Annotated in this window: 54 protein-coding genes and 1 tRNA gene (2 of these 55 running past the window's edge); 31 read left to right on the forward strand and 24 right to left on the reverse strand. The window is 59.8% G+C overall.

The window, feature by feature from the left end:
- From nuoL to HF949_RS10830, 10 genes are all read left to right on the forward strand, one after another.
- Positions 1-870, forward strand: the final stretch of a protein-coding gene (gene nuoL / locus HF949_RS10785) for an NADH-quinone oxidoreductase subunit L (protein ID WP_292894994.1). It extends 1116 nt beyond the left edge of the window; 870 of the gene's 1986 nt are visible here — the last part of the coding sequence; its start codon lies off the left edge, out of view; it ends in the stop codon at positions 868-870.
- A 3-nt stretch (positions 871-873) separates the two neighbouring features.
- Positions 874-2388, forward strand: coding sequence for an NADH-quinone oxidoreductase subunit M (locus HF949_RS10790; RefSeq protein ID WP_292894997.1), 1515 nt, complete (start codon positions 874-876; stop codon positions 2386-2388).
- A 15-nt stretch (positions 2389-2403) separates the two neighbouring features.
- Complete coding sequence (gene nuoN, locus HF949_RS10795; protein ID WP_292895000.1) at positions 2404-3840, forward strand: NADH-quinone oxidoreductase subunit NuoN; 1437 nt, start codon at positions 2404-2406, stop codon at positions 3838-3840.
- A 3-nt stretch (positions 3841-3843) separates the two neighbouring features.
- Positions 3844-4668: a biotin--[acetyl-CoA-carboxylase] ligase gene (locus tag HF949_RS10800; RefSeq protein ID WP_292895003.1), complete on the forward strand. Its 825-nt coding sequence runs from the start codon at positions 3844-3846 to the stop codon at positions 4666-4668.
- A 13-nt stretch (positions 4669-4681) separates the two neighbouring features.
- Positions 4682-6385: a ribonuclease J gene (locus HF949_RS10805; protein ID WP_292895006.1), complete on the forward strand. Its 1704-nt coding sequence runs from the start codon at positions 4682-4684 to the stop codon at positions 6383-6385.
- A 52-nt stretch (positions 6386-6437) separates the two neighbouring features.
- The gene (gene mce, locus HF949_RS10810; protein WP_292895009.1) at positions 6438-6842 is read left to right on the forward strand and encodes a methylmalonyl-CoA epimerase; all 405 of its coding nucleotides are present in this window, start codon (positions 6438-6440) and stop codon (positions 6840-6842) included.
- A gap of 9 nt (positions 6843-6851) precedes the next feature.
- Positions 6852-7121, forward strand: coding sequence for a DUF1467 family protein (locus tag HF949_RS10815; RefSeq protein ID WP_292895012.1), 270 nt, complete (start codon positions 6852-6854; stop codon positions 7119-7121).
- A gap of 503 nt (positions 7122-7624) precedes the next feature.
- Positions 7625-8956, forward strand: a complete 1332-nt coding sequence (gene proS, locus HF949_RS10820; RefSeq protein ID WP_292895015.1) for a proline--tRNA ligase — start codon at positions 7625-7627, stop codon at positions 8954-8956.
- Between the two features lie 47 nt (positions 8957-9003).
- On the forward strand, positions 9004-10317 hold the full coding sequence (locus HF949_RS10825) for a lipoprotein-releasing ABC transporter permease subunit (RefSeq protein ID WP_292895018.1): 1314 nt from the start codon (positions 9004-9006) through the stop codon (positions 10315-10317).
- The gene (locus tag HF949_RS10830; protein ID WP_292895021.1) at positions 10317-11003 is read left to right on the forward strand and encodes an ABC transporter ATP-binding protein; all 687 of its coding nucleotides are present in this window, start codon (positions 10317-10319) and stop codon (positions 11001-11003) included. The genes HF949_RS10825 and HF949_RS10830 overlap by 1 nt, the downstream gene beginning before the upstream one ends.
- A 418-nt stretch (positions 11004-11421) precedes the next feature.
- Here the strand turns inward: HF949_RS10830 and ggt are convergent, their stop codons facing one another.
- Together ggt and lipB are read right to left on the reverse strand one after the other, a co-directional pair.
- Positions 11422-13182 (reverse strand): gamma-glutamyltransferase, encoded by a 1761-nt coding sequence (ggt, locus tag HF949_RS10835; RefSeq protein WP_292895024.1) that lies wholly within the window; start codon positions 13180-13182, stop codon positions 11422-11424.
- A 132-nt stretch (positions 13183-13314) separates the two neighbouring features.
- A complete protein-coding gene (lipB, locus tag HF949_RS10840; RefSeq protein ID WP_292895027.1) occupies positions 13315-14031 on the reverse strand; it encodes a lipoyl(octanoyl) transferase LipB in 717 nt (238 codons plus the stop codon).
- 184 nt (positions 14032-14215) lie between these two features.
- Here lipB and HF949_RS10845 point away from each other — a divergent pair.
- Positions 14216-14300: transfer RNA gene (locus tag HF949_RS10845), tRNA-Leu, on the forward strand.
- 263 nt (positions 14301-14563) lie between these two features.
- Here HF949_RS10845 and HF949_RS10850 read toward each other — a convergent pair.
- The 4 genes from HF949_RS10850 to HF949_RS10865 form a co-directional block, all read right to left on the reverse strand.
- Positions 14564-15310: a class I SAM-dependent methyltransferase gene (locus HF949_RS10850; RefSeq protein WP_292895030.1), complete on the reverse strand. Its 747-nt coding sequence runs from the start codon at positions 15308-15310 to the stop codon at positions 14564-14566.
- Between the two features lie 935 nt (positions 15311-16245).
- Complete coding sequence (locus HF949_RS10855) at positions 16246-16374, reverse strand: hypothetical protein (protein WP_292895033.1); 129 nt, start codon at positions 16372-16374, stop codon at positions 16246-16248.
- 113 nt (positions 16375-16487) lie between these two features.
- Entirely contained in the window at positions 16488-17279 is a 792-nt protein-coding gene (locus tag HF949_RS10860) for a maleate cis-trans isomerase family protein (RefSeq protein ID WP_292895036.1), read from the reverse strand.
- A 221-nt stretch (positions 17280-17500) separates the two neighbouring features.
- Positions 17501-17746, reverse strand: a complete 246-nt coding sequence (locus HF949_RS10865) for a hypothetical protein (protein ID WP_292895039.1) — start codon at positions 17744-17746, stop codon at positions 17501-17503.
- A gap of 322 nt (positions 17747-18068) precedes the next feature.
- On the opposite strand from HF949_RS10865, the gene HF949_RS10870 reads away from it, so the two are divergent.
- Positions 18069-19508: an alanine/glycine:cation symporter family protein gene (locus HF949_RS10870; protein ID WP_292895042.1), complete on the forward strand. Its 1440-nt coding sequence runs from the start codon at positions 18069-18071 to the stop codon at positions 19506-19508.
- A gap of 65 nt (positions 19509-19573) precedes the next feature.
- On the opposite strand, the gene HF949_RS10875 is transcribed toward HF949_RS10870, so the two are convergent.
- Entirely contained in the window at positions 19574-19822 is a 249-nt protein-coding gene (locus HF949_RS10875) for a hypothetical protein (protein WP_229447108.1), read from the reverse strand.
- Between the two features lie 339 nt (positions 19823-20161).
- On the opposite strand from HF949_RS10875, the gene HF949_RS10880 reads away from it, so the two are divergent.
- The 3 genes from HF949_RS10880 to proX all read left to right on the forward strand — a co-directional run bounded on the left by HF949_RS10880 (position 20162) and on the right by proX (position 23454).
- Positions 20162-21412 (forward strand): quaternary amine ABC transporter ATP-binding protein, encoded by a 1251-nt coding sequence (locus HF949_RS10880; protein WP_292895049.1) that lies wholly within the window; start codon positions 20162-20164, stop codon positions 21410-21412.
- The gene (locus HF949_RS10885) at positions 21409-22341 is read left to right on the forward strand and encodes an ABC transporter permease (RefSeq protein WP_292895052.1); all 933 of its coding nucleotides are present in this window, start codon (positions 21409-21411) and stop codon (positions 22339-22341) included. The genes HF949_RS10880 and HF949_RS10885 overlap by 4 nt, the downstream gene beginning before the upstream one ends.
- Before the next feature lie 102 nt (positions 22342-22443).
- A complete protein-coding gene (proX, locus tag HF949_RS10890) occupies positions 22444-23454 on the forward strand; it encodes a glycine betaine/L-proline ABC transporter substrate-binding protein ProX (RefSeq protein WP_292895055.1) in 1011 nt (336 codons plus the stop codon).
- Positions 23455-23569: 115 nt separating this feature from the next.
- On the opposite strand, the gene HF949_RS10895 is transcribed toward proX, so the two are convergent.
- Together HF949_RS10895 and HF949_RS10900 are read right to left on the reverse strand one after the other, a co-directional pair.
- Positions 23570-23848, reverse strand: coding sequence for a hypothetical protein (locus HF949_RS10895; RefSeq protein ID WP_292895058.1), 279 nt, complete (start codon positions 23846-23848; stop codon positions 23570-23572).
- Between the two features lie 41 nt (positions 23849-23889).
- A complete protein-coding gene (locus HF949_RS10900) occupies positions 23890-24342 on the reverse strand; it encodes a TspO/MBR family protein (RefSeq protein WP_292900126.1) in 453 nt (150 codons plus the stop codon).
- A gap of 240 nt (positions 24343-24582) precedes the next feature.
- Here HF949_RS10900 and mgtE point away from each other — a divergent pair, with 240 nt between their 5' ends.
- Positions 24583-25998, forward strand: a complete 1416-nt coding sequence (gene mgtE, locus HF949_RS10905) for a magnesium transporter (RefSeq protein ID WP_404933211.1) — start codon at positions 24583-24585, stop codon at positions 25996-25998.
- Positions 25999-26007: 9 nt separating this feature from the next.
- On the opposite strand, the gene HF949_RS10910 is transcribed toward mgtE, so the two are convergent.
- Positions 26008-27219 carry an MFS transporter gene (locus HF949_RS10910; protein WP_292900128.1) on the reverse strand — a complete coding sequence of 404 codons (1212 nt, stop codon included), beginning with the start codon at positions 27217-27219 and terminating at the stop codon, positions 26008-26010.
- A 569-nt stretch (positions 27220-27788) separates the two neighbouring features.
- Here HF949_RS10910 and HF949_RS10915 point away from each other — a divergent pair.
- Complete coding sequence (locus tag HF949_RS10915; RefSeq protein WP_223022609.1) at positions 27789-28175, forward strand: MerR family transcriptional regulator; 387 nt, start codon at positions 27789-27791, stop codon at positions 28173-28175.
- 15 nt (positions 28176-28190) lie between these two features.
- Here HF949_RS10915 and HF949_RS10920 read toward each other — a convergent pair whose 3' ends face one another.
- Positions 28191-28667: a methyltransferase family protein gene (locus HF949_RS10920; protein WP_292895060.1), complete on the reverse strand. Its 477-nt coding sequence runs from the start codon at positions 28665-28667 to the stop codon at positions 28191-28193.
- Positions 28654-29652, reverse strand: a complete 999-nt coding sequence (locus tag HF949_RS10925; RefSeq protein ID WP_292895063.1) for a DUF1624 domain-containing protein — start codon at positions 29650-29652, stop codon at positions 28654-28656. Before HF949_RS10925 ends, HF949_RS10920 begins: the two co-directional genes overlap by 14 nt.
- Positions 29653-29739: 87 nt before the next feature.
- Here HF949_RS10925 and HF949_RS10930 point away from each other — a divergent pair, with 87 nt between their 5' ends.
- The 3 genes from HF949_RS10930 (at position 29740) to HF949_RS10940 (ending at position 32586) form a co-directional block, all read left to right on the forward strand.
- The gene (locus HF949_RS10930) at positions 29740-30570 is read left to right on the forward strand and encodes an aldo/keto reductase (protein WP_292895066.1); all 831 of its coding nucleotides are present in this window, start codon (positions 29740-29742) and stop codon (positions 30568-30570) included.
- Positions 30571-30695: 125 nt separating this feature from the next.
- Positions 30696-31772: a GGDEF domain-containing protein gene (locus tag HF949_RS10935; RefSeq protein ID WP_292895069.1), complete on the forward strand. Its 1077-nt coding sequence runs from the start codon at positions 30696-30698 to the stop codon at positions 31770-31772.
- Between the two features lie 154 nt (positions 31773-31926).
- The gene (locus HF949_RS10940; RefSeq protein WP_007009806.1) at positions 31927-32586 is read left to right on the forward strand and encodes an OmpA family protein; all 660 of its coding nucleotides are present in this window, start codon (positions 31927-31929) and stop codon (positions 32584-32586) included.
- Positions 32587-32655: 69 nt separating this feature from the next.
- On the opposite strand, the gene HF949_RS10945 is transcribed toward HF949_RS10940, so the two are convergent.
- Together HF949_RS10945 and HF949_RS10950 are read right to left on the reverse strand one after the other, a co-directional pair.
- Complete coding sequence (locus HF949_RS10945) at positions 32656-33573, reverse strand: pseudouridine-5'-phosphate glycosidase (protein ID WP_292895079.1); 918 nt, start codon at positions 33571-33573, stop codon at positions 32656-32658.
- A gap of 15 nt (positions 33574-33588) precedes the next feature.
- Complete coding sequence (locus HF949_RS10950; RefSeq protein ID WP_292895082.1) at positions 33589-34536, reverse strand: carbohydrate kinase family protein; 948 nt, start codon at positions 34534-34536, stop codon at positions 33589-33591.
- 236 nt (positions 34537-34772) lie between these two features.
- Between HF949_RS10950 and recA the strand changes: the two genes are divergently transcribed.
- Both recA and alaS read left to right on the forward strand, forming a co-directional pair.
- Positions 34773-35876 (forward strand): recombinase RecA, encoded by a 1104-nt coding sequence (recA, locus tag HF949_RS10955; RefSeq protein ID WP_292895085.1) that lies wholly within the window; start codon positions 34773-34775, stop codon positions 35874-35876.
- 221 nt (positions 35877-36097) lie between these two features.
- Positions 36098-38755 carry an alanine--tRNA ligase gene (alaS, locus tag HF949_RS10960; protein WP_292895088.1) on the forward strand — a complete coding sequence of 886 codons (2658 nt, stop codon included), beginning with the start codon at positions 36098-36100 and terminating at the stop codon, positions 38753-38755.
- Positions 38756-38882: 127 nt separating this feature from the next.
- Here alaS and HF949_RS10965 read toward each other — a convergent pair whose 3' ends face one another.
- On the reverse strand, positions 38883-40094 hold the full coding sequence (locus HF949_RS10965; RefSeq protein WP_292895091.1) for an NADP-dependent isocitrate dehydrogenase: 1212 nt from the start codon (positions 40092-40094) through the stop codon (positions 38883-38885).
- A 183-nt stretch (positions 40095-40277) separates the two neighbouring features.
- Between HF949_RS10965 and HF949_RS10970 the strand changes: the two genes are divergently transcribed.
- Together HF949_RS10970 and fabF are read left to right on the forward strand one after the other, a co-directional pair.
- A complete protein-coding gene (locus HF949_RS10970) occupies positions 40278-40664 on the forward strand; it encodes a MarR family winged helix-turn-helix transcriptional regulator (RefSeq protein WP_292895094.1) in 387 nt (128 codons plus the stop codon).
- A gap of 103 nt (positions 40665-40767) precedes the next feature.
- Positions 40768-42042: a beta-ketoacyl-ACP synthase II gene (gene fabF, locus HF949_RS10975; protein ID WP_292895118.1), complete on the forward strand. Its 1275-nt coding sequence runs from the start codon at positions 40768-40770 to the stop codon at positions 42040-42042.
- Here fabF and HF949_RS10980 read toward each other — a convergent pair.
- Positions 42026-42310: a hypothetical protein gene (locus HF949_RS10980; protein WP_292895121.1), complete on the reverse strand. Its 285-nt coding sequence runs from the start codon at positions 42308-42310 to the stop codon at positions 42026-42028. The two genes, fabF and HF949_RS10980, sit on opposite strands and share 17 nt — an antisense overlap.
- A 276-nt stretch (positions 42311-42586) precedes the next feature.
- Between HF949_RS10980 and HF949_RS10985 the strand changes: the two genes are divergently transcribed.
- From HF949_RS10985 to murI, 3 genes are read left to right on the forward strand one after another with little or no spacing between them, the layout of a single operon-like run.
- Positions 42587-44713, forward strand: a complete 2127-nt coding sequence (locus HF949_RS10985) for a DUF294 nucleotidyltransferase-like domain-containing protein (RefSeq protein ID WP_292895124.1) — start codon at positions 42587-42589, stop codon at positions 44711-44713.
- Positions 44714-44762: 49 nt separating this feature from the next.
- Positions 44763-45551 carry an RNA methyltransferase gene (locus HF949_RS10990; protein ID WP_292895127.1) on the forward strand — a complete coding sequence of 263 codons (789 nt, stop codon included), beginning with the start codon at positions 44763-44765 and terminating at the stop codon, positions 45549-45551.
- Between the two features lie 2 nt (positions 45552-45553).
- Entirely contained in the window at positions 45554-46342 is a 789-nt protein-coding gene (gene murI, locus HF949_RS10995; RefSeq protein ID WP_292895130.1) for a glutamate racemase, read from the forward strand.
- On the opposite strand, the gene HF949_RS11000 is transcribed toward murI, so the two are convergent.
- Complete coding sequence (locus tag HF949_RS11000) at positions 46300-47271, reverse strand: LysR substrate-binding domain-containing protein (protein ID WP_292895132.1); 972 nt, start codon at positions 47269-47271, stop codon at positions 46300-46302. The two genes, murI and HF949_RS11000, sit on opposite strands and share 43 nt — an antisense overlap.
- Positions 47272-47797: 526 nt before the next feature.
- On the opposite strand from HF949_RS11000, the gene rpsD reads away from it, so the two are divergent.
- Both rpsD and HF949_RS11010 read left to right on the forward strand, forming a co-directional pair.
- Positions 47798-48415, forward strand: coding sequence for a 30S ribosomal protein S4 (rpsD, locus tag HF949_RS11005; RefSeq protein ID WP_292895135.1), 618 nt, complete (start codon positions 47798-47800; stop codon positions 48413-48415).
- Between the two features lie 90 nt (positions 48416-48505).
- A complete protein-coding gene (locus HF949_RS11010; RefSeq protein WP_292895137.1) occupies positions 48506-49996 on the forward strand; it encodes a glycosyltransferase family 39 protein in 1491 nt (496 codons plus the stop codon).
- Positions 49997-50067: 71 nt separating this feature from the next.
- Here HF949_RS11010 and HF949_RS11015 read toward each other — a convergent pair whose 3' ends face one another.
- From HF949_RS11015 to HF949_RS11025, 3 genes are read right to left on the reverse strand one after another with little or no spacing between them, the layout of a single operon-like run.
- Entirely contained in the window at positions 50068-50469 is a 402-nt protein-coding gene (locus tag HF949_RS11015; protein ID WP_292895140.1) for a GtrA family protein, read from the reverse strand.
- Positions 50466-51275, reverse strand: a complete 810-nt coding sequence (locus tag HF949_RS11020; protein ID WP_292895143.1) for a ChbG/HpnK family deacetylase — start codon at positions 51273-51275, stop codon at positions 50466-50468. The genes HF949_RS11015 and HF949_RS11020 overlap by 4 nt, the downstream gene beginning before the upstream one ends.
- Entirely contained in the window at positions 51268-52281 is a 1014-nt protein-coding gene (locus tag HF949_RS11025) for a glycosyltransferase family 2 protein (RefSeq protein ID WP_292895145.1), read from the reverse strand. Before HF949_RS11025 ends, HF949_RS11020 begins: the two co-directional genes overlap by 8 nt.
- 150 nt (positions 52282-52431) lie before the next feature.
- On the opposite strand from HF949_RS11025, the gene ttcA reads away from it, so the two are divergent.
- Positions 52432-53271 (forward strand): tRNA 2-thiocytidine(32) synthetase TtcA, encoded by an 840-nt coding sequence (gene ttcA, locus HF949_RS11030; protein WP_292895148.1) that lies wholly within the window; start codon positions 52432-52434, stop codon positions 53269-53271.
- Here the strand turns inward: ttcA and HF949_RS11035 are convergent.
- The 3 genes from HF949_RS11035 to HF949_RS11045 all read right to left on the reverse strand — a co-directional run bounded on the left by HF949_RS11035 (position 53255) and on the right by HF949_RS11045 (position 55415).
- Entirely contained in the window at positions 53255-54499 is a 1245-nt protein-coding gene (locus HF949_RS11035; RefSeq protein ID WP_292895151.1) for a multidrug effflux MFS transporter, read from the reverse strand. The two genes, ttcA and HF949_RS11035, sit on opposite strands and share 17 nt — an antisense overlap.
- Before the next feature lie 236 nt (positions 54500-54735).
- A complete protein-coding gene (gene grxD, locus HF949_RS11040) occupies positions 54736-55071 on the reverse strand; it encodes a Grx4 family monothiol glutaredoxin (RefSeq protein ID WP_229447083.1) in 336 nt (111 codons plus the stop codon).
- Positions 55072-55181: 110 nt separating this feature from the next.
- Positions 55182-55415, reverse strand: coding sequence for a BolA family protein (locus HF949_RS11045; protein ID WP_025031168.1), 234 nt, complete (start codon positions 55413-55415; stop codon positions 55182-55184).
- A gap of 195 nt (positions 55416-55610) precedes the next feature.
- On the opposite strand from HF949_RS11045, the gene HF949_RS11050 reads away from it, so the two are divergent.
- Entirely contained in the window at positions 55611-56063 is a 453-nt protein-coding gene (locus HF949_RS11050) for an ester cyclase (protein WP_292895162.1), read from the forward strand.
- On the opposite strand, the gene HF949_RS11055 is transcribed toward HF949_RS11050, so the two are convergent.
- Positions 56006-56651: the 3' portion of a LysR family transcriptional regulator gene (locus tag HF949_RS11055; protein ID WP_292895165.1), read on the reverse strand. Its footprint extends 320 nt past the window's final position; only the last 646 of its 966 coding nucleotides appear in the window; its start codon lies off the right edge, out of view — the gene reads right to left on this strand; the stop codon is at positions 56006-56008. The genes HF949_RS11050 and HF949_RS11055 overlap by 58 nt on opposite strands.

Consider the following 56651-nt stretch of genomic DNA (forward strand, 5'->3'; position numbering starts at 1 on the left):
TCCGACGAGCAGGACATGCGCAAGATGGGCGGTCTCAGGAAGCTTATCCCCCAGACCTACTGGATGATGATCATCGGCACGATCGCGCTTACGGGCGTGGGCATCCCGTTGACGGTCATCGGCACGGCTGGTTTCTTCTCCAAGGATGCGATCATCGAAGGCGCATTCGCCGCCGAGAACTACTTCGCCATGTTCTCCTTCATCCTGCTCACCGTGGCCGCCGTGTTCACCAGCTTCTATTCGTGGCGCCTTATCTTCATGACCTTCCACGGCAAGCCGCGCGCGTCTGCCGATGTGATGCACCATGTGCATGAATCGCCGCTGGTCATGCTCGTGCCGCTGTTCATCCTGGCCGTTGGCGCACTCTTCGCCGGCGTTGCCTTCAAGGAGTTCTTCGTCGGCCACGAATACGAACACTTCTGGAAGGGCGCGCTCTTCACATTGCCCGACAACCACATGCTGGAAGAGTTTCACCACGTGCCCGTCTGGGTGAAGCTTGCCCCGTTCGTCGCTATGCTTCTTGGCTTCTATGTCGCCTGGGTCTATTACATCCGGTCGCCAGAGCGCCCCAAGCGGCTTGCACAGCAGTTCAGCGGGCTCTACACCTTCCTGCTCAACAAATGGTATTTCGACGAGCTCTATGACTTCCTGTTCGTCCGGCCGGCCAAGCGCCTGGGCCACTTCCTGTGGAAGAAGGGCGACGGCATGGTCATCGACGGTCTCGGCCCGGATGGCATTTCGGCCCGTGTGGTCGATGTGACCAACCGGATCGTCAAGCTGCAGAGCGGCTATCTCTATCACTACGCCTTCGCCATGCTCATCGGCGTTGCTGCCCTCGTTACCTGGATGATGCTTGGAGGCACGTTCTAAGCCATGACCGACTGGCCAATTCTTTCCACGGTCACCTTCCTGCCGCTGGTAGGTGCGCTTCTCATCCTCCTGATCCGGGAGGACGGTGCCGGTGCGCGCCGCAACATTCGCAATGTCGCGCTTCTGACGACGGTTTTCACCTTCGTCCTGTCGCTTTTCATCTGGATCGGCTTCGATGCATCGACGCCCGGTTTCCAGATGGTCGAAAAGCGCGAATGGCTGGGCTCCGGCATTTCCTATCACATGGGTGTCGACGGCATCTCCATGCTGTTCGTCATCCTGACCACCTTCCTCATGCCGCTATGCGTTCTGGCAAGCTGGGAGGCGGTGGAGCACCGCGTCAAGGAATACATGATCGCGTTTCTGATACTGGAAACGCTCATGATCGGCGTGTTCTGCGCGCTCGACATCGTGCTTTTCTACGTGTTCTTCGAGGCGGGCCTCATTCCGATGTTCATCATCATCGGCGTCTGGGGCGGCAAGCGGCGCGTCTATGCGAGCTTCAAGTTCTTCCTCTACACGCTGCTCGGCTCGGTTCTCATGCTGCTCGCCATGATGGCGATGTACTGGCAGGCCGGAACAACGGATATCCCAACGCTTCTGACCCATGTTTTCCCTGAAGGCATGCAATATTGGCTATGGGGGGCCTTCTTCGCTTCCTTTGCGGTCAAGATGCCCATGTGGCCGGTGCACACCTGGCTGCCTGACGCGCACGTTGAAGCGCCTACGGCCGGCTCGGTCATCCTGGCGGGTATCCTGCTGAAGATGGGCGGCTATGGCTTCCTGCGTTTCTCGCTTCCCATGTTCCCGGTCGCTTCCATCGATCTGGCGCCGCTGGTCTTCACCCTGTCGGTCATTGCCATCATCTACACCTCTCTGGTGGCGCTGATGCAGGAGGACATCAAGAAGCTGATCGCTTATTCCTCGGTCGCCCATATGGGCTTCGTCACCATGGGCATTTTCGCGATCAACGAGCAGGGCGTGCAGGGCGCGATCTTCCAGATGCTCTCGCACGGTCTCGTCTCGGGTGCGCTCTTCCTGTGTGTCGGCGTCATCTACGACCGCATGCACACACGCGAGATCGCGGCCTATGGCGGTCTGGTCAACAACATGCCCAAATACGCCACCGTGTTCATGATCTTCACCATGGCGAATGTGGGCCTGCCCGGCACCAGCGGCTTCGTCGGCGAGTTCCTGACGCTTCTGTCGGTGTTCAAGGTCAACACGTGGGTCGCGCTCTTCGCCACCACCGGTGTCATCCTGTCGGCAGGCTATGCGCTCTGGCTCTATCGCCGGGTGATTTTCGGCTCGCTGACCAAGGAAAGCCTCAAGGGCATGCTCGATCTGTCGGCGCGCGAGAAGCTGATTCTCTACCCGCTGGTGGTGCTGGTCATCTTCTTCGGTGTCTACCCGGCACCGATCCTCGATGCGACGGCGGTTTCGGTCGAAGCACTTGTGAACAATGTCTCCCTGTCGGCCGACATGGCACGGGAAGCGGCAACCGCTGCCGCGCAGTAAACGGATTGAAAGCGAATGACGCCTGATCTGACGATAAGCCTGATCCTTGCAACGCCGGAGCTGATCCTGGCGGTGGGCGCTATGGCGCTCCTGATGGTCGGTGTCTTTTCCGGCCCCCGTGCCAATTCCACCGTCACCGGTCTTGCGGTTGCGCTTCTGGTCGCCGTGATCGCGCTGATGGTGATCTTCCCGGCCGATGGCCGCGCCTTTGGCGGAGCCTTCGTGAGCGATGCGTTCGCGCGCTTCATGAAGATCCTGACGCTGGTCGGATCCGTGGTGACGCTTGTCATGTCGGTCGGTTTCGCCAAGGCGGAGAAGTTCGACAAGTTCGAATTCCCGGTTCTCATCATGCTGGCCACGCTTGGCATGATGCTGATGATCTCGGCCAACGACATGATCGCGCTCTATCTCGGCCTCGAGCTGCAGTCGCTGGCACTCTATGTCGTTGCCGCCATCAACCGCGACAGCGCACGCTCCACCGAGGCGGGCCTGAAATACTTTGTTCTGGGCGCGCTCTCTTCGGGCATGATGCTTTACGGCATTTCGCTGGTCTACGGCTACACGGGCAACACCGGCTTCGACGTCATCGCCGCAACGCTGACGGGTGCAGAGCGTCAGCTCGGACTCGTCTTCGGTCTGGTCTTCGTGCTTGCCGGTCTCGCCTTCAAGATTTCGGCCGTTCCGTTCCACATGTGGACGCCGGACGTCTATGAAGGCGCGCCGACGCCGGTGACAGCCTTCTTTGCTGCCGCGCCCAAGATGGCGGCCATGGCGCTTCTGGTGCGTGTCACCATGGGGGCGTTCGAGCCAATTGCCAGCGACTGGCAGCAGATCATCGTCTTCATCGCGATTGCCTCCATGATCCTTGGTGCTTTCGCGGCCATCGGCCAGCGCAACATCAAGCGCCTCATGGCCTATTCCTCCATCGGCCATGTGGGCTACGCCCTTGTCGGGCTTGCCGCAAACTCCGAGGCTGGCGTGAAGGGCGTGGCAATCTACATGCTCATCTATCTGGCCATGACGCTCGGCACGTTTGCCGTGATCCTGGCCATGCGCCGCAATGACGGCAATGTCGAGCAGATCGACGATCTGGCCGGCCTCTCGTCGACCAATCCGATGATGGCCACGATCATGACCATTCTCATGTTCTCTCTGGCTGGCATTCCGCCGCTCGCCGGCTTCTGGGGAAAATGGTACGTGTTCCTCGCCGCCATCGACGCAAAACTCTATGCACTCGCGGTCATCGGCGTGGTCAGCTCTGTAGTCGGCGCGTTTTACTATCTGCGCGTAATCAAGATCATGTGGTTCGACGAATCGGCGGGCGGCTTCCAGCCCATGGCGGGCGAATTGCGCTTCGTGATGCTCCTGTCGGGCGCCTTCGTGCTGCTCTATGTTCTGATCGGTGGCCCTGTCGGGCGTTTCGCCGAGGCTGCCGCAAAGACCTTCTTCTAGGCCATGGCCTTTCGTCTGGCGCCTTCGGCGGAAACGGCCGGCTATCGGCTGGAAGCCCATGAGAGCGTCGGGTCCACCAATGCGCTGGCGCTGGATCATGCGCGCGCCGGCGATCAGGGCAACCTCTGGGTTGTCGCTTCCAGACAGGAGAGCGGGCGTGGAAGGCGCGGACGGGAATGGGCAACACCTCCCGGCAACCTTGCCGCCACGCTTTTGAATGTCGGTCATTTCGAGCCGGCCACGGCGGCCACGCTCGGCTTCGTTGCAGGGCTGGCCCTGTCCGATGCGCTTCTGGCAGTCGTGCCAGAAAAGCGCATCGCGGTTGCTGCTGATGGTGGCGACATGCCGGGTGGACGCTTTGCTCTCAAATGGCCAAATGACGTTCTGGCCGACGGTGCGAAGCTTTCCGGCATTCTGCTGGAATCGACCATTCTGCCCGATGGGCGGTTCGCCATTGCGGTGGGCATCGGCGTGAATGTCATCTCTCATCCGGACAACACGCCCTATCCTGCAACCTCGCTCAGGGCGTTGGGGTTTGGCGGTGATGCGGGCGATCTGTTCCTTGCGCTTTCGGACGCCTGGGTCGATAACAGTCGCCTTTGGAATGGCGGTCGCGGGCTCGATGCCATTCGCAGCCGCTGGCTGAAAAGAGCGGCGGGCCTCGGCTCGCCCGTGTCGATCCGTGTCGAAGGGCGCGTGGCGCGCGGCACATTCGAAACCATCGACGAAGCCTGTCGCTTCGTCATCCGCGAGGCGGACGGTTCATTGTTGAGAATTGCAGCAGGCGACGTCCATTTTGGCGCGGTCGCCTCTGTGCAGGCAGATTAAGAGAAGGGGACCCATGGCGCGTTCCAGCACAAAAAAGCCGGCCAAGAGCGGCGATCTGAAAAATTCCGAGCTGGTTTTCTGCCCGCTTGGCGGTGTCGGCGAGATCGGCATGAATTTCGGGCTCTATGGGTTTGGGCCCGCCGCCAAACGCGAATGGATCGTTGTTGATTGCGGTGTCACCTTTCCGGGGCCGGAGCTTCCCGGCGTCGATCTGGTTTTGCCCGACATCAGCTTCATCCGTGGCGAGGTCGATCGGCTGCGTGGCATCGTGATCACCCACGCGCATGAAGACCACTACGGTGCCGTGCTCGATCTTTGGCCGCTGCTCAAGTCCGATGTCTGGATGACGCCTTTTGCCGCCGGATTGCTCGACGCCAAGCGCCAGTCCGAATCCGGGGCACCCGATGTTCCGGTGAAGATATTCAGGGCCGGCGAAACATTCGAGATCGGTCCGTTCAGCATCGAGGCCATTGCCGTCGCGCACTCCATTCCCGAGCCGGTTTCACTCGCCATTACCACACCATTGGGAACGGTGGTGCACACGGGCGACTGGAAGATCGACCCGGCCCCTGCCATCGGTCCCAAGACCGACGAGGCGCGCTTCCGCGCGATCGGCGATGAAGGCGTTCTGGCGCTCGTCTGCGATTCCACCAACGCCATGCGCGAAGGCGAATCGCCCACCGAACAGGCCGTTGGCGAAGGGCTGAAGGAAGTGATCGAGGCGGCGTCCGGCCGTGTCGTCGTCACCACCTTCTCTTCGAATGTCGGGCGCATCCGCTCTATCGCGGAGGCCGCGCGCGATGCCGGTCGCCAGCTTCTCGTGCTCGGCCGTTCCATGAAACGCGTTATCGATGTGGCGACCGAGCTTGGCTATCTCGATGGTCTCCCCGAATATCTGGATGAAGACGAATTCCAGCATGTGCCCCGCGACAAGGTTGTGGTTCTGTGCACCGGAAGCCAGGGCGAGAGCCGCGCCGCGCTCGCCAAGCTCGCCCGCGACGAGATGCGCAATGTCGCGCTCACGGCGGGCGATACGGTGGTCTATTCCTCGCGCCTCATCCCCGGCAACGAGAAGGCGGTTCTGGAGACCAAGAACCGTCTGATCGAGATGGGCATCGAGATCATCGAGGATGACGACGCATTGGTCCACGTGTCCGGTCACCCGCGCCGCAGCGAATTGAAGCGCATGTATTCCTGGGTGCGTCCGCAGATCCTCGTGCCGGTGCATGGCGAGGCCGCGCATCTGGTAGCGCAGGGCTCGCTCGGCGCGATGGAAGGCATTCCCGAGGTCACGCAGGTGCGCAATGGCGACATGCTGCGCCTTGCTCCCGGACCGGCCGAAATCATCGACGAGGTCCAGCATGGGCGTTTCTTCAAGGATGGCCGGCTTCTGGGCGACGATGAAGAGATGGGCATCCGCGATCGCCGCAAACTTTCCTATGCCGGCCATGTCGTGCTCAATGTCGTGCTTGATGAACGCTTCAATCTCGATGGCGACCCCGATATCGTCGCCATCGGTGTGGCCGAGCGTGATGCGCGGGGAGAGCTTCTCGAGGACATCATGCTGGACGCAGCATCCGGTGCTTTGCGCAGCATTCCGCGCAACCGCCGCAAGGATCTCGACCTGGTGTCGGAATCAGTCCGCCGTGCGGTGCGCAATGCGGCAAATGCCGCATGGGGCAAAAAGCCCATTGTGACGGTCTTCGTCACGCAATAAGCAAAGGGGTGGGGTGCCAGTCACCTCACCGCATTGCAGGAGATGTCAGCCGATGCTTGGAAAGCTCAATCACGTGGCAATCGCCGTGCCTGATCTTGAGAAGGCGTCGGCCCTTTATCGCGATACACTGGGCGCGAAGGTTTCCGTACCGCAGGCCTTGCCCGAGCACGGTGTCACGGTGGTCTTCATTGAACTCGACAATACGAAGGTCGAACTGCTTGAACCACTCGGTGAAGGGTCGCCCATTGCCGGGTTCCTTTCAAAGAATCCAGACGGCGGCATGCATCACATTTGCTACGAGGTGGCTGACATCTCAGCCGCGCGCGACCGGCTGAAAGCGGATGGCGCGCGCATTCTTGGAGACGGACAGCCGAAGATCGGTGCCCATGGCAAGCCAGTCCTCTTTCTTCACCCCAAGGACTTTACTGGCACCCTTGTCGAACTCGAACAGGTCTGAGGTTCACCAATGGGCTGGGTTTCTCTTCTCGCCGTATTTTTCATTGTCTGGTGGACGGTGCTTTTCATTGCACTGCCGTTCGGCCTGCGTACGCAGGAGGAAGACGGTGAGGTGACACTCGGCACCACCGAAAGCGCGCCGCGCGGGCCGCATATGCTGCGGGCACTCATCCGCACAACGATCATCGCGCTGCTCATTTGCGGCCTTCTGGTTCTGATGACCCGCGGTCTGGGATACTCGTTTGACGACATCCCAAGGGTCGTGCCCAGGTTCGACTGAACCGATAGCTTACGGTCTCAAAAACCGTTTCGGACGCACCCGAAATCTTCGATCATGAACGGTGCCGGGCATGAGGGTGTCCGGGCCCTGGACATCGGTCGGGGCAGGGCGGCTTCTCCCAAAAAAAATGCAAGGCCCAAAGGCCTTGCTAACTCAACGCGTCCGATCCTTTGCCGTATCATCGTCGGCGGCTGCGAGTTACCGCGCCTGGACCGCATCCTCCCAAGACTTTGACCGCGTAATGAGGATGAATTTCAGCTCCACCCTCTTATTATGGGAGGGCACCATAGAGCAAGTTGAGACGAAATGTCACGAGGAAAATTGCCTTTGAAATGCTTTGTTATCAAATTGCTCTGCGGTGGCGGTTTTGAAGAACGGAGCACGGGGCGGCCATATGGCTTCGGCTTTTCATTCTGTTGCGAAATGGTTAAGACACCGGCCTTGAACCGTTTGTCATTTTGATTCCGAACAGGCTCTGCCGAGCCGCTTCCATGGATACGTATATGCGACTGTCGCGCTACTTTCTGCCGATCCTGAAAGAAACCCCTCGTGAGGCTGAAATCGTCTCTCACCGTCTGATGCTGCGAGCCGGTATGATCCGTCAGCAGGGCGCCGGGAGCTTTTCCTGGCTGCCGCTGGGTAAGCGCGTTCTCGACAAGGTCAATCAGATCATCCGCGAAGAGCAGAACCGGGCAGGGGCCCAGGAAATCCTGATGCCCACCATCCAGTCGGCCGATCTGTGGATGGAGAGCGGGCGCTATGACGATTACGGCAAGGAGATGCTGCGCATCACCGACCGGCACGAGCGCAAGATGCTCTATGGCCCAACCAATGAAGAGATGGTGACGGACATCTTCCGTTCCTACGTCAAATCCTACAAGGACCTGCCGCTCAATCTCTATCACATCCAGTGGAAGTTTCGCGATGAGGTGCGCCCGCGCTTCGGCGTGATGCGTTCGCGCGAGTTTTTGATGAAGGATGCCTACTCCTTCGATCTCGACTTCGAGGGCGCGAAGGCCGCTTACAACCGCATGTTCGTTGCCTATCTGCGCACATTTGCACGGATGGGCCTGCAGGCGATCCCGATGCGCGCCGACACCGGACCCATCGGCGGCGATCTCAGCCACGAATTCATCATCCTCGCCTCCACCGGCGAGAGCGAGGTGTTCTGCCGCAAGAAGTTCCTCGATCTGCAAGTGCCGGGCGCTGATGTCGATTTCAGCAATGATGCGGAGATTGCCGACATCGTGACCACCTGGACAACGCCCTATGCGGCAACCGACGAGATGCATGACGAAGCTGCATGGAACGCTATTCCCGATGAGGAGAAAGTTTCTGCGCGCGGTATCGAAGTCGGTCATATTTTCCACTTCGGCACCAAGTATTCCAAGCCGATGAACGCAACCGTCACCGGTCCGGACGGCAAGGAGCATCATGTGTCCATGGGATCCTACGGCATTGGCCCAAGCCGCCTGCTGGCGGCCATCATTGAAGCCAGCCACGACGAGAACGGCATCATCTGGCCGGAGAGCGTCGCGCCTTTCGATGTGGGCCTGATCAACATGAAGGTGGGTGACGAAGCCTGCGACCGCATCTGCGAAGAGCTTTACGGAAAGCTGCAGGCTGCGGGCAGGGATGTGCTTTATGACGATACGGACCAGCGCGCCGGCGGCAAGTTTGCCACCGCGGACCTGATTGGTCTTCCCTGGCAATTGGTGGTCGGCCCGCGGGGTGTCGCCAATGGCGAGGTGGAGCTCAAGAACCGGGCCTCCGGAGAGCGGGTTTCCCTGTCGGTCGAAGATGCGCTCAACCGTCTCGCTCAGGGCGTCGCATGAGGCGATGCCGCGATTTTCGTTTGCGCAAGAGCCTTTGAGGTCGAGCCATGAGTGAAGCCGCCACCAGCGGAGAAGCCACGCAGAGCGCCCCGGGGAAACCTCTCGGCGCCGGACCGTTCTCCCGTTTCGAGCGGCTGATCGCCTGGCGCTACCTTCGCTCTCGCCGGAAAGAGACGGTCATCTCGGTGATCGCTTCCATTTCCTTCATTGGCATCATGCTGGGCGTGGCGACGCTGATTGTCGTGATGGCGGTGATGAATGGTTTTCGCGCCGAATTGCTTACCCGTATTCTTGGCGTCAACGGTCATCTCATCGTGCAGCCCATCGATATGCCGATGGATGATTATGAGGGTGTGGCCAGTCGCATTGAGGGCGTCGAGGGCGTTCGCATCGCCATGCCGATGGTGCAGGGGCAGGTGCTTGTTTCCGGCCGCAGCGGAGCAGGAACGGGGGCCGTGGTGCGCGGCGTGCGCGCAGACGATCTGTCTCGTCTCGAACTGGTTTCCGATAACATCAAGGAAGGCTCTCTTGTCGGCTTTGCTGCAGGTGAGGGGCTCGCTGTCGGCTCTCGCATGGCGCAGAATCTGGGTCTTACGGTTGGCGATTCCGTTACGCTGGTTGCCCCTGATGGCGACATTACGCCCTTCGGGACAACACCACGCGTGAAGACCTACCCGATCTCAGCCACATTCGAGATCGGTATGTCGGAATACGATTCTTCCATCATCTACATGCCGCTCCAGGAGGCGCAGCTCTATTTCAATGCGGAGGGGCTGGTGCAGTCGATCGAGCTTTTCGTCGACAATCCCGATGCCGTGGACGTCCTGCGCCCCAGGGTGGAAGAGGCCGCTCAGCGTCCCATCCTTCTCTCCGACTGGCGCCAGCGCAACAGCACCTTCTTCTCCGCGCTCGAAGTGGAGCGCAACGTCATGTTCATGATCCTGACGATGATCGTGCTTGTCGCCGCACTCAACATCATTTCCGGTCTTGTGATGCTGGTGAAGGACAAGGGGCACGACATCGCCATTCTGCGCACCATGGGAGCGACGAGTGGGGCCATCATGCGCATCTTCTTGATGACGGGCGCGGCGATCGGCGTTGCCGGCACGCTTGCCGGTGTCATTCTCGGTGTCGTCATCTGCTGGAACGTCGAGTCCATTCGCCAGTTCTTCTCCTGGCTTTCAGGCACCACGATCTTTGATCCCGAACTCTATTTCCTGAGCCAGTTGCCGGCCAAGATGGAAGCGGGCGAAACAGTTGCGGTCATTATCATGGCTCTGGTTCTGTCCTTCGTGGCAACGCTCTTTCCTGCCTGGCGGGCCTCCCGGCTCGATCCGGTCGATGCTCTGAGGTATGACTGATGGCGGCACCCATTCTGGAACTGAAGGGCATAGAGCGCAGCTACCGCGAGGGCGAGGGCAGGCTCACCATCCTCCGGGATGCCGCATTTTCCCTGAACACGGGCGAGATGGTGGCGCTGGTTGCCCCGTCAGGAGCTGGCAAGTCGACATTGCTGCATCTGGCAGGACTCCTTGAGGCACCGGACTCCGGTGAGGTGATTGTCGGAGGTCAGGCGTGCGGCCGGCTCGCGGATGATGCGCGCACTGCGATCCGGCGTAACGAGATCGGCTTCGTCTACCAGTTTCATCATCTGCTGCCGGAGTTCTCCGCAGAAGAGAACGTCATGATCCCGCAGATGATCACCGGCATGGCACCGGCAGAGGCGAAGGAGCGTGCGGGACAGCTTCTTGATTACCTGCGTGTTGGCCACCGGGCGAGCCACAGGCCGGCCGAGCTGTCGGGTGGCGAGCAGCAAAGGGTGGCCATCGCCCGGGCTGTCGCCAACGCCCCGCGTATTCTTCTCGCGGATGAGCCGACCGGCAATCTCGACCCCAAGACGGCAGGCTATGTGTTCGACGCGCTAGAGGCGCTCGTGCGTCAGTCCGGCCTTGCAGCCCTGATCGCCACTCACAATCATGAACTGGCCGCGCGGATGGACCGCGTCGTCACGCTGAGCGGCGGCAAGGTTGTCGCCTGGACCGGGTAACGCATCAGCAGCGTCCCTGCGTGTCGATAGCCTCCGGACGACCGAGGGGCTTCTGAACGTCTGTTTGCGAATTAACCCTACGTAAACCCTGATTGCTAGGCCCGGAAGAGGCGCCTTCTATCGCGCTTGACGATGGAACAAAAATAGAACATAAAGGGATTATAAAGTGATCAGGAGGGATAAATGACCGATCTTGTCCAGGATGTCGTCTCGCTCGTTGCCGTCAGTTCCTTTATCATGATGGCTGCTGTGGTGATCGGCGCCATTTGATGCTTGCCGGTGCCGTGCGTGTGATGTCAGGCACCGCCCGAATGTGAAAGAGGCGGGAAGGCCCGCCTCTCTGTCTGTGCTGTGTTGCTTCCCATGAAACCGTGCCATGCAGAAACCGGCAGCTGTTATTTCTGAACTACGCTGTTGACTAGTCGCCAATAGCCACGCCTTCGCGGCGCGGGTCGGCAGCCCCTTCCAGACCTTCCGGAGTGAGCGTGATGCCGTGCAGGCCGGAGTTGAGGTCGCCGATGGATGTCTTGAAGCCAAGCGCGTCGAGATCGTTCTGCATCTCCTCGGCTTTGGTGCCGGCTTCCAGCGTGTAGGTGCCGAAACGATTTGTCAGATGCGGCAGGTCGATGGCCTGTTGCATGTTCATGCCCCAGTCTGTCAGTGCGATGATCGCGTTCGCGACATAGGGTATGATGTTGCTACCGCCAGGCGAGCCAAGCGCGTGGAGCGGTTTTCCGTCCTTCAGAACGATCGTCGGCGACATGGAGGAGCGCGGACGCTTGCCTGGTTCGACCCGGTTGGCCACAGCCTCGCCATCGGCTTCAGGCGCAAACGAGAAATCCGTGAGCTGATTGTTGAGGATGAAACCGGCCGCCAACTGGCGTGAGCCGAAAGCGCTTTCCACCGATGTCGTCATTGAGGCGATGTTGCCCGCCTTGTCGACAATAACGAAATGCGATGTCGAGGGCTGCTCGAGGCTCATGCCGTCGATGCGCAATTCGGCTTTATCCCATGGCGGATCTCCAGCCTTCACGTCATCCGCGCCAAGGGCGGTGGGACGGCGGATCAGTGCCGCACGCGCTTTCAGATATTCCTGGTCGAGAAGACCCTTCGGCATTTTGACGAAATCGCTGTCGGCCATGTAGCGGCCCCGGTCGGCGAAGGCGAGCCGCGTTGCGTCACCAATGATGCGCCAGCTTTCGGGGTCCTCGGGGCCGAGACTGCCCAGGTCGAATGTGCCAACCATACCGAGGATCTGCCCGACGGTCAGCGCGCCGGAGGAGGGGGGACCCATTCCGCAAACCTCAAATTCGCGGTAGGGAGCGCATACCGCGTCACGCTCCTTCACCTCGTACCCCGCCAGATCCTCAAGTGTCAGAAGGCCGGGATTGTCTTTATGTGCCTTGACCGCCGCCACGATCTGCTGAGCGACCGGTCCCTTGTAGAAGCCGTCTGCTCCATACTCGGCAATTCGTTTCAGTGTTGCGGCATAGTCCGGATTTTTCAGGATCGATCCGACCGCGACTGCCTCGCCATCCTTGTCATAAAAATAGGCGCGGGCGGCAGGTTGCGTGTCGAGCCGGCCCTTGTCTTCCTCGATGAGAGCGTGAAGCCGGGGCGAGACAGTAAAACCCGCTTCCGCCAGCCGGATTGCCGGTTCAAGAAGCGTTGGCCACTCAAGCTTTCCGGCACGTTTGTGGATGGTTTCCATCAGGCGCACCACCCCCGGTGCACCGACCGAGCGTCCGCCGACCACGGCATCGAAGAAGGCTAGCGGTTCGCCCTGCTTGTCGAGGAACAGCTCTGGTGTTGCCGCGGCGGGCGCGGTTTCCCGTCCATCGAAGGTTGTGACCTTCCCGGTTTCAGCGTCATACCAGACAAGGAATGCTCCGCCGCCGATGCCCGATGATTGCGGCTCTACCAGACCGAGCACCGTCTGCACGGCGACGAGTGCATCGGCAGCACTTCCGCCGTTGCGGAGAATGTCGAGACCCGCCTCCGCCGCAAGCGGATTGGCGGCCGCCACCATCTGTTCTTTTGCGTGAACCGTCGTTTTGGATGTAAGCCCGCTTGCGCTCTCGGGTGCGTGGGCATCGGTCGCCTGTTGGGCAATCGCTGCAGGACTGGTCATGGAGAGGGAAATGAGGGCAATGGCCCCAAGGGCATGTGATAATCGCATCGTGGCGCTCCTCCGTCAGAGCGCCGCGCATCCCGAACCGGATCGCCGAAACGCTCTCAAGCCTTGCGTGACGCGACTGCCAGCCATTTGCGATCGCGCCATCGCTTATTCATGCCGGACCTGTCCCGGGCGTCAACGGCTTTCCGCAGGGCCGAACACCTCGGCAAAAGCGGCTTTGAGCGCGAGGTCGAGATCCTCCATCGTCACCGGCAGACCAAGATCGACCAGGCTGGTGACACCATAACCGCTTATACCGCAGGGTACGATGCCGCCGAAATGAGCCAGATCCGGCTCGACGTTGATCGAGATGCCGTGAAAGCTGACCCAGCGCCGCAGGCGAATCCCGATGGCGGCAATCTTGTCTTCGGCGGGCAGGCTCCCGGGCAGGGGCGGCTTGTCCGGCCGTACCACCCAGACACCGACACGATCCTCGCGCCGCTCGCCCTTGATGTTGAACCGTTCCAGCGTAGCGATAATCCAGGCTTCCAGGGCAGCGATGAAGGCGCGCACATCCTCGCGGCGGGTCTTCAGGTCAAGCATCACATAGGCGACCCTCTGGCCCGGCCCATGATAGGTGTATTCGCCGCCGCGGCCCGTCTTGTAGACCGGGAAGCGGCCTTTTTCGAGCAGGTCGGCGCTATTGGCGCTTGTACCGGCTGTGTAGAGCGGTGGGTGCTCCACCAGCCATACGAGCTCAGAGGCTTTCCCTTCGCGAATCAGGCCGGCTCGCTCTTCCATAAAGGCGACGGCCTGTTCGTAATCGGTCAAACCCGGTTCGATTCGCCATTCCACGGGCGCACCCGCCACGCGCGGCAGGAATTCCGTGTCGATCTGGCCGCGTTCGCTCATCGCATCATCCCGTCAGGTACTGAAACTGCCCGACACATATGGAGACAAACCGGTTACGGGTCCAGTGCACGGCGGTCATGTGGGTTCAGATGATTTTTTTCGTCTTTTTGAAGAAGGGCGCTTGTTTACCGAAATCCGATTTGCTACATGCCCGTTGCCGGTGTGAACCGGCCTCCAGCTGCGTGCGGTCGTGGCGGAATTGGTAGACGCGCAGCGTTGAGGTCGCTGTGGGGCAACCCGTGGAAGTTCGAGTCTTCTCGACCGCACCAAGCTCGCTCTGGAATAGTCAATTTTACTGGCCTTCCGGCGTCTGCGTCTGGCCTCAGCGCTTTTTGAGGCCTTGTGCCTGCCCTGATTTCCCAAATAGACTGATGAACATTGCGCCTTTGGTTGGTGTTGCCTGCCATCTGACATTCCGCTTGCAAGGCCCCAGCCGAGACACCGCTTCTGTAAGAAGAAGATGACGGAATGTGCGTCTCGGCGCCTGTGAATGTATAACGATGACGCCCAGATAAAATTCGACGGCCCGGACTTAGTTCCGATCCACCATTCGATAGGGCAAGTTCAGCGGATTGCCGAAATCCCACTCCTTCTGAGCTTTTGGCGACGCCTCAAAGGATGCCACTGTGGCCCGAATCATTTCGCGCTGTCGCGCGTGTGGAAAGAGTGCCAGGAAATATTCCGCTGCTTCTTTGATATCGGAGACAGACATTTCCTGAGCGTAGCCTGCCTGAACTTCCCGTTTCGAAGGAACGATTTTTGTCCCAAATATCACGGAATGCTCTTGGCAGTAGGAGAGAAATTCAAAGTATTTTCGTAGCTTATACATGCTATGCAAAAGCCATGGATCTTTAAAGAAGAGGAAATCTTGCTGGATAACAAGAGATTTTGGTTTTAATTTTGTGAAAAAATTACTAAGTATATGATCATTTATAGATCTGCTTTTTGAAAGATCAACAAAAAGCAAGGATATTTCATCGCCTAGCCATTCTTCATTGAGTATATCTCCCTGATTTACGGTCAGGAAATCGGAGAATTCGGACGTGAAGTGGCGGAAGGCGGGGAGGCAATCGTCTGGACGCGCGGCATCTACAGGGAAGTCCGGAAAGAACCGCTTGCGCAAATTCTCTCCTGCGTGAAACATATCGTAGGAGTGAATTTTGTCGGTCCTGCCAGATCGGCGCAGGCCGACAGCTAGACTCACTGTGGAGCCTCCAAGAAAGCAACCGAGATCTACTATCGGACCGGGGGGTGCGTTCTCTGCTGCCCAGCTCAGCATTCGCATCTCTTCGCGTGTTAACATTGTAGGGTAGCTCCGGAACCAGTTCGGTTCATTGGCCCACCAGGAGTTCCATGGCATTTCGCGAACGGTTTGCCAGAGTTTTGGGGTCTCCCTCACACGCCACAACATCTTTCTCCTCCATATGTGATTTCAATTCGGGCGAAACCGGTACCCAGAAATTTCAGCCTGAAAAGTCGAATAATTCAGTCCCTGCAGAAAGGTCATTCCAACCGCTTCGTCCCAGTGCGTGTCAAGCGAAAGGTTACCGGGCAGAGTGTGGGAGCAAGCCTTCTGGGCGAAGAGAGCACCACCCACCCATCGGCAACCTAGGGTAGCTGTCTGGGAATGCATTGGGGATTGGTGCGATAACGTAATCAGCATGAGTGCTGGTTTTTCACCCGATCATCGCTGCCCGTGCACGCGCTTTCAAAAATCGCGGAAGCACCAAAGCCGTGTCACTCCTCAATCGCGGGGACGGTGCCTCTGTCAGGTGGCTCTTCGAGAGACTGACCTGTCGAGCTTCGATCGTAGGCTTGGTCGAGGTAAACTGTGTCGGGTTCGATAATGAACGAATAATGCTTGAAGGCGAAGCAAAGGGAACTACCGCGTTTGAGAACACGCCACTCCGGCGCGGTTCCCCTGGCTGTGATGACAGACCGTGCATTCCAGCAATCCTTGCCGAACTTAACCTGTGTTAATTCACGTGGTTTGTATGCGTGCTAACGAGGGGCGTCCCGACCGTTGGGGGCGATGGGTGGGGCGCTTTCGCTCTCGATCATCGATTGAGCGAACAAGGAATCTTCTTCGATTTGCGTCGAGGAAGATTTTTTGTTTGGGCTGCACATTCGTCCCGAGAGCCGCAGGCCCCTGCGTTCGCACGCCTGCCGATCCGGGGGAACGCTGTCGGGCAAAAGGCATCCGCACGCTGGGCGTTATACGGCTTTGGGGTGTCCGTTAAGATACACGCGGCTGATCATGCGGGCCAGAAATTCCACCATGGCGGTGGACAGCACCACAAAGGAGATTATGAGAGCGAGCGCATCTAGAAATTCCAGAAACATATCAACCGTTTCTTGCCACGATTCGTCATCAGGGTAATCCCCCGACGCGAAAATCGATGCATCACGATTTCTTTGCGCTCTTAAGAATTGCCCTCCGCGCATCCTGTGTCTGATCAGAACTGTCGCAGCAATTCGCCAAAACCGGAGAGGCGATCCTCGACGCCTGCAAGCCGCAGGCAGTTCCACATCATGGCTTGATTGCTGACGATCACGGGCTTTCCTGTTTTCTTTTCAAGCGTCTCGACGATCTCCAGCGACCGCAACGCGCTGCAGCTTATCAGCAGTGCTTCTGCATCCGGCGTGTCGAGACTGGCGCCGAACTCGAGAAGATAGTCAGGTGTGACCCGAACCATTTCGCGGTCGTAGTCAAGGCCGAGGCCTGCGTAGGCCGTGATCTCGAAACCCGCTTTATCTTGCAGATAGCCAACGACGGTATCGGTTAGTTCATGAGCATACGGAGTGCCCACTGCAATGCGGCGCACCTGCAGGGCCCCAAGCGCCTTTGTCACGCTGCCCATCAGTGAAGTGGCGCAGGCAGTGGGCGCACCCTTGCTGAGTTCCGCGCAGACACGGGTTTCACCCACCGCGACGGTGCCTGAGGTGCAGGCAAGGCAAACAACGTCGAGATTGTCATCTGGCAAGATGCGGCCTGCTGTTTCGGCAAGGCTTTCGGTAAGCTGCGCAAGTGTGCCGGTAGAGATTTCATGCGGCATCCGTGCTCTGGAGAAGTAGACGCCGACGCCTGGCGGGGCCATGCGTACCATGTCCTCTTCCACCAGTTGATCGTTCGGCAGAAGGACAAAGCCGATCTTGGCGCGTTCATTGCGGCCTGCATCGAACCGCACGGGTGTTTTCACCTGCCGCTTGCGGCTCTGAAGCGGGGAGTTTTCTGGTTTGTCGAGCATTTGACACTGTTCTTCCGCGTTCTCGTCGCCGACCGAGGATCGGGCCTTTCACGCCTGTCACGCCACCGTACAATCGACGCGGCTGCGTCGTTTTCGGGGCAGGAACGCATTTTGAGGCATCCTGATCGGTGACACAGGCATACACCTGTTCTCGCGCCTTCCCAAATCGCGAAGGCGGCGCGCACGCAAGCCTCCTGGAAGATTGCGGGGCGGGAAGTGGATCAATCCGTTGCCGTGGCGCACCACGCGGCGCGACGCATGCGTGCGAGCGTGGCAATGTCGAGCTTTTCAGTCTTGATGGATGCGATCGCGATTTCGATGAGCGCGAGGTGAACCTGTTGGTGGCTCCACCCACGCTCCCGTGCGGACGTCACAATGCGCCTTAGTGCCGGCTCTATCGCGTCTCGGCAGGTCTGCGCCTCGACGACAAAGTCGACCGGTGCGCAGGTCTCAAATGCGAGCGACATGCTTTCCCCCCGGGAACTGTCGTTAAGTTCAGATCGATAGGCAAGTTGATTGTGCTGGTGGGATACCACAACCCGGCCAATGGGACGAGTACGCTGATTGAGGTAGTCCCAGTTGCTGTAGGCGAGCGTTAGGAAAGTGTTAAAGCCGTCAGGTTTCCGGAGCCCAGACAGGGTGAAGACAAGATTGATCCACTCCTGCCCCAGAGCACCAGTCTGCTTGTGGACGTGTGTTTCTTTGGGTGTGCTGCTTTTGATTGTGGGCTATTCTGCCGCATGGGCCGAGAGGCCGGAAAGTGCATTAGCGAAAAGCGAGGGTGCGACAGTGACATTCATCGAGAGCTTATTCGGCGTTATCGGAGACTTAACCTGGGGGTGGTCCCTGATCCCCATCCTTGTCGTCTTAGGTATATTCATCACCGCGTTGACCGGGTTTGTTCAACTTCAGTTCTTCAGGCGCATGTTCCGCGTCCTCTCTTCCAAAAATCAAAGCGGAGACCCCAATGCGATCTCCGCGCGAGCGGCGCTTCTCGTTTCCGTTGGCGGGCGGGTCGGTGGCGGCAATATCGCGGGCGTGGCCGTGGCCATCACGCTCGGTGGGCCAGGTGCGGTGTTCTGGATGTGGGCGATTGCTCTGGTGGGCATGGCGACCAGTCTGATCGAATGCTCCCTGGCGCAGCTCTACAAGCGCCGCGAACCGGACGGCACGTTTCGCGGCGGTCCGGCCCGGTCCATCATTCATGGTCTCGGTGAGGAATATAAGTGGCTCGCAGTGCTTTATGCGATCTGTCTGATCGCGGCATTCGCCATAGGATTCAATGCATTCCAGGGAAACACCGTCGCAGGCGCGGCGCAGGAAAGCCTGGGGATCGACCGGATGTGGTCGGGCATCCTTCTGACCGTGATCGCCGGCTTCATTGTCTTCGGCGGTATCCGCCGCATTGCCAGGGCCGCCGATGTGGTGGTTCCCGTCATGGCGATCGCCTATCTGCTGATGGCGGTGATTATTATCCTTTTAAACATCACCGAACTACCCGGTGTTCTCTACTCCATCGTCATGAATGCGTTCGGTCTGGAACAGGCTGTCGGTGGCGGCATGGGCGCCGCGCTTGCACAGGGTCTGCGGCGCGGTCTCTTCTCCAATGAGGCTGGTCTTGGTTCGGCGCCAAACGTGGCGGCTACGGCGGATGTGCGCCATCCGATCAGTCAGGGCATCACCCAGTCGTTCTCCGTATTCATCGACACAATGGTAATCTGCAGCTGCACCGCCTTCGTCATTTTATTGGGCGATGTATACACGCCGGGTTCTGAGGCTATTGACGGTGTTGTCCTCACTCAGCAATCGCTTGTTTCTCACCTTGGCGAATGGACCCAGTACTTCCTGACCTTCATCCTTCTGCTTTTTGCCTTCAGCTCGATCATCTACAATTACTATCTGGGAGAGAACGCGCTGACGGTGATCAGCGAACACCCCGCGGCCATCAACGCATTACGCTTGATCGTGATGGGGATCGTTTTTCTGGGCGCGGTGGCGCCCGGCGCGACCGCGGTGTTCTTCTTCTCTGACCCGATGATGGGCATCCTGGCGCTCGTCAATCTCATCGCCATCATGATGCTTCTGCCCACAGGCCTGAGGATACTGAAAGACTTCAGAGAGCAGCTGAAGGCAGGTGTCGAGCGACCGGTTCTCGACCCCGAGAAATTCCCGGATCTGGATATCGACCGCACCGCCTGGACAGGAAAGGTGAGTGCCGAAGCCGCCTGACCGCCATGTGAGGCCCGATTGGTCGAAGGGGCAGGGCAACCTGCCCCTTTTTCACATTCCCGGCTTCAGAAGCCCAGCAGAATGGCTGCCGCGATTGACATCGCCACGGCCAACGCCGTGAGGCCGACAAACACCCGCGCCTTATCGAGGAACATCGCATACCCCGCTCCCCATGCCGAGGTGCCTGCTCCGAGCGCGAAGAAGAACGCATCCCGCTCTCCGAAAGAGAGCGCAGCAGCCATCAGGCCGCCGATCACGATGGCTCCGAACGTTACGATGGTTGCAGCAGCATAGGCGTCGTAGCGGTCGTTCATTCTTCGTCCCTCTAAAATGCACTTGATGGCGTCATGGACGCCCACCCGCAGGCTTACCACTAGCAGGTCATTTCGTCGAAAGAAACGCTTCTTGCGGACGGACCCCCGCAAGCCGCCAGGCTGGGGATCAGCTATATTGAATGCTGAATTAATTTTCACTGACTGTTGCGATTCGAAATAACGCGCGTTATGTCAGTGCCCATGTATGGTATTTTCACATGACGCCCTAGGCAGAATGAAGTCTCGAACGGCGACTACAGAATGCAGGCGTGTGTGAAATATTTTACAGGTGTCCGACCTGTATTTCATTTTCCATAAAATAATCAGCCAAGAGGAATCATGAAACCCAAGCTACGGGTCGAGAATGTTTATAAGATATTTGGAGATCATCCAGAACAGGCGCTCGAAGGTCTGAAGCAGAATAAGACCAAGATCGAGATTTTTGAGGAAACAGGGCAGACCGTCGGCGTTCAGGACGTCAGTTTTGATGTCCGCGAAGGCGAGATTTTCGTGGTTATGGGCCTTTCGGGCTCCGGGAAGTCCACGCTTGTCAGAACCCTGAATGGCTTGATCCCTCCCACCTATGGTAAAATCCTGATTGACGAAGACGATGTGGCGAGCTGCTCTGCCGAGCGCCTGCGCAAGGTGCGGCGTGAGAAGATCACCATGGTGTTCCAGCATTTCGCACTCTTTCCCCACAAGACCGTCGCCGAGAACGCCGCCTATGGTCTGAAAATCAAGGGAGAGGGAGCCACACCACGCCGCGCAAAGGCTCTGGCCGCGCTGGAACAGGTCGGTCTTGCTGCTTATGCCGACAGCTACCCGGACGAACTGTCCGGTGGTATGCAACAGCGCGTGGGTCTTGCCCGTGGGCTTGCCACCGATCCGCAAATTCTCCTGATGGATGAGCCTTTCGGCGCGCTCGATCCTCTTATCCGCCGCGAAATGCAGGAGGAACTTCTTCATCTTCAGAAGAAGCTCAAGAAGACCATCATCTTCATCACCCACGATCTCAATGAGGCGCTGCTGCTGGGCGACAAGATCGCCATCATGAAGGACGGCCGCTTTGTTCAGGTCGGCACGGCGCAGGAGATCGTCGACAATCCAGCCGACGACTATGTCGCCGCCTTCGTCGGAGATATTGACCGGGGCCGTGTTTTCGATGCCGCGCATGTCGCCGAACGCCCGATCACCGTTGAGCTGGGTGAAAAGAACGCAGCGGAAAAGGCGCTCGACCTTATGGAGGAGCACAATCGCAACGCCCTCTACGTCGTCGAGGACGACCGGATCGCTGGTCTCGTCACCTATCAGGAACTGGCGGTCGCGGCCCGGGAAGAAGGCCGCACGGACCTTTCGGAAGTGCTCGTGACGGAAGTCCCCACGGTTTCGCGCGATACGCCGCTCAACGAGCTTTATGGTGCTGCAAGCGCCGGTTATCCCATAGCGGTTGCCGATAAGCGTGGCCGTCTTGCCGGGGTCATCGAACCGCAGGCGGTGTTTTCTCAGCTTTCAGGCGAGGAAAGCGAGGAGGTGGTCTCCACCACGGACGAAGCCGACGCCGGCGCCGCACAGAAAGGAGAACGCCAATGATCAGCCCTGCCGATCTCGTTCAGATACCGCTCGACGACTGGGTCAACAGTTTCGTTCGTGACTTTCTGGTACCGAATTTCCGCCCCTTCTTCCGCGCTATGCAGACACCGATCACGGCTGTTCTCGGCTGGCTTGATGCATTCTTTCACTGGCTGCCCATGCTGGTGTTCACAGCAGGCCTCACGCTGATAGCCTGGCGTACGGCGGGCCGCGGGGTTGCCATTTTCACGCTTGTTGCCCTCGCCTTCATAGACATGATCGGCCTCTGGTCGGAGACCATGACCACCCTGTCCATGATCATCACCTCGGTGCTGTTCTGCGCCATGATCGGCATCCCACTCGGCATCTGGAGTGCCCGCAGCGACCGTGTGCTCTTCGTTGTACGGCCGATTCTGGACATCATGCAGACGATCCCGTCCTTCGTTTATCTGGTGCCTATCGTGATGCTGTTCGGTGTAGGCATGGTGCCGGGCATCATCGCCACGATCATCTTTGCTCTTCCGCCGATCATTCGCCTCACCAATCTGGGAATCCGCAATGTGCGCGGCGATCTGATCGAAGCGGCGGAGGCCTTCGGCTCCACGCGCTGGCAGATGTTGTGGGAGGTGCAGTTTCCACTGGCACTACGCACCATCATGGCGGGTCTCAACCAGACCCTGATGCTGGCTCTGTCGATGGTGGTCATTGCAGCACTGATCGGCGCTGGCGGGCTCGGCCTTACAGTCTATACCGGCCTCGGTCGCCTCAATGTGGGGGCAGCGACCGCAGGCGGCATCGGCATCGTGCTTCTGGCGATTATCCTTGATCGCATCACCCAATCGCTCGGCGAAAAGAAAGCCGTGCACACGCCTTCGCTCTGGCAGACACTGCGCTCAATGTTTGCGCTCGGTAAGCCGGGTGACGAAGAAAAAGCGGGCAAGGCCGCATAGGGCACCGCCCGTCTCGCGGAGCGCGATCTGGCGTTCCGCATTCACGGCAGCGGCTCTGCCCTGCCACAATTGTCGAACACGAATTTATGGAGACTGCTTGTTATGACTGGTCTTAAGAGAAGCATTCCCGCAATCGCAGCCCTGGCGCTGCTTGGCTCCATCGCCATGCCGGCGATGGCGCAGGACGGCCCCGGTGCCGGTAAAACGATTAAGATGGCGCAGGCCACCTGGGACACAGGCTGGTTCCACGCTGAAATCTACAAGCAGATGTTTGAAGAGCTCGGCTACACGGTCGAAGGTCCGACCACGCTCGATAATCCGCCTTTCTATCAGGCGGTCGGGTATGGCGATGTCGACCTTTGGGTGAACGGCTGGTTCCCGATTCACGACACCTATCGTCCGGCTTTCGAGGCCACGGCGGAGATCGTCGGCGCGGTTGCGACCGGCGGCGCGCTTCAGGGCTACCTCATCGACAAGGCGTCGGCTGAGAAGTTCGAGATCAAGTCGCTTGACGACTTCAAGCGGGACGAGGTGAAGGAAGCCTTTGACCGTGATGGAGATGGCAAGGCGGATCTCGTGGCTTGCCCGCCCGGCTGGGGCTGTGAGGTGGCGATCGAGGATCACCTGACAAAATACGAGCTCAAGGATCACATCAACGAGATCAAGGCGAGCTACTCTGCCTCCATGGCGGATGCCGTCGCGGCCTATGAGAGCGGCGAACCCATCCTCTTCTACACCTGGACCCCCAACTGGACGGTCAACGAGCTGAAGATCGGCGAGGATGTTGTCTGGATTCAGGTTCCGGAAGAGGCCACGGAGGAGAATGCCGCAGCCGGGATCGATGGCTGTGTTGCCGATCCTTGCGTCATGGGCTTTGAGGCCAATGACATCGTGCCGGTTGCCAATTCCGGGTTCCTCGAGGAAAACCCGGCTGTTGCAACGCTGCTCAAGTCGGCTTCGATCCCGCTCGAGGACATTTTTGCCCAGAACGCGGCGATGAACGATGGCGCTGACAAGCCGGAAGACATCAAGAAGCAGGCTTCTGACTGGATTTCCGATAACCGCGATACCGTTGACGGTTGGCTCGATGCGGCCCGCAAGGCAGCCGAATAAATCCGATTGCCTTCAGGGCCTCATTGCTTGAGGTTTTCCAGCACATTTGGACCGCGTGCCTCGTCTGGCGCGCGGTCTTTTTTGGTGTGATGACGAGCGGTGCCGCCATGGGCGTTTACTGAAGCCGGGCTGGCGATGTGTAGATCGGCACATTGAGATCAAGCGGGCCGGGCGTCGTCAGACGCGGGATGTCCCGCTGACTGCGCATCCATTCCTGGTGCTGGTCTTCCAGCATATCGCGGCTGCGTTCCAGTTCACGCTGGATCCGAACCTGCCGCGCCTGTGCCGCTTCACTCTCGGGCCCGTCGTCCGCGCGCGCCAGAGTGCTCGTCAGCATTGCCGCTGCGAAGGCTGCCAGGGCCATGCGATTGAAATGGACTTTCATGGTGCTCATTCAGGTCGCTCTGGAGCGCCCGGACTGGGGCGCATCCCTTCCTAGTTCAGGGTGAGAATTGCTCCGTTCAGCAAACCGGCGAACAAGACCCACGCCGCATAGGGCAGGAACATAAGGGCCGAAGGCCGGTCGACGCGCCAGCTCGCGATGATAAAGCCGATAACCGTGGCCGCAAGAAGCAGGATGATCACGAGCGCGGGGCCGATCATGTGGAGCGAAAAGAAGGTGGGTGACCAGGCGAAGTTGAGAACAAGCTGCATCCACCACAGGTGCATTGCATTGCTCCGGCGTTCGCGCAGCCATATGCGTGCCCCGGCCACGGCAATCAGCACATAAAGCACAGCCCATACTGGGCCGAATATCCAGTTTGGCGGATTGAACGCCGGTTTTTCAAGCCCCTCATACCAGGTTCCGGGTGCAGTCAGATATCCGACGGCGAGGCCGCCACCGACCACGAGAATAAGGAAAAAGGGGAGGGTGCGAAGAAGCGGCATCATTTTGTTCCATTTGGTGGCTCGGATCGGCAAAACCTGCTCGGGCTGGAACCAGCTTATGCCGCAACGCATTAACGTTCGAGGGGGAGATGTGTTCCTGCCGCGCGGGAAGGCCCGGCCACAGCCAAAAATCTACGGCGGAAAGCATGGTGCCCCGGTTGCCGTGTGGCACACGCATCTGTATTGCCGAAAGAAGACTGCGCCCATTCGCAGAGCCCACATCCCACCAGGGAGGTCCATTTGAGCGAACCCGAAGGACTGAACGAAGACGCCGGCGCCGAAGGCGCGGAGGCAATGGGCATCTATGATGCGGATGGTGTGGTGGCGGCACCCTTTCTGGCCCATATCGGTGCAGCGATTGCCGACCGGGACACCATTACCCTCCGTCAGGAGATCGGTGCGCTTCATCAGTCCGAAGTCGGCGATCTTCTCGAAGCTCTTCTTCCCGACCAGCGCCTCGCGCTTGTCGTGCTTATGGGAGATGATTTCGATTACACCGCGCTGACCGAGGTGGACGAGGCAATCCGTCTCGAAATTCTGGAAAACCTGCCCAATCAACAAGTGGCGCGCGCCGTTGAGCAGCTGGATTCGGACGACGCCGTTTATATTCTGGAGGACCTCGACCAGCAGGACCAGGATGAGATTCTGGCCGAGCTTCCCTTCACGGAGCGCGTGCGCCTGCGCCGTTCCCTGGGCTACCCGGAGGAGACCGCCGGCCGGCGCATGCAGACGGAGTTTGTCGCTGTGCCGCCGTTCTGGACCGTTGGCCAGACCATCGATTATATGCGGGAGGAGCAGAACCTCCCGGAAAGCTTCGCGCAGATTTTTGTCATCGATCCCACATTCCGGCTCGTGGGCGCGGTCGACCTCGATCGCATCCTGCGCACGAAACGTGGCGTGAAAATCGAGGATATAATGCGCGAGACGCGCCACGCCATCCCGGCCACGATGGACCAGGAAGAAGCGGCGCAGATCTTTGAGAAATACGATCTCCTGTCGGCTGCGGTTGTTGACGAGAACGAACGCCTGGTCGGTGTGCTCACTATTGACGACGTGGTCGACGTTATCCAGCAGGAAGCGGAGGAAGACCTTTTGCGCCTCGGCGGCGTCGGCGACGAAGAGCTTTCCGACCGTGTCTGGACCGCTGCGCGCTCACGCGTACCCTGGCTTATGGTCAATCTGATCACCGCATTCCTGGCAGCTTCCGTAATCGGCCTCTTCGATGACACGATCGAGAAAGTCGTCGCGCTCGCGATCCTGATGCCGATCGTCGCTGGCATGGGTGGGAATGCCGGGTCACAAACCATGACCGTCACGGTGCGCGCGCTCGCCACCCGCGACATCGACATTTACAATGCCGGCCGCATCATCCGTCGTGAAATGGGGGTCGGCCTCCTGAACGGTGTCGTTTTCGCAACGCTGATCGGCGTGGTCGCGGCCGCTTGGTTCCAGGACTACAATCTGGGCGGCATCATTGCTGCGGCGATGATAATCAACATGTTCGTCGCTGCCCTTGGCGGCATCCTCATTCCGCTCCTGCTTGATCGCGTTGGCGCTGACCCGGCGGTGGCATCGGCGGTTTTCGTCACCGCAGTCACTGATGTGGTCGGCTTCCTCGCTTTCCTCGGCCTCGCCACCTGGTGGTTTGGGATATAGTTCATTAGTTCAGGCGGGCAGGGGCGTTGCCGAGCGGCGCGCGCGGTAGAGAATGAAAATGGCGATGGCCATATTGCCGAGGTTCCAGGCGATCCCGTTAAGGAAAGCGGCCTGATAAGAGCCTGTCAGGTCATAAATCCAGCCCGACATCCATCCCCCAAGTGCCATGCCTATAATGGTGGCCATGATCACGACGCCCATGCGCTGACCCGCTTCACGCGCCGGCAGATACTCACGCACGATGATCGCGTAGCTGGGCACGATGCCACCTTGCGACAGACCGAAGATGAACGAAACCATGTAAAGCGAGGCGAGCCCGTTGAAGGGAATGTAGAGGAACAGCGAGAGGCATTGCAGAACCGACCCGATCAACAGTGTCGGCACACCGCCGATACGGTCGGCGAGCAGACCTGAGACCAGTCTGCTGGCGATTCCCGCGCCCAGCATGAGAGACAGCATCTCCGCGCCGCGCGCGATATCGAAGCCCAGGTCGATGCAATAGGCGACGATGTGAACCTGCGGCATCGACATGGCGACGCAACAGCCCAGCCCGGCAAGCACCAGAAGCGTTTGCAGCATTCGGGGTGAAAGGTCGATCGGTTTTCGTCCACCGGGGCGCCGTAAATGGGCGGCTGCGATGTCGTCAGCCTGATTCACATCGGGTCTGGCCCGCATGAGCATGGCCAGCGGCACGATACTGGCGATGCAGAAAATGCCGATGCCAAGAAAGGTCACCCGCCAGCTTGTGTGTTCCAGCGCAAATTTGATGACGGTCGGCCAAAGCACGCCCGAAAGATAATTGCCGCAGGCCACTGCCGCCACGGCGATTCCTCGCCGCTTTTCGAACCAGTGGGAGATGTCGGCCAGAAGCGGGCCAAAACAGGCCGATCCACCAAGCCCGATCAGCCCCTGCAGAATGACGAACTGCCAGAGTGCGGTTGTGAAGCTGGAGGCGACAAAGCCTGCGCCAAGCACGGCCCCCGCGATGGCCACGGGCAGCGCCACACCAATTCGATCTGCAAACCGCCCGATGAGCACGTTGCCCAGTGCAAAGCCGATCATCGAGCTCGTATAGGGCAGGGAGGCGGCCGCCCGATCGACACCAAACTCTGCCTGGATGGGTGGCAGAACGACCACGAACGCCCACAGCCCCACCGTGCCGAATGTGCCCAGAAGCAATGCAATCGTCATACGGAACCAGGCATAGGAACCGTCGATCATCGCATCGCTGGCGCTATGGGCGTGGCGCTGTTGCAAGCTGGTTGATCCTTGTCAGAGAGCATTCTGCCCGCGCCTGCTCAATCTGCGCGAACTGGCCTGCTTTCATAGCTCAGCGATAAAATGTGCCGTAGGGCCACGCCCGCTTCGGCGTCTGTCCATGCGACCGATGGGGCGGCTCACTGTCTGGTTTCCCACACTATATGCGCAAGCCGGCTGTCCCATCCGCTCCCGAAATTGTATTCATCGGTTCCGCCAACGGACTCGTCCGCCGCGTTATCCGGCCTCAATTGTCCGCCTTGGCGAACCGGCAGCCGGTGCGCGTCCATGTATCGAGCGCGCTCTTTCCCGGAGTTCCCACACATAAGGTTCAGGAAATTGACTTTTACGTAAGAACCGTGCGACTTTGTTTTTCCTCGCTAAACAAATGCTCCAGTTTGGAGATAAAGCGGGGCGGGCATCGGCAGGTCACAGCCTGCCGCATCATCCGGAAAAAGAATAATGCGGCACTCACCATTGGGGCAACGTCCGGCATGGGCGTCAGGGGAGCCGTCATAAAAGGGCAGGGCGCAATGCGCGATTACTACTCCATCACCGAGCTGACGCGTGAGTTCGGGATTTCCACACGGACGCTGCGCTTTTACGAGGATGAAGGGTTGATCAAGCCCGTTCGCCGCGGTCGCACGCGGCTTTACCGGCCGTCCGACCGGCACCTCGTGCGGCAGATTTTGCGAGGACGCAGTATTGGTTTTTCGATTGCCGAGATTCGCGAGATCATAGAGGTTTACAAGGCGCCACCTGGAGAGATCGGGCAGCTGAAGCTCATGCTCGCCCGGATTTCTGAAAAGCAGCAGGATTTGCGCCAGAAGCGCCGGGATCTCGAAGACACACTTGAAGAATTGGCGCGCGCGGAAGAAGCCTGCGTGGAGCGCCTGGCGGAACTTGGTGTGACAACCTGATTGTGATGCGACCGCTTAGAACCAGCGGCGTACACGTTTCTGATAATCCCGATATTTTTTGCCAAATCGCACTGCGAGATGGCGCTCTTCAGGCTCGATCGCGAGCTTTTGCGTCAGGAAGCAGGCGATGGCGAGAAGCAGGAGAAACCATGGATTGCCCGATACCAGGGCGATCCCTGCAAGAAGCATTGAATTGCCGAGATAGATAGGATTTCGGCTGATCGCGAATGGCCCGCTCGTGACCAGTGCATCTGCGCCGCGCGTGGGCAGGATGGCCGTTCCCGCCCTGTGGAGCGTCCGCATGGCCTGCACGTCGAGTATCACGAATCCGACGATGAGCAGGCAGCCTATGGCAAAAAGTATGTCTGCAAGCGGCGGGCCGAACCATCCCAGCGGATAGAACACGCCCAGCGTTGCGGCGATGGCAATTGCCGCCAGATAGATGACAGGTGGCCATGGAAATCGAGCCGGTTGCCGTTCAGGGTCGTTCATTCGTAAGGTCCCGCTGCGTGAAATCGCTCCCCGCTTCTGCACGCATAGTGCATTCGGTTGCGATTTGGCTCAAGCGGCTTTGCATCTCTTTTCCCGGCTTGCCCGACATGACCAGGTCAAGACGATTCTCGGTTTCCAGTGTGTTGGTGAAGCACGCGCAATAGGTTGCACAAAAGCCTGCATCGCGCGCTTCCCCGCATTGGCGCGTACATTCTTGTGTAAAGCGGATATCGGCAGGCGCGACTGCCGGCGGCCAGACCTGGGCCAACACCCAGACGCATGCAATGAGAACTGGCTGGTGGAGAAGATAGAAGGCGAGGCTATGGCGACCCGCAAAGGCGACGGGGGCCAGCCAGTTCCCCGGCTTCAGAAGGGCAATCGCGTGAAGAAAACCTGTCTCTTTTGCAATGCGGGCGGCGGCGATGCCGGCAATGACGGCTCCGAACCAGGGAACCAGGGGGACATAGTCATTTGACGGGGGACGAAACGTGGAAAGTCCGACCCACCAAAGAGCCGGTGTATCGAACAATGGCGCGCTAAACACATGGGGTGCAGCGAAAAACCCGGCGGCGAGCCCCAAAAGAAGCCAGGCCGGAAAGCTCAGAAAGGCGAGACCGAGCAGGCTTGCCACCGCAATGTGATGCAGGATCCCGAAAAAGATAAAGCCCTGCGGCAGAGCGAACCAGGTCGCGACCGAGATTGCGGCCGCAGCCACGGTGATCATGGCCAGGCGTTTCAGGAAGCCCGCCCAGCGGATACGTTTCTGATGAGCTAAAAACAGGCTGGCGCCAACCAGAAACAGGAAGGAGGATGCGATGGCACGTGCAAAAAGACGCCATCCGCCGGAGACCGTGGTGCCAGCGTCCATATAGCCGAAGAACTCAAGGTCCCAGCTGAAATGATAGACTGCCATGGCGATGAGTGCGCCGCCGCGCGCGATATCAATGGCTTCGATGCGTGATTTGCCGGCCGCTTGGTGCCGCATCGTGTAATCGCCCCGGTATAATCATTGTTTTATGTTGTGATTATATTAGTCGGCGCTAAAAGTGGCCGAAAGACGGAGAGGTTTTCAATGCAGACAGTTGAGACGAACGGTGCATCCATCCCGGTCCTGGGAATGGGAACCTGGACTTTGAAGGGGCAGGCCTGCACGGAGCTCGTTTCGCATGCGTTGAAGGTTGGATACCGCCATATCGATACCGCTGCCGCCTATGACAACGAGGAAGCCGTTGGCCAGGGCATTCGTGCCTCGGGAGTGAAGCGGGACGATGTTTTCCTGACCACCAAGGTCTGGTGGACCGACATCGCGGCTGGTGACCTTGAGCGTTCCGCAGAGGCGAGCTTGTCGCGGCTGGGCTTTGACCATGTCGACCTTCTGTTGATCCACTGGCCGAACCCGGATGTAGACCTCACTGAAAGCATGAAGGCCCTGAACCGCGTGAGGGCGATCGGAGCCGCGCGCCATATTGGCGTGTCCAACTTTCCGACAGATCTTCTGGCCGAGGCGGTTCGCCTTTCCGAAGCCCCCCTCGTTGCAAATCAGGTTGAGTATCATCCTTTTTTGAAGCAGGACCGGGTATATGCCGCGTGCCGCGACGCAGGTATGGCAATGGTCTCCTATTGCCCACTGGCGCGGGGCGGTGATCTGTTCTCGCAACCGGAGGTGGCAGGTCCGGCTGAACGCTATGGCAAGACACCGGCGCAGATCGTGTTGCGCTGGCATGTGCAGCAGGAAGGCGTGATCGCTATTCCACGGACCAGCAATCCAGCGCGTTTGGCCGAGAACGCAGACATATTCGATTTTTCGCTAGGTGCTGAGGAAATGCGCTCTATCTCCGCCTTGCAGCACCGAGGGGTTCGCATCTGCGACTACGACTTCTCGCCCGTGTGGGACCCGGTTTGAACCTCTCGGGACGCAGCAGGTTAACCCTGCGTTAGCTGATGTAAAATAGGGTACTCACGGTTGTCATCGGCTCCACTCTTGCGTGGTGTCTGACAGTCATGCCTTTGGGGGAAGGTGGACGGCGCATGTTGCAGACTTCAGGCGCCCCGGAGAAGGGGCCCACCGACATTGCCGGCATGATTGCAGGCTCCATGCGCCGCATGGGGGTGACCGGTCTGCCGCGCAATTACGAGATTTTTTACGAGGTCTTTACCGGTTCGAACCGCGATCTTGTGCGCGATTTCGAAGCGTTGAACGGCCGCCCGACCCAGGAAGCCCTGGACAAGCTGGCTCTCAAATACTTCACGCAGAACAACCGGCAAGCCATCGTCGAGGATGCGCAGGAGCAGATCGCCACGCGAGCGCAGGAAATTCTGTCGCTGCTTGGCCGCGAGCGCAGTTCGCTGGAAAAGTTCGGTGTGATCCTTGATCAGACCTCCAACGGGCTCAACGGCCGCAGCGCCATTACCCACGATCTCATGCGCAAGATCGTGGGCATCATGGCTGCTGCCACGGAGACGACGATCGCCCAGGGACGTCAGATCACGCAGGCCATGGAAGAAAAATCCAGCGAGCTTGAAGCAATGCGCACGCAGCTCCAGAGGTACAAACGCCTTGCCGATACCGATCCCTTGACGAGGATCTGGAACCGCCGGGCCTTTGACAAGCGCATGGCCGGCATCTTCGACGAACAGCGCTCTGTCATGTTCAACGCGCTGATCCTTGCAGATATCGACGGTTTCAAGGCGATCAACGATCAATACGGTCATCCCGTTGGCGACAAGATCCTGCAGGGCGTCGCCCAGATTCTCAAGACCCAGTGCGTAGACGACTGTTTTGTCGCGAGAACGGGTGGAGAGGAGTTCGCCATCATCGTGGAAGGTCTCACTGAGGAGGCGACCGTGAAACTTGCGGAAACGATGCGCCTCGCCGTCGAAAAGGCCGAATTCGTTGTAGGATCCGGCGCTCGCAAGTGCGGGCCCATTCGTATATCGCTTGGCGTATGCATGGCAACCGATGCTGCCAATGCCGATGAACTCTACGCCAAGACGGACCAGGCGCTTTATGCGTCCAAGGTGGACGGGCGCAACCGCGTTACCCTGTTCTCCAGCATTCCCAGGGGCAAGTTCATGAAGAACTGGCTGCTCTACAGAAACGATTGATGCACACGTCCGCGACGGGATGCATTTTTCTAAACTTCGCATATAGTTTGACGAAAACCGCGCCGAATTTCGCCCGATTTGTGATACACGGGGGCTTAAGGGGCGATTTGCGCGCGATTCCAGTCGCAGATATTGAAAAGTGAGGATACGGACTATGTTGAAGAAATCCATCGCGGTTGCGCTCGTGGCAGGCTTTTCTGCCGGCTGCGTGACCAGCACGGATCCCTACACCGGTCAGCAGAAGATCTCCAACACGGCCGGCGGGGCTGCGCTTGGTGCGCTGGCGGGTGCAGGCGTTGGACTTCTGGCCGGTGGCGATGATCGTCGCAACGCGCTGATCGGCGCAGGCATCGGCGCACTGGCCGGTGGCGCGGTCGGCTCCTACATGGACCAGCAGGAAGCGCAGTTGCGTGGCCAGTTGCAGGGTACCGGCGTGAGTGTCACCCGCCAGGGCGACTACATCATCCTCAACATGCCTTCCAACATCACCTTCGCAACCGACTCGGCCAACATTCAGCCGGCCTTCTATTCCACGCTGAATTCCGTCGCTCTGGTTCTTCAGAAATACAATCGCACGCTGGTGGACGTCTTTGGTCATACCGACTCCACGGGCGATGCAAATTACAATCTGGAGCTCTCACAGCGCCGCGCCGGGGCCGTTGCCAATTACCTTATTGGTCAGGGCGCGAGCAGCCAGCGTTTTGCGATTATCGGCCAGGGCGAGGCTCAGCCGATCGCCTCCAACGCGACGCCGGAAGGCCGCGCACAGAACCGCCGCGTGGAGATTCGCCTGTCGCCGCTCACCGGCGCCTGATCCCTCACGCTATATGCAAGACAGAAAAGCCGCCGGCACCAGCTGGCGGCTTTTCCGTTTTGGGAAATGCTATCCGGCGGCCATCGCCGTGGCGATGCGCGCCGCGAGCCGCGCATTGTTTTTTACCAACGCAATATTGGTAACGAGGCTCGCGCCGCCCGTCAGTTCCAGAATCCGGGCCAGAAGGAATGGCGTCACATCCTTGCCCGATATACCTTTTTCGTTCGCTTCGCGCTGTGCCGTCAGAATATGTCCGGACATCACATCGGCAGCGATCTCGTCTTCCGCGGCAACCGGATTGGCGATCAGCATGCCGCCGTCGATCCCGAGCGCCGCGCGGGTCGCCTGAAAACGCGCGATGGCTTCGGCCGTGTCGAGGCGTAGCGGTGCGGGATAGGGGGATTGGCGCGACCAGAAGGCTGGCATTGTGTCGGTACCAAAGGCGATTACGGGAACGCCCCGGGTTTCCAGCACTTCCAGCGTCTTCTCGGTATCCAGTATCGCCTTCGGCCCTGCAGAGACGACGATAACGGGTGTCCGAGACAATTCGTCGAGATCGGCCGAAATGTCGAAGCTCGTCTCAGCTCCCTTGTGAACACCGCCGATGCCGCCCGTGGCGAAAACATGTATGCCAGCCATGTGCGCGGCGATCATTGTCGCGGCCACGGTCGTGCCGCCGCTTTTCCCCTCGGCAATGGCAAAGGCCAGATCTGCGCGCGACAGCTTCATCGGATCCGTCGCCTGCGCCAGGGCTTCGCGTTCCTGATCCGACAGACCAATCTTCAGCCGTCCGTCGACCACTGCAATGGTGGCGGGGACGGCGCCTTCCTCGCGGATCAGTGCCTCCACGTCTCCGGCCATCTCGTTGTTGCGCGGCCAGGGCATGCCATGGGTGATGATGGTGCTCTCCAGTGCCACCACCGGCTTGCCTTCGGCAAGGGCTTCGGCGACCGGCGCATGGACATCGATAATGTTGTTGGAACGCACGGGAAAACTCCTTTATCAGACAGGTCGCGGGGCGGGCACCCGCGCGAGCGCCGCATCGAAGGCGCTATTATCGAATTCGGGCGCTGCCGAGGCGGAGCCAACAGCAAGTCCAGAGGCGGCCACGCCTTCGCGTGCGGCCTCCTGAATGGACAGGCCACGGATCAGGGCTGCAACGGTTGCACCAGCCAGCGCGTCGCCGGCGCCGGTCACATCTACGAGGGCATCCAGCTGTGGCGGTTCGATCTGCCACTGGTTTTCGGGCGTGAATACCGTCACGGCGGCGCTGCCCTCGGTGATGACGGCGGCGCGCAGGCCGAGATCACGCAGCGCTTGCACCGCCAGCGGGATCGAAGCTGCGGACTGAAGCCCGGCAAGACTGCGCGCCTCACGCGCATTCATGAAAAGCACGGAGAGTCCGGAAAAAACGGGTATCAGCCGCCTGGCCTTTGCTGGTGAGACGGCGATCGCGTAAAGAGGCGCGGCTCCGCGGATAGATGCGAGCTGCGCCAGTGCCTCCAGGGGCAGGTTGGCATCGCAGAGTATGGCATCGGACCCAGCAGCAGCGTCCCGCGTTTTCGAGCGGCTCATCTGCTTGGCGAACGCAACATCATAAAGTGCCATATCCGCAAGACCGGTGATAAGCTCGCCGTCATGATCAAGAATAGCAGTGTAGCTTGGTGTCACCCGGTCGAGAAAGGTCGCCGAGAGATCTTCGAAACCGGCTTCCTCCACCGCGCGCGCCACGGCTTCGCCCGCTGCATCCCCGCCCCGCAGTGAAAGGAGCGATACGGACACACCGCGCCGGGTAGCCATGCACGCAGCATTGAAAATTCCTCCGCCGACCTCTTCGCGCATGCGTCCGGGGTTGGAAGTGGCGGGAATGTGTGCCGCATCGAGACGTCCGCGACGGTCCATGTGGGCGCCGCCGACAGCAAAGAGTCGAGGTGGGCTGGTCACGTTCATCGGGCCGCTTCCCGAATCGCCTGGCGCGGTGATATCCCCCCGCTCTCTGCCCGGGCATCTGAGCCCCGAGAGCGGGCACAGATTGTGAATTCAGGCGTACAAAAATAGAACAAAATGCATTTATGCTGTTTTTTCAATGCTCTACTGCCTATTGCAAAAATAGAACAAAAAGGGTACAGATGGCTATCGCGGATTTGGCGGAACCGCCTCCATTGACCTCGAAGGGGTGTTGTATCATGGCTCAGAATTCATTGCGGCTTGTAGAGGATAATTCGGTGGACAAAACCAAGGCTCTGGATGCGGCGCTATCGCAGATCGAACGTGCCTTCGGCAAGGGATCGATCATGCGGCTTGGCGCCAATGATCAGGTGGTCGAGATCGAGACCATCTCCACCGGGTCGCTGGGCCTCGATATTGCCCTGGGCATCGGCGGGCTGCCGCGCGGCCGCATTGTCGAGATTTACGGTCCTGAAAGCTCAGGCAAGACGACCTTGGCGCTTCACACGGTTGCCGAGGCCCAGAAGAAGGGCGGGATTTGCGGCTTCATCGATGCCGAGCATGCACTCGATCCTGTCTATGCCCGCAAGCTGGGCGTCGATCTCGAGAATCTCCTGATCTCTCAGCCCGACACGGGTGAGCAGGCGCTTGAGATCTGCGACACACTCGTGCGCTCCGGTGCGCTGGATGTGATTGTGGTCGATTCGGTTGCCGCGCTTACGCCGCGCGCCGAAATCGAAGGTGAGATGGGCGATTCCCTGCCGGGCATGCAGGCCCGTCTCATGAGCCAGGCGCTGCGCAAACTTACCGCCTCCATCTCCCGGTCGAAGACCATGGTGATCTTCATCAATCAGATCCGCATGAAGATCGGTGTGATGTTCGGTTCTCCCGAGACGACCACGGGCGGCAATGCGCTAAAATTCTATTCCTCGGTGCGCCTCGACATTCGTCGTATCGGTTCCGTCAAGGATCGTGACGAAACGGTGGGCAACCAGACCCGCATCAAGGTCGTGAAGAACAAGATGGCGCCGCCCTTCAAGCAGGTTGAGTTCGACATCATGTATGGTGAGGGCGTGTCCAAGACGGGCGAACTGATCGATCTCGGCGTGAAGGCCGGCATCGTTGAAAAATCAGGTGCCTGGTTTTCCTACAACTCCCAGCGTCTGGGGCAGGGGCGCGAGAACGCCAAGCAGTTCCTGCGCGACAATCCCGAGGCAGCGCAGGAGATCGAACTGGCGTTGCGTCAGAATGCAGGCCTGATTGCCGAGAAATTCCTCGATGATACGGGGCCGGGCGACCAGGATGGTGGGGACGCTGAGGACGCTCAGGACGCTCAGGAATAGGGCTCTCACTCTCGCGGGTTCGGTCAGCGCTGGGGAGCCGGCCTGATCCAATCCGGTGACATCAGAACACCGCCAGCTGCTGGCGGTGTTTTTTTATGCCGGCTTAACCTGCCTGTATGATCGTATCCTGACGGGATTTCTGGACAGGCCCGGACGCTGACGTTAAAAGGCGGGCTTCTGTTCCCCGCTTGTCTGGGCGGGCTTCTCGCAAAGGCTGAATCATGAGTGGCGTCAACGACATCCGGTCGACCTTTCTCGACTATTTTAAGAAAAACGGACATGAGATCGTGGCCTCTGGCCCGCTCGTGCCGCGCAATGACCCGACCCTTATGTTCACCAATGCCGGCATGGTCCCCTTCAAGAACGTCTTCACCGGCCTGGAGACGAGACCCTATGATCGGGCGGTAACGGCACAGAAATGCGTGCGCGCCGGCGGCAAGCACAACGATCTCGACAATGTTGGCTACACGGCCCGTCATCATACCTTCTTCGAGATGATGGGCAATTTCTCCTTTGGCGACTACTTCAAGGACCGAGCCATCGAGCTTGCGTGGAACCTCGTGACGAAAGAGTTTGGGCTGGATCCCAAACGTCTCCTGGTCACGGTGTACCATACGGATGATGAGGCGGCGGGCTTCTGGAAGAAAATTGCCGGCCTGCCCGACGACCGCATCATCCGCATCGCCACGAATGACAATTTCTGGGCCATGGGCGACACCGGCCCCTGTGGCCCTTGTTCGGAAATCTTCTATGATCACGGCGATCATATTCCCGGCGGCCCTCCCGGAAGTCCTGACGAAGATGGCGACCGCTTCATCGAGATCTGGAATCTCGTCTTCATGCAGTTCGAGCAGCTCACGCCGGACGAGCGGGTAAACCTGCCGCGCCCCTCCATCGACACCGGCATGGGGCTGGAGCGCGTGGCGGCTGTTCTCCAGGGTGTTCACGACAATTACGACATTGACCTTTTCCGCGCGCTCATCCACGCCTCCGAGGAGGCAACCGGCGTACGGGCCGAGGGCGCTCAGCATGCAAGCCACAAGGTCATTGCGGATCATCTGCGCGCGTCGAGCTTCCTGATTGCCGATGGCGTTCTGCCGTCCAATGAGGGGCGCGGCTACGTGCTGCGTCGCATCATGCGCCGCGCCATGCGTCACGCGCAGCTTCTGGGGGCGAAAGATCCGCTGATGTGGCGCCTGGTACCCGCGCTCGTGCGTGAGATGGGCCGCGCCTATCCCGAACTCGTGCGCGGTGAGGCGCTCATCACCGAGACGCTGAAGCTTGAGGAAACCCGTTTCCGCAAGACGCTGGCGCGCGGCCTGACGCTCCTGTCCGACGCCACCAGCGGGATGGGAGAGGGCGACCTTCTCGACGGCGAAACCGCGTTCAGGCTGTACGACACCTATGGCTTCCCGCTCGACCTGACGCAGGATGCACTGCGCCAGCGCGGCATCCATGTGGATCTCGGCGGCTTCAATGACGCAATGGAACGTCAAAAGGCCGAGGCGCGGGCGAACTGGGCAGGCTCCGGCGAAGCGGCCACCGAGGCCGTCTGGTTCGCGGTCAAGGATAGGACAGGCGGCAGCGATTTTCTCGGCTATGAGACCGAGGACGCCGAAGGCGTGGTGTCAGCTCTGGTGCTCGACGGCGCCATGGTTGACGAGGCCGCTGAGGGCGACGAGGTGGCTATCGTCACCAATCAGACCCCGTTCTATGGCGAATCCGGCGGTCAGGTGGGCGATACCGGCCTTATCTCGGGAGAAGGCTTTTCAATTGTCGTTACCGACACCCAGAAGAAGGGCGACGGGCTTCTCGTTCATTTTGGCCGTGTCGAGAGCGGCAGGGTCAGGAACGGCGACGTGGTCGCGTTGAAGGTCGATCACGCGCGTCGCACGCGCATCCGTGCCAACCACTCCGCCACGCACCTCCTGCACGAAGCGTTGCGTGAAGTGCTTGGCACCCATGTGGCGCAGAAGGGCTCGCTCGTTGCACCGGAGCGCCTGCGCTTCGACTTCTCGCATCCAAAACCCATATCGGACGATGAACTCGCTCGTGTGGAGGATATGGCCAATTCCATCGTTTTGCAGAATGCACCTGTCGAGACGCACCTGATGGCTGTCGACGACGCGATCGAAGCTGGCGCCATGGCGCTGTTCGGTGAAAAATACGGCGACGAGGTGCGCGTTGTGTCCATGGGTACCGCGCGCGAGGGCGACAGGGCCGGCAAGACCTACTCGCTGGAGCTTTGCGGAGGCACGCATGTGAAGGCCACGGGCGACATCGGCCTTATCCGTATCGTGTCCGAAGGTGCCGTCGCCTCGGGCGTGCGTCGCATCGAAGCTTTGACGGCTGATGCCGCACGACATTATCTCGGCCAGCAGGAGCAGCAGTTGAAACTTGCTGCCGGCGCATTGAAGGTCGCGCCCGCTGATGTGGCCACGCGCCTGGAGACTGTCCTTGAGGAACGCCGCAGACTTGAGCGCGAACTCTCGGAAGCGCGCCGCAAGCTTGCCTTGGGCGGGGGCGGGGCCGCTGAGGGCGGCAGGGAAACCGTCGCTGGCGTGGGTTTCATGGGCCGCGTGGTCGAGGGCATTTCGCCAAAAGATCTGAAGCCGCTTGCCGATGATGGCAAGGCCTCGCTTGGCTCTGGCGTCACCGTGTTCGTCGGGACCTCGGAAGAAGGCAAGGCCAGCGTCGTGGTTGGCGTGACGAAAGATCTGATCGAGCGCTTCAGCGCGGTCGATCTTGTCCGTGTTGCCTCCGCCGCCATCGGCGGTAAGGGTGGCGGCGGCCGCCCCGACATGGCACAGGCCGGGGGCCCGGATGGTTCCAGAGCGGCCGAGGCCATCGCCGCCGTCAAGGCCGCGATGGAAGGCTGAGCGCAACGCCCGGGACGGAAGATCGACTATGCGCGGGCTCATAGAGGCCCGCGTTTTTTCTTGCCAAACGAAAAAGCCGCGGTCGAAACCGCGGCCTGATCATCTGCTATGCGTAAGGAGTGGGGGCCTATCCCATTGCCTTCTGCAGGTTTTCGTCGATCTTGTCGAGGAAACCGGTGGTGGAAAGCCACGGCTGATCGGGGCCGATGAGCAGTGCCAGATCCTTGGTCATGTGGCCGGATTCCACCGTGTCGATGCAGACCTTTTCCAGCGTCTGGGCAAAGTTCGCCAGTTCCTTGTTGTTGTCCAGCTTGGCGCGGTGGGCGAGGCCACGGGTCCAGGCGAAGATCGAGGCGATGGAGTTGGTCGAGGTTTCCTCGCCCTTCTGGTGCTGGCGGTAGTGGCGTGTCACCGTGCCGTGTGCGGCTTCCGCTTCCACGGTCTTGCCATCCGGCGTCATCAGCACCGAGGTCATCAGGCCAAGGGAGCCAAAACCCTGCGCCACCGTGTCGGACTGCACGTCGCCGTCATAGTTCTTACAGGCCCAGACATAACCGCCCGACCATTTGAGCGCCGAGGCGACCATGTCGTCGATCAGACGGTGCTCATAGGTGATCTTGGCTTCCTTGAACTTTTGCTCGAATTCGGTCTCGTAGATCTCCTGGAAGATGTCCTTGAAGCGCCCGTCATAGGCTTTCATGATCGTGTTCTTGGTGGAGAGGTAGCACGGCACCTTGCGCATCAGCGCGTAGTTCATCGAAGCGCGGGCAAAATCGCGGATGGAATCGTCGAGATTGTACATGGCCATGGCCACGCCGGAGGAGGGGGCGTCGAACACTTCGTGCTCGATGGTCTCGCCATCCTCGCCGACGAACTTGATCGTGAGCTTGCCCTTGCCAGGGAATTTGAAGTCGGTGGCGCGGTACTGGTCACCAAAGGCGTGGCGGCCCACGATGATCGGCTGCGTCCAGCCGGGAACCAGGCGCGGAACGTTTTTCATGATGATCGGCTCGCGGAAGATCACGCCGCCGAGAATATTGCGGATCGTGCCGTTGGGGGAGCGATACATGCGCTTCAGGCCGAATTCCTCGACGCGCGCCTCATCCGGCGTGATGGTGGCGCATTTCACGCCAACGCCATATTTTTTGATCGCTTCGGCAGCATCGACGGTGATCTGGTCGTCGGTCGCGTCACGCGCCTCGATGCCGAGATCGTAATACTTCAGATCGATGTCGAGATAGGGGTGGATCAGCTTTTCCTTGATGAACTGCCAGATGATCCGTGTCATCTCATCGCCGTCGAGCTCGACGACCGGATTGTCCACCTTGATCTTACCCATGAAAAAGCTCCGCAATTGTGGTTTGAAAGGCGCAGAGAGGAACTCCCCCCGCGAAAGGTCGGCTGCCCTATAGCATTCCTGATGAGAACCGCAAAGAAGCCACCCGGCATTTTGTCGCTTGACACCGTGTAGATACACTATACTGTCCGCCCGATGGATTATGTGGCCGATGATTGTCTTTTGATGAACACTGTGATGGCGGCGCGCTCGATGACGCGCCGCTATGATGAACAGTTACGTCCCTTCGGCGTTTCGGTGGTGCAATTCGCCATCCTCGCCACCCTTGCAAGGCAGTTCGACGAACCCGTCAGCCGCACCGCAGAACGGGTGGCGACCGATCGCACCACGCTTCTGCGCAATCTGGAACTTCTATTGAAGAAGGGTCTTGTTCGCGCTGTTCCCGCGACCAGGGGCAATGGACGCCGTTTCCTTCTGAGCGAACAGGGCCGCAGGCTGGTTACCGAGATCACCCCCCATTGGCAAATGGCACAGGCGGAGCTGCGTGAGCTACTCGCCGGTCACGACCATCAGGACATGCTCGTCGCGCTTAAAAAACTGACATCGGGCTAAGCCGCGTGAGGCAAGGCACGATATTTTTCCGCAATAAAAAGTGTAGATACACTGGTGTAATTACACGACTTATGAATGCGAAAGCTAAAGAGGAAAAAATGCAATGGTCCACAAAGACCCGGTAGTGGTGACGGGGATGGGGGTGGTCAGCCCTTTGGGTGTCGGTGTTGAAACCAATTGGCGTCGCCTCCTTGAGGGGCGCAGCGGCATCGTTACCAATGATCGATTTGATGTTTCCGGCTTCTCCTGCACCATTGCTGGCCTTGTTCCGCCCAAGGAGACGGACATTCATGGATTTGACCCGCGCGAGTGGGTTGCCGCCAGGGACATCAGGAAAATGGACCGCTTCATCCAATATGGCCTGGCGGCAACCGCCGAAGCGTTGGCGCAGGCCGTCTGGATGCCGGAGGATGAAGGCGCGCGCGCCAGAACCGCTATCATCATCGGCACGGGTGTCGGCGGTTCACCACTGATGGCGGAAGCGGTGAAGACGATTCTGACCCGGGGGCCGCGTCGCCTGTCGCCATTCACGGTCCCGGCCTTTCTGGCCAATCTCGCCGCCGGCTGGGTATCGATCCGCTACGGTTTCACTGGTCCCATCGGTGCGCCGGTCACCGCCTGCGCCGCGGCCGGGCAGGCCATTGGCGACGGCTTGCGGCTGATTTTGACAGGCGAGGCGGATGTGGTGGTGTGCGGCGGCGCGGAAGGGTCGGTAGACCCGATTTCCATAGGCGGTTTCGCCGCCTCCCGGGCTCTGTGCACCGCCTTCAACCATGCGCCGGAAGAGGCCTCACGTCCCTTTGACAGGGACCGCGCCGGCTTCGTTCTGGCCGAGGGCTCCGCCATTCTCGTTATCGAGCGGCTAAGTCATGCGCGCGCCCGTGGGGCAACGCCGCTGGCGGTTCTGGCCGGCTATGGCACCACTGCGGATGCCTATCATCTGACGGCCGGGCATCCTGACGGGCGCAGCGCGGCCGCGGCGATGCGCCAGGCGTTGTCCATGGCCGGCCTGGCCGCCGAAGACATCGATCACATCAACGCCCACAGCACCTCGACCGAGGTCGGCGATGCGGCGGAACTCGCGGCGATCAGCAGCGTCTTCGCAAGTCGGGAGAAGGCGCTCGCCATCGCCGCCACCAAGTCGTCCACCGGGCACCTTCTTGGTGCGGCGGGGGCGATCGAGGCGATCTTTTCGGTGATGGCACTGCGCGAAGGGGTGGTGCCCGCAACGCTGAACCTGAAAAACCCCGATGAAGCAGCGTCCCGTTTCGATATGGTGGCCGGAAAACCCAGCCACCGGAAACTCCGTCATGTTCTGTCGAACGCCTTCGGCTTCGGCGGCGTCAACGCATCGCTCATATTCAGTCAGATCCCATAGTCGGGCTGCCATCCGGTATCTGAAATGCGCTTCCCACCATTGTCCTGCCGCGCAGGTGTGCTTCCTCGAGCGCCAGCACGGAGACTGCGTCCAGCGACCGGATGGAGACCGTCCGGCCACCGGTTATGTCGCCTGTGAGCTGCAGGGCAAGGAAGCGCCCGCAGCATACGCCCAGGAAGGAGGTGAAACTATCGAGATCGTGGCCTTCATCCGGGAACTCCTGGTAAAGCCAGTCCAGAAGACCGCTGACGGTCAATCCAGCGCGCACCGATATTCTCCAGAACGCGCCAGAAAAAAACGCTCCAGCCGAACGCTGGTGGCCACGCCATCCAGCGATAAGCAGCGGGTTTCATTTTCCCAAAGTGCCAGGTCGAAACCGGTAAACAGGTGGCACATGGTGTCTGCGCCTACGGAACCACATGCGGTCCGTTCCACACCGCGATGTGACGAAAGGTGAGACTTTGGTCCCAGGCGTGGTATCTGCGGGTGAATTCGGTCTGTTTCTGGTGCAAATTCACTCAAAACCTTCTGTTTGGACTGTGTTGTGAGACCTGTCACCGACGCCACACCCCTGATCGCCGCCAACGCGGTGGCTTTCGATACCGAGACCACCGGGCTTGATGTTAAGGAAGCGCGTATCCTGCAGCTCGGCGGCATGGCGCTGGTGGACGGAGAGTTGCGGCCGGACGATACGTTTGAGACACTCGTTGACCCGGGCGTCCCCATCCCGCCGCGTTCCACCACCATTCATGGCATTACCGGGCAGATGCTGCGCACGGCACCCGATTTTGCCGAGGCCTGGCCGCGCTTTGAGGCGTATCGGGGCGGTCGCCTTCTCGTTGGTTATGCGCTTGGCTTCGATCTGGCCGTTCTCGAGCGCGAGGCGCACAGGGCCGGTCTGCTCTGGCAGGCTCCAAGAACGCTCTGCGTGCGCATGCTTGCCGGTCTTGTCAATTCACACCTGCCCGATGCGTCCCTGGAGGCGATCGCCGCCTGGCTGGAGGTGGATACGTCCGGGCGCCACCGAGCGACCGCAGATGCGCGCATTGCGGGAGAAATCTTCATCGCGCTTGCGCCGCATCTCGCAGAACGCGGCATTCGCACGGTCGCCGAGGCCGAGCGCGCCTCAAGCCTGCGCTCACAGGCCCTGCGCCAGCAGGCGGAAGCTGGGTGGAGCGAACCTTTTCTGCGCCGCAGCGGCGCCGCTCGACATGCGCTTGAAGCCATCGATCCCTACGCTTTCCGCCATCGTGTACTGGAAGCGGCGACCCGTGAGCCCGTCGTGGCGCGTGACGACGTCACGGTGTTGGACGCTGCTCGCCTCATGGCAGAGCGCTGCATCAGTTCGCTTCTTCTTGCGGCGGATGGACGAGCGGCCGGCCACGTCGCCGACTATGCCATCGTTACCGAGCGGGATGTCCTGCGGGCAATTGCCGCCGGGGGCCGCGACACACTGGCCAAACCTGTGTCGGTCATTGCTTCAAAGCCGGTGATCTCGGTGGAGGACGATGCATTTTTCTATAAGGCGCTGGGCCTGATGAGCCGAAAGAGAATTCGGCATCTGGCGGTTTCGGATGACAGCGGAAACCTTGCCGGCGTGCTCTCTTCGCGTGATTTTCTGAAGTTCCGGGCAGGAGCCGCTGTCGATCTCCAGGCACGTATCGAAAATGCGCGAACACCCGCCGATCTCGCCGGCGCATGGTCGCGTACCGCCGTCATAGCTTCAGCGCTTCTCGATGAAGAGACCGACACGCGCGTTATCGCCGAAATCATTTCCGGTATTCTGTGTTCCATCACCGCGAGCGCCTGCCATATGGCGCTGTGTGAAATGGAAGCAGAGGGGCGGGGCGCTCCACCGGTACCGTTCGCCGTGATGGTTCTGGGATCGGGTGGGCGCGGTGAAAGCCTGCTGGCTGCCGATCAGGACAATGCCATAATCTTTTCAAAGGGTGCACCCGATGGACCCGAAGACAGCTGGTTTGCTGCTTTTGCGGAAAAGTTCACCGACCATCTGCACACGGCAGCAATTCCTCTTTGCAAGGGCGGCGTGATGGCGCGCAATCCCGCCTGGCGCGGGTCAGCGGAAACCTGGCGCGAACGTATAGGTGGGTGGGTGTCAAAGGCGAGACCGCAGGACCTCCTCAATGTCGATATTTTCTACGATCTTCGGGCGGTTTACGGCGAAGAACGGCTGGTCACCGAGCTTGCGGCCCATGCATGGAAAAAGGGGGCGGAACGTGTTGAATTCGCCAAGCTCCTGGGTGAAAGCGTGCGCAATGTCGCCAATCCCTTCACGATTTTTGGTGGGTTTCGGCAGGACAATGGACGTTTGGATCTGAAACTCCACGGTCTGTTTCCGATCTCGGCACTCGCCCGCGCGCTCGCAATTCGCCATCATCTGCCGCATGCCTCCACACGCGCCCGGCTGGAAGCACTCGCCGATCTGCCTGCAATGCCACGCAGCGATCTGCTCGCGCTGCGCGATGCACACCGCTTCCTCCTGGCGCGTGTGCTGGAGCAGCAGGTGGAAGATATCGCTGCCGGCATACCGCTCTCCAACCGGATGGCTGTCGACCGGCTCGCTCCGTCGCGGCAGAAAACGCTGAAAGACGCGCTGAAGGCGGTCGCGATCATTCCCGAACTTGTCCGCAGCGCCATGTTCGCAAACTGATCATTGCGTGCTTTACCGCAGCGCATGAAGCGGGTAACAGCAGCCCATCATGGCAGGAACAGACAAACAGCAAAACATGCTCGCAGAAGGCCCCGCAATCATTCTGGTGGAGCCGCAGCTGGGTGAAAACATCGGCATGGTCGCGCGCGCCATGGCCAATTTCGGTCTGGCGGAGCTTCGCCTCGTCAGCCCGCGCGATGGCTGGCCGAACGAGAAGGCGCGTGCGGCGGCAAGCCGCGCCGACCATGTGATCGATGCGGCCACGGTCTTTGAGACCCCGGCGGAAGCGGTGGCGGATCTGAACTTCGTTCTGGCCACCACCGCGCGCCCGCGCGACAATTTCAAACCCGTGCGCGGCCCGGTCGAAGCCGCCGCCGATCTGCGAAACCGCTTTGCCGGTGGCCAGAAGACCGGCATCCTTTTCGGGCGGGAGCGCTGGGGTCTGACCAATGAGGAAGTGGCGCTTGCCGACGAGATCGTCACCTTTCCGGTCAATCCGGCTTTTGCCTCCCTGAACATCGCCCAGGCGGTTCTGCTCATGTCCTATGAGTGGATCAAGACAGGCGATCAGGCCGTCCGGCCGCCCGACATTGCACTCGCACCCGCCGAGAAACTGCATATTGAAAGTCTCATGAGCTATCTCGACAATGTGCTGGACGAGCGCGGCTATTTCAGAACCGAGGACAAGAAGCCGAAGATGATGGACAATTTGCGGGCGTTGTTCACGCGTCCCGGCTTCACCGTGGAAGAGCTGGCGGTGCTGCGCGGCGTGTTGAGTTCGCTGGAGAAGTTTTCGCCGAAAAACCCGCGCGGCTCAGGCGCGCCTGACCGGGGATGACTATGGAAACCCGGCCGATCCTTTTCTTCGATTCGGGCATTGGCGGCCTTTCCGTGGTCAAGGAAGCGCGCATTCTTCTGCCGGGCCGGCCCTATGTCTACGTGGCCGATGATGCCGCCTTCCCTTATGGCGCATGGGAGGAGGGCGCGCTCCTCGAGCGTATGGTCGCGCTGTTTGAGGAACTCCTCGAGACGTATCGGCCAGCCATGTCGGTGATCGCCTGCAATACCGCGTCGACGCTCGCCATCCACCGATTGCGCGAGGTGTTCCCCGGTCAAACCTTTGTGGGTACGGTTCCCGCGATCAAGCCGGCAGCGGAGCGCACGAGATCAGGGCTGGTGTCCGTGCTTGCAACGCCCGGCACCGTGAGGCGGCAATACACCCGCGACCTGATCCGCGACTATGCGGCCAAGTGCCATGTCCGGCTGGTGGGCAGCGAAAACCTGGCAGCTCTCGCCGAGCAGTATATGCGCGAAGGCTATGTGGATGAGGCGGCCGTCGAGCGGGAAATCGCCCCCTGTTTCGTCGAGCAGGACGGAAAGCGCACCGACATCGTGGTGCTGGCCTGCACGCACTACCCGTTTCTGGTGAACCGCATGCGCAAGACCGCGCCATGGCCCGTGGACTGGATCGATACATCCGAGGCGATTGCTAGGCGCGCCCTCACGCTGGCGGCTGATTTGCCTGTGCCTGCTGGTGCGGGGGGGCAGGACATCGCTCATTTTACCTCCGGCGCCCCGGTGGAGGGCTATCGCCGTCTTGTCACCGGGTTCGGCTTCAGGGCACGCTGATCCGGCATCTGTTCTTGTCGACCATTGTCGCGGCCCATCTCTTCGTCGCGCAAGGCTTGGAGAATCCAGTCCCGGAAAGCCCGGATTTTTGGAGCGTTGCGACGTCCCTCCGGATAGACAAGCCAATATCCGAGACCATCGGATTCCGTGCGTTCGAAGGGCCTTAGCAGCAGCCCTGCTTCCAGTTCCGTCCGGTACAGCGCAGGTGTGAGCATCGCCACCCCGCGCCCGGCGATAGCCGCCCGTGCCAGCATGCTCTGCCCTCCGAGTTTCGCCATAGGGGGGCGGTCGTCACTGTCGATCTTGATATCGACGGCGCTGAACCAGATCGTCCACCATGGATCTCCGAGGTCGAGCAGCGGTAACTTCAAAAGATCCTCCGGCGTCGAGATGCCGCCAACGGTGTCGGCAAGCCTTGGGCTCAGCATCGGAGTGAAGTCGGCTTCGATGAGCAGGTGACGCTCCAGCCCGGGCCAGGGGCCGTGCCCGCCGCGAATGGCGATGTCGACATCCTCGGTGTTGAAAGCGGCTAGCCGTTGCGTTGTTTCGAGCCGCACCGACAATGTCGGATGCAGCGTCTGAAAGGCATCGATGTTCTCCACAAGCCAGTTGGTGGCAAAGGTTTGCGCGGTGCTGATGGTGAATGTGCCTTCCATCATGCCGCGGGCGTCAGCATAGGCTGCAGAAAGCCGTTCAAACGCGTCGCTCACGGCCGGCGCAAGCCGCTGGCCGGTTTCGGTTAGCGTAACCTGTCTCGGCCGGCGCACGAAAAGGGGCGTGCCGATCCGGTCTTCCAGGATCCTGATCTGATAGCTGACGGCGGCCTGGGTCATGCCCAGCTCCTCGCCGGCCTTGGTGAAGCTGCCATGGCGTGATGCTGCCTCGAAGGCGCGAACCGCCGCCAGTGGCGGAAGGAGTGCACCGGACATGGATAAGTTCTCCTTATGGTACCCGGTGATCATTCGATTGGAATCTGCACTTTAGAAGAGCGAAATTCAGGCGCGAAATCAACTCAGCTTTTCCTTGAGGCAACTGGAAAATTACAATGGAACAAGTTTTCCTTCATGGCTCCGGCGCGCGCGCATCGCTCTGGCATTCGTTTTTGAAATGGGCGAGAGTAGCGGGTGCGCACGGAAAGCGTCGGCGGCGCACCATCGATCCGCGGGATGTTCCCGAACTTGTGCACCACGATGTTGGTTTGACGGATGTTCGCCCCCTGCGTCCCAAATGCTATCTGGATTAGGGTTCCGGTTGACATTTGGCCCGGTCTCCAATAATCACCCGCACAAGCGCGACGGCTTTCCGGCTGCCGCGCTTTTTAACGTGTCCCGTGGACAAGCCGCATCAGCGTGCGTGGTCTGTCCTGTCAGGTTTCGAAAACGGAAGCCAGAGGAGGGCGCGTTTCCTTCGTCCGGAGTGTTTTGCTCCGGGGTTTTTGATGTGAAAGGGAATGCGATGAGCAAGCGCCATTCAGCAAAGTACAAACTTGATCGCCGTCTTGGCGAGAATATTTGGGGTCGCCCGAAATCCCCGGTCAACCGCCGTGAATATGGGCCCGGCCAGCACGGTCAGCGCCGCAAGGGCAAGCTCTCGGACTTCGGTCTGCAGCTGCGTGCCAAGCAGAAGCTGAAAGGTCACTACGGCGACATTTCGGAAAAGCAGTTCCGCAAGACCTATGACGAGGCCAACCGTCGCAAGGGCGACACCAACGAGAACCTGATCGGTCTCCTGGAGTCCCGCCTCGACGCCATAGTCTACCGCGCCAAATTCGTTCCCACGATTTTCGCTGCGCGTCAGTTCGTGAACCACGGCCACATTCTGGTCAATGGCCGCCGCGTCAACATCCCGTCCTACCGCTGCAAGGCCGGTGACGTGATCGAGGTCAAGGAAAAGTCCAAGCAGCTCGCCATCGTTCTGGAAGCCACGCAGCTCGCCGAGCGCGATGTTCCGGATTATGTCGAGGTCGACCACAACAAGATGGTCGCCACCTATCTGCGCATGCCCGCGATTTCCGACGTGCCGTATGCGGTGCATATGGAGCCGAACCTGGTTGTCGAGTACTACTCGCGCTGATACGTTTCGGCGGGTAATTCGGAAGGGGGGCGTCCTGCCATTGGCCGGACGCCTTCTTTTTTGTCTTCAGAGATTTATCGGGGTAATGCCATGAAAGGACTGGCCGGGGCGTCCAGTGTGCGAATGGGCTTGTTGCTGGCCTTCTTCGTCGCGTTGTGGACGGTTTATGCCAGCCTGACCCAGCTCAACCTCGATGGCTTTGGCGACATGCTGGAGAACTATTCCTGGGGCATCGCCTGGGAGCTGGGATATTACAAGCACCCACCGCTGTTTGCCTGGATCACGGCGGCATGGTTTGCCGTGTTTCCCAATGTCGACTGGGCCTACTATCTCCTGTCGGCGGTCAATGGCGCAGCGCTCATGTTTGCAAGTTGGCGGATCGCCACGCGGTTTCTCGATCCATGGCGCGCGTTTCTGGCCACGGCACTTTTCTTCTTTCTGCCGCCGGTTACATTTCTCGCGATCAAGTACAACGCCAACTCGGCCATGCTTCCCTTCTGGGCCGCGACCGTGTGGTTTTACCTGCGCTTTCTGGAAAAGCAACGCTTCGCAGACGCCGTGATTTTGGGCGTCTTGGCTGCCGCTTCCATGCTGATCAAGTACTTTTCGGCCGCACTTCTGGGTGCCATCTGCCTTCATGTGCTGTTTGATCGCGAGGCGCGGACGCTGTTGTTGAAGCCCGGTGTCTGGGTGGCGAGCCTTGTTTTCCTGGCGCTGATGACACCGCATCTTCTGTGGCTGGCCGGGAACGATTTTCTGCCGTTGACCTATGTCTCTGAACAGGGGGATGGCTCGCCCTGGATCGGTCTCACCTCCGCCCCGCGTTTCCTCGCGGCCCTATTGGCCTATCTGCTTCCAGCCGTTCTTGTCTTGTTGATTGCCATCCGGCGCAACGGGCGCGGTCCCTGGTTTGAGGCTGGACCATTCCTTGGGTTGCGCAGCACGCTGGCCGGGCGCGCGCTCTTGTGGGCCGGCTTCGGGTCCCTCGCGCTTACACTTCTGCTTGGTATCGTATTCACCGTGCAATTCAGTTCGGTGTGGGCGCTGCCGCTGTACTTCTCGGCGCCCACCTTTCTGCTGTTGATCGTCAAGGCTGGACGCCTGGAGGTGCAGAAGCCCGCCATTCCTGCGATCGTGATGATTTATGGCGCCTGTCTTCTCGCCTTGACGCCGATAATCTATGCCGAGGAAGCGAAAAACACCTCGCACTACAACAATGTGCCGGTTCGCACTCTCGCAGGTCAGATTGAGAGTGCGTGGTATGCGCGGTACGACACGCCGCTCACCTATGTGGCCGGCGACAAGATACTGGCCAGCGGAATGACCTTCTATACGGCCTCTCGCCCCTATTCCATGCAGGCGAACTCCTATGCGCTAACGCCCTGGATCACCCCAGAGAGTGTCGCTCAGAAAGGAATGCTGATTGCCTGCTTCGAAGGCCAGAAAGGGTGTCTGAACAAGGCGGTCGAGCTGTCGAGTGGCGGGCGCGATACGCAGGATGTGACGGTGTCCGGATTCGGCGGAGAGAGAAGCTGGACGGTGCGGATATTCTTCGTCCCACCGGCCGGAAGCGATCTTTGAGCCGTTTTTCCCAAAATGGCTCGGTTTGCCGGAATTCGAGCTAAAACCCGCCCGTTTCGTCTGAAAGTGAATCAAATTACCCGATTTTCGATCGACCAGCGGGCGGCGAAAAAATTGAGGATCGCGCCGACGACAATGCCGATGAGTTTGGCCGCGAACAGGCCCGTAAACGGTGGCAGGAGATAAACGGCGAGTGTCGACGATCCAAGTGAGATGATGCTGCCGCTGATGGCGAATTTCGCAAAGGCCCTGTGAAGGTTGAATCGTTCAGCACGCTCGAATGTCCAGCGCGAATTGACCGCGAAGGAAAAGATCACGGCAACGGCCCAGCCGAGAAAATTGGCGGCAAGTGCCGGAAGTCCGAGAGCGACAAGGGCGGTGAAACTCGCAAGATCGATCGCCGTGTTCAAAAGGCCGACAATGGCGAAACGGCCGAACTTCGTGGAGACCGGGTGGTCATCTCGCTCGATCATCGCCGCTCGCGCCTCAGGGACAGGCCCGCTCCGGCAAGGCGCAATGGGAAGGCGTCCGAGGCGAGTGCATCCCGTTCCTCGTTGCGGGCGTCGGTGAACACATCACGGTCGCGAAGGATCTCATCGACCGTGCCGGGATGACACATGACAACGGCGCCATTGGGAGCCTTGTCTAGGAAGAGATCGAGCGCGCGGGCAAAAGCACCGGCTCTGCGCCAGTCGTAAAAGCCGCAGAGCGGTCCCTCGACGTTAAAACCATGGCGCCGCATCTCGGCGTCGAAGTCGCGTGCAAGCAGGCGCGCCACAACGATCTTGCCCCTCACCAGAGCGGGGGCCGCGCGCAGTGTCGGTGCACCACGCAACCATGGGCGCTTGTCACTCGGAACATCGGCAAACTGCCTGATCAACCACTGCCGCACGGGCGGAAGGAAATGGACATGCTGATGGCCGTCGATGAAATCGGGGTCGCGCCCGAATGCCTCACGAAAGCGTGCGAGCTGAGCATCGGCTTCGGACATGATGGCGTCCGCTTCAGTTTTTGCAAGAAGCCGCTTGAGGTCCGGCATGGTCCGGCCCGTGGAGAGGGCAGGGAAATCTGTGAGGGTGAGATGCATGCCGACCGCGAACGGACCACCGATCGTGGCAAGGGCGCTGGCCTCGCTCGGCCAGTCGTCGAAGAGGGTCATGCAGCCGGTGCCGCTCAGGCGTTCGGCTTCCAGTAGCGCACGTATGGTGTCGCTGACGCCCGGCGAAAAGCCGTAGTCATCCGCGATCAGCCAGATCGAGCGGGCGCCGGGCTCAGCCATGGGTTGCCTTGCGCGGCTTGCGCTCTTTCGTGGCCGAGGGTGCAGAGGTCTCGGAGCCCGTGATGGACTTCACGATATAATTCGGCCTGTTCTTTGCCTCACTCAACGCGGACCAGACATATTCGCCGACAAGGCCCGTCAGAGCCAGGTTGAGACCGCCCAGGACCAGTACCGCCACGATCAGACTGGGATAGCCGGGAACGGAGACACCGGTGAACAGAACCTCCAGAAGGATCTTGATGCCGTAGAGAAAGCCGAGCACCGCAACGCCGGTCCCGAACAGCGAGACCATGCGCAAGGGCACAACGGAGAACGAGGTGAACCCTTCCAGCGAAAAGGCGATCAAACGGCGGCGCGACCATTTGCTTTCGCCGCCCTGCCGTTCGGCCGGCTTGTAGAGGATGCGCTCCTGCTTGAAGCCGGTCCAGGCGTAAAGCCCCTTGTTGAACCGTCGCTGGTCGCGCAACTGGCGCAGTGCAGTGGCAAAGCGGCTGGTCATGACACGGAAATCGCCGGCATTGGCCGGGATCTCGTAACGCTGCCCCATATTGATCAGCCAGTAGAATCCGTTGGCAAGGTAACGCCCCAGTGTGCGGCGCTCGGCACGATCTGCGCGGACTGCATAGACCATGTCGAGGTCTGGATCGGCAGTGATGCGACCGATCATGTCGAGAGCGACGTCCACCGTATGCTGTAGGTCGGCATCCATGAGGAGGACGTAATCTCCCTCGGAATGATCAAGGCCGGCAAGGATGGCCGTTTCCTTGCCGAAATTGCGCGCAAGCGTGATGAGCGACCAGCGGCCGGTCATGTGCTCGCCATAGAGCGCGCCCCCTTCATCCGTGCTTCCGTCATCGATAAAGATGAAATGCGTGTCGAGGTCGAAGCGCTGCTTGACCTGTACGGCAAGCTCGCCTGCCAGGGCGCTGAACCCGGCAACGCTCTCCCGTTCGTTGAGGAAAGGAACCAGAATGTCGAGCCGCTGGGCCACGCGCGCAATCTCCATCAAACGATGTTCTGCCAACAGAAAGTTGAAAATGCCTATTCGTTAAGTCGCCTTGCCGCAAGGCTTCTGATAGGAAGACGCGAAATCATATGTACCGACAGAGGCGTGTCCATGCATACCACTTTGGCGCAATCGAAAGAACCGATCGATATGACGGACACAGAGGCGGATGAAGCGCAAGACACACCACCGTTCATGTACGGCATGCCGTCTTCGGTGGAGTTCAACAAGCTGCGCAAGCGTCTGTTGCGCCAGACACGTCAGGCGATCGAAGATTTCGCCATGGTGAAACCCGGTGAGCGCTGGCTGGTAGCACTTTCAGGAGGAAAGGATTCCTACGGTCTTCTGGCGGTGCTGATGGATCTTCAATGGCGTGGCCTTCTGCCGGTTGAGCTTCTCGCCTGCAATCTGGATCAGGGACAGCCGAATTTTCCAAAACACATTCTGCCGGAGTATCTCGACAGTATCGGTGTCGCACACCGGATCGAATACCAGGACACCTATTCGGTGGTGACGGAGAAACTTCCCGAATCAAGCACTTATTGCTCGCTTTGTTCACGGCTTCGGCGTGGGCATCTCTACCGGATTGCGCGGGAGGAGGGCTGCTCTTCACTCGTGCTTGGCCATCACCGCGAGGACATTCTCGAAACCTTTTTCATGAACCTGTTTCATGGCGGACGTCTTGCGGCGATGCCGCCCAAGCTTTTGAACGACGAGGGTGACGTGATGGTGCTTCGCCCGCTCAGCTATTGCGCGGAAACGGATCTGGCGAAATTCGCCGAAGCGATGAAGTTTCCCATCATTCCCTGCGACCTTTGCGGCAGTCAGGACGGCCTTCAGCGCAACGCCATGAAGGCGATGTTGACGGATATCGAAAATCGCATGCCCGGTCGCAAGGACACGATGATCCGGGCGCTGACCAATGCGCGCCCGTCTCACCTGCTCGATCGGAAACTGTTCGACTTCGCGGGGCTTACACGGGCGGGTTGACCGCGTGGAACATGCGGCCCCGTTCGCCGATGAGAACAAGGACGATGGCCACCGCACCGGTGAGAAAATAACCGGCGGCCAGAGGCACGGTGGAACCATCGAAGGACTGGCCGACCAGAGCGCCGATCAGACCTCCACCAAGCGTGGTGAGGAACCCCTGCGTCGCTGCCGCTGTGCCGGCCACATGGCCCAGAGGTTCCATGGCGATAGAATTGAAGTTCGCACCGACCCAGCCAAACTGAAACATGGCGACAGAGAACAACACGAAGAATAGTGCAAACGGCATATAGCCGACCATGGCAAGCACCAGCCACAGGAAGCTGACGAGCGTGAACCCGACAAGCGCCGTATGGGAGAGGCGGCGCATGCCGATCCGCCCTACCAGCCGCGAATTGGTGAAGGACGAAACAGCCATGAGGCCGGCGCCGATGGCGAACAGGATCGGAAACCAGTCGGCCAGGTTGAATGTGTCGGTATAGATCTGCTGTGCTGAACTGATGAACCCGAAAAGCGCGCCGAAGATGCTGGTCGTCGCGAGCGTGTAGCAAAGAGCGATTCGGTTGGTCAGGACGTAGGCGAACCCCTTTGTCACTGACGAGAAGGTTAGCTCGCGCCGGTTCTCCGGAGCGAGTGTCTCTGGAAGCCGGAGCGCGGCCCATGTGCCGAAGATGACGGCCAGAACAGCCATGGCGAGAAAGATCTCGGACCAGTCGCCAAAGATCATGATGATCTGTCCGATGCTCGGAGCGATGACCGGAATAACCATGAAGACCATCATGACCATGGAAAGGACTTCAGCCATCTGGCGGCCGCCGAAGACGTCGCGAATTGCGGAGACGGCGATGACACGCGTCGTGGCTGCCCCGATGCCCTGGAGGAAGCGCAGAACGAGAATGAAAGCGAAACTGGGTGAAATCGCCGCGATCAACGCTGCGGACACATAGAGGACGAGACCGAAGAACAATGGCGCGCGGCGACCGAAGCGGTCGGAGAGCGGACCGAAAACGAGCTGGCCGCCGCCAAGACCGGCGATATAGGCGGTCACGATGTACTGGCGAGCATTCTCGTCATCCACGCCAAGTTCGGCGCCGATCTGCTGAAGGGCCGGCAGCATGATGTCGATGGCAAGCGCATTGAGCGACATGAGCGCTGCGGCAAGTGCAATGAATTCCGCCCGGCCCAGAGATTTCCGCGGTTGCAGGGCTTCATTTGAAACGGACTTGTTCATATCACTCTCCAATGATCAACAGGCATGCGCAATCAACCCTGCTGGCGGCTCAAACAGGCCACGATTATGCAGGCAGACGCCGTGATCCCATCCGCAGCGAGAAAACGCGCTCCGGGCCACAACAAGCGCCGGCAATGAAACGGGAAACCAGTCACCGACGCGAAAAAATGCGCTGGCGAACGCCAACGCATCTGAAAAAACAAGCGCCCGACGGGGGCGCTAATCCGGTATTGAAATCAGGCGGCGCCTTTGGCTGCCACACCCTTTTCATTCAGGAAAGCCTGCAGCTCGCCTGCCTGGAACATTTCCCGGATGATGTCGCAACCGCCCACGAATTCGCCCTTCACGTAGAGTTGCGGAATGGTGGGCCAGTTGGAGTAATCCTTGATGCCCTGACGCAGTTCGTCGGAGGTCAGAACGTTGACGCCCTTATAGTCGACGTCGAGGTAGTCGAGGATCTGAACCACCTGGCCTGAAAAGCCGCACTGCGGAAAGCCGGGTGTACCCTTCATGAAAAGCACAACGTCGCTGCTTTTGACTTCATTATCGATGAATTCGTTGATGCCGGTCATCGCAAATCCTCATCTGACCGGGGTAAAGGCCCGGCGTTTCACTTGTAAACCGTTATGTATTGCACCATCCATTGTGGTGCAACGCCAACGGATAAAAACTTTTTTCTCGCTCAATCCGGGGCACTGGTTTGCAGGGCGAGTGCATGAAGAGCTCCGCCCATATTGCCCTTCAGGGCATTGTAGACCATCTGATGCTGCTGCACGCGGGACTTGCCTCTGAAGCTCTCCGCCACCACTTCCGCTGCGTAGTGGTCCCCGTCTCCTGCCAAATCGCGGATCGTGACCTGAGCGTCAGGGATGCCTTCCTTGATCAGGCGTTCAATGTCGGCGGCGTTCATGGCCATGGATGCAGTGCCTCCTGAAATGTTCTCAATCGAGATATGGCGTCTGGCGCCGACAAGGTCAATCGAGCGGGACGAATTGCCAGGACTGGGCCACAGATTTGCAGAAGGGGGCTGCGGCAAGTTCCGTTGAAGCGTCCACCCGATCAGACGCATGAGGATGCGCCGCCGAACGGGCGGTTTTTCAAAGGAACAGACATGACAGTAGCGAGCAAGGAACAGGTCGTAAGAGATGTCATCGACGCATATGTGGATGCCATGAACCGCGGTGACATCGAGCGTTTGAGACAGATCTTCGCCCCTGACTGCGAAATTCAGGGTGTAACCGGAACGGGGGCCTTCGAGTTTGCCGCCTCCATCTGGCGGCAGCTTCATGGGGCACTCAACATGAAACTGGTGATTGAGGACTGCGTGGTGGAGAAGGACCGGGCTGCCGTCCGTTTTCGCGAAACGGGACGCTGGACCGCGCCGTTCCTCGATTTCGACGCCCCTACGGGCAACAGCTATGAACTGGTGGCCATGGAATGGTTCGAGATCGGGAACAATCAGGTCCAGAAGCGCTGGGGTGCGCGCGACGCGGCTGCGCAAGCGCGTCAGCTGGGGTTTCCCGTTGCGGCGGGGCCTGTAAAATCCAAGGAAGGGGCTGCCTGATCAAGGGCTTTCTCCGGTTCGGAAAACTGGCGGCGCATCGCGCGGAGACGAAGCGTCGCCACCTTGCGAAAGGCTTCAATGTGGCGAACATGCCGGTTTCGTTCGTGGCACAACATCCAGATCGGCGCAGCGACATTGCAGGCCGATACAGGCAGAGGCACGAGGGTCTCGTCCCGGGCCGCCAGCCAGACCGGCAGAGGCGCGGCTGCAAGCCCGGCCCTGACCAGCGCAATCAGGGCTTCCGGACTGTCGCAGCGATAGGCAGGCGGGTGTGAGGAAAGCAGCTCGGAAAGGCGTTGCAGGGGGAGAATACGGGTGAGTGCTCCTTCCCCGACAGCCAGTGGGCAGGCGATGAGCGCTTCGGGCGAAGCCGGGATGCCATGGGTCTTCACGAAATCGCGGCTTGCATAAAGTGTCCAGTGGCTGATCCCTACACGTGACCGGATGATCTCCGGGTTCTGGGGCAATGTGCCAAGACGCAAGGCCAGGTCGGCTTCCCCGTGAACGAGGTCGGAGGGATTGTTGCTGGTATCGATCTCGACCGTCATCTCAGACACCTCGTGCCTGTAGTGCGCCAGAAGGTCTGGC

The sequence above is a fragment of the Nitratireductor sp. genome (assembly GCF_017794765.1).
GTDB lineage: Bacteria > Pseudomonadota > Alphaproteobacteria > Rhizobiales > Rhizobiaceae > Nitratireductor.

Excerpts from the sequence above, each read along its gene's own strand:
- HF949_RS10790 (WP_292894997.1), top strand. The coding sequence starts at position 874 with ATGACCGACTGGCCAATTCTTTCCACGGTCACCTTCCTGCCGCTGGTA.
- nuoN (WP_292895000.1), top strand. The coding sequence starts at position 2,404 with ATGACGCCTGATCTGACGATAAGCCTGATCCTTGCAACGCCGGAGCTG.
- HF949_RS10800 (WP_292895003.1), top strand. The coding sequence starts at position 3,844 with ATGGCCTTTCGTCTGGCGCCTTCGGCGGAAACGGCCGGCTATCGGCTG.
- HF949_RS10805 (WP_292895006.1), top strand. The coding sequence starts at position 4,682 with ATGGCGCGTTCCAGCACAAAAAAGCCGGCCAAGAGCGGCGATCTGAAA.
- mce (WP_292895009.1), top strand. The coding sequence starts at position 6,438 with ATGCTTGGAAAGCTCAATCACGTGGCAATCGCCGTGCCTGATCTTGAG.
- HF949_RS10815 (WP_292895012.1), top strand. The coding sequence starts at position 6,852 with ATGGGCTGGGTTTCTCTTCTCGCCGTATTTTTCATTGTCTGGTGGACG.
- proS (WP_292895015.1), top strand. The coding sequence starts at position 7,625 with ATGCGACTGTCGCGCTACTTTCTGCCGATCCTGAAAGAAACCCCTCGT.
- HF949_RS10825 (WP_292895018.1), top strand. The coding sequence starts at position 9,004 with ATGAGTGAAGCCGCCACCAGCGGAGAAGCCACGCAGAGCGCCCCGGGG.
- HF949_RS10830 (WP_292895021.1), top strand. The coding sequence starts at position 10,317 with ATGGCGGCACCCATTCTGGAACTGAAGGGCATAGAGCGCAGCTACCGC.
- ggt (WP_292895024.1), bottom strand. The coding sequence starts at position 13,182 with ATGCGATTATCACATGCCCTTGGGGCCATTGCCCTCATTTCCCTCTCC.
- lipB (WP_292895027.1), bottom strand. The coding sequence starts at position 14,031 with ATGAGCGAACGCGGCCAGATCGACACGGAATTCCTGCCGCGCGTGGCG.
- HF949_RS10850 (WP_292895030.1), bottom strand. The coding sequence starts at position 15,310 with ATGCTGAGCTGGGCAGCAGAGAACGCACCCCCCGGTCCGATAGTAGAT.
- HF949_RS10855 (WP_292895033.1), bottom strand. The coding sequence starts at position 16,374 with ATGTTTCTGGAATTTCTAGATGCGCTCGCTCTCATAATCTCCTTTGTG.
- HF949_RS10860 (WP_292895036.1), bottom strand. The coding sequence starts at position 17,279 with ATGCTCGACAAACCAGAAAACTCCCCGCTTCAGAGCCGCAAGCGGCAG.
- HF949_RS10865 (WP_292895039.1), bottom strand. The coding sequence starts at position 17,746 with ATGTCGCTCGCATTTGAGACCTGCGCACCGGTCGACTTTGTCGTCGAG.
- HF949_RS10875 (WP_229447108.1), bottom strand. The coding sequence starts at position 19,822 with ATGAACGACCGCTACGACGCCTATGCTGCTGCAACCATCGTAACGTTC.
- HF949_RS10880 (WP_292895049.1), top strand. The coding sequence starts at position 20,162 with ATGAAACCCAAGCTACGGGTCGAGAATGTTTATAAGATATTTGGAGAT.
- HF949_RS10885 (WP_292895052.1), top strand. The coding sequence starts at position 21,409 with ATGATCAGCCCTGCCGATCTCGTTCAGATACCGCTCGACGACTGGGTC.
- proX (WP_292895055.1), top strand. The coding sequence starts at position 22,444 with ATGACTGGTCTTAAGAGAAGCATTCCCGCAATCGCAGCCCTGGCGCTG.
- HF949_RS10895 (WP_292895058.1), bottom strand. The coding sequence starts at position 23,848 with ATGAGCACCATGAAAGTCCATTTCAATCGCATGGCCCTGGCAGCCTTC.
- HF949_RS10900 (WP_292900126.1), bottom strand. The coding sequence starts at position 24,342 with ATGCCGCTTCTTCGCACCCTCCCCTTTTTCCTTATTCTCGTGGTCGGT.
- HF949_RS10910 (WP_292900128.1), bottom strand. The coding sequence starts at position 27,219 with ATGATCGACGGTTCCTATGCCTGGTTCCGTATGACGATTGCATTGCTT.
- HF949_RS10915 (WP_223022609.1), top strand. The coding sequence starts at position 27,789 with ATGCGCGATTACTACTCCATCACCGAGCTGACGCGTGAGTTCGGGATT.
- HF949_RS10920 (WP_292895060.1), bottom strand. The coding sequence starts at position 28,667 with ATGAACGACCCTGAACGGCAACCGGCTCGATTTCCATGGCCACCTGTC.
- HF949_RS10925 (WP_292895063.1), bottom strand. The coding sequence starts at position 29,652 with ATGCGGCACCAAGCGGCCGGCAAATCACGCATCGAAGCCATTGATATC.
- HF949_RS10930 (WP_292895066.1), top strand. The coding sequence starts at position 29,740 with ATGCAGACAGTTGAGACGAACGGTGCATCCATCCCGGTCCTGGGAATG.
- HF949_RS10935 (WP_292895069.1), top strand. The coding sequence starts at position 30,696 with ATGTTGCAGACTTCAGGCGCCCCGGAGAAGGGGCCCACCGACATTGCC.
- HF949_RS10940 (WP_007009806.1), top strand. The coding sequence starts at position 31,927 with ATGTTGAAGAAATCCATCGCGGTTGCGCTCGTGGCAGGCTTTTCTGCC.
- HF949_RS10950 (WP_292895082.1), bottom strand. The coding sequence starts at position 34,536 with ATGAACGTGACCAGCCCACCTCGACTCTTTGCTGTCGGCGGCGCCCAC.
- recA (WP_292895085.1), top strand. The coding sequence starts at position 34,773 with ATGGCTCAGAATTCATTGCGGCTTGTAGAGGATAATTCGGTGGACAAA.
- alaS (WP_292895088.1), top strand. The coding sequence starts at position 36,098 with ATGAGTGGCGTCAACGACATCCGGTCGACCTTTCTCGACTATTTTAAG.
- HF949_RS10965 (WP_292895091.1), bottom strand. The coding sequence starts at position 40,094 with ATGGGTAAGATCAAGGTGGACAATCCGGTCGTCGAGCTCGACGGCGAT.
- HF949_RS10970 (WP_292895094.1), top strand. The coding sequence starts at position 40,278 with ATGAACACTGTGATGGCGGCGCGCTCGATGACGCGCCGCTATGATGAA.
- fabF (WP_292895118.1), top strand. The coding sequence starts at position 40,768 with ATGGTCCACAAAGACCCGGTAGTGGTGACGGGGATGGGGGTGGTCAGC.
- HF949_RS10990 (WP_292895127.1), top strand. The coding sequence starts at position 44,763 with ATGGCAGGAACAGACAAACAGCAAAACATGCTCGCAGAAGGCCCCGCA.
- murI (WP_292895130.1), top strand. The coding sequence starts at position 45,554 with ATGGAAACCCGGCCGATCCTTTTCTTCGATTCGGGCATTGGCGGCCTT.
- HF949_RS11000 (WP_292895132.1), bottom strand. The coding sequence starts at position 47,271 with ATGTCCGGTGCACTCCTTCCGCCACTGGCGGCGGTTCGCGCCTTCGAG.
- rpsD (WP_292895135.1), top strand. The coding sequence starts at position 47,798 with ATGAGCAAGCGCCATTCAGCAAAGTACAAACTTGATCGCCGTCTTGGC.
- HF949_RS11010 (WP_292895137.1), top strand. The coding sequence starts at position 48,506 with ATGAAAGGACTGGCCGGGGCGTCCAGTGTGCGAATGGGCTTGTTGCTG.
- HF949_RS11015 (WP_292895140.1), bottom strand. The coding sequence starts at position 50,469 with ATGATCGAGCGAGATGACCACCCGGTCTCCACGAAGTTCGGCCGTTTC.
- HF949_RS11020 (WP_292895143.1), bottom strand. The coding sequence starts at position 51,275 with ATGGCTGAGCCCGGCGCCCGCTCGATCTGGCTGATCGCGGATGACTAC.
- HF949_RS11025 (WP_292895145.1), bottom strand. The coding sequence starts at position 52,281 with ATGGAGATTGCGCGCGTGGCCCAGCGGCTCGACATTCTGGTTCCTTTC.
- ttcA (WP_292895148.1), top strand. The coding sequence starts at position 52,432 with ATGACGGACACAGAGGCGGATGAAGCGCAAGACACACCACCGTTCATG.
- HF949_RS11035 (WP_292895151.1), bottom strand. The coding sequence starts at position 54,499 with ATGAACAAGTCCGTTTCAAATGAAGCCCTGCAACCGCGGAAATCTCTG.
- grxD (WP_229447083.1), bottom strand. The coding sequence starts at position 55,071 with ATGACCGGCATCAACGAATTCATCGATAATGAAGTCAAAAGCAGCGAC.
- HF949_RS11045 (WP_025031168.1), bottom strand. The coding sequence starts at position 55,415 with ATGGCCATGAACGCCGCCGACATTGAACGCCTGATCAAGGAAGGCATC.
- HF949_RS11050 (WP_292895162.1), top strand. The coding sequence starts at position 55,611 with ATGACAGTAGCGAGCAAGGAACAGGTCGTAAGAGATGTCATCGACGCA.